Annotated in this window: 37 protein-coding genes; 21 read left to right on the plus strand and 16 right to left on the minus strand. The window is 45.1% G+C overall.

Annotated features, from left to right (window positions below):
- The 5 genes from OEV79_07835 to OEV79_07855 all read left to right on the plus strand — a co-directional run.
- Nucleotides 1–738, plus strand: a 738-nt coding sequence (locus tag OEV79_07835) for a T9SS type A sorting domain-containing protein (protein MDH4211343.1), incomplete at its 5' end; no start/stop codon positions are given.
- Nucleotides 739–1,022: 284 nt separating this feature from the next.
- A complete protein-coding gene (locus tag OEV79_07840) occupies nucleotides 1,023–3,176 on the plus strand; it encodes an ankyrin repeat domain-containing protein (protein ID MDH4211344.1) in 2,154 nt (717 codons plus the stop codon).
- Between the two features lie 98 nt (nucleotides 3,177–3,274).
- A complete protein-coding gene (locus OEV79_07845; GenBank protein ID MDH4211345.1) occupies nucleotides 3,275–4,294 on the plus strand; it encodes a hypothetical protein in 1,020 nt (339 codons plus the stop codon).
- A gap of 14 nt (nucleotides 4,295–4,308) precedes the next feature.
- Nucleotides 4,309–4,659 carry a DUF3795 domain-containing protein gene (locus OEV79_07850; GenBank protein MDH4211346.1) on the plus strand — a complete coding sequence of 117 codons (351 nt, stop codon included), beginning with the start codon at nucleotides 4,309–4,311 and terminating at the stop codon, nucleotides 4,657–4,659.
- A gap of 167 nt (nucleotides 4,660–4,826) precedes the next feature.
- The gene (locus OEV79_07855; protein ID MDH4211347.1) at nucleotides 4,827–5,456 is read left to right on the plus strand and encodes a hypothetical protein; all 630 of its coding nucleotides are present in this window, start codon (nucleotides 4,827–4,829) and stop codon (nucleotides 5,454–5,456) included.
- Between the two features lie 125 nt (nucleotides 5,457–5,581).
- Here OEV79_07855 and OEV79_07860 read toward each other — a convergent pair whose 3' ends face one another.
- Together OEV79_07860 and OEV79_07865 are read right to left on the minus strand one after the other, a co-directional pair.
- Nucleotides 5,582–6,682 (minus strand): T9SS type A sorting domain-containing protein, encoded by a 1,101-nt coding sequence (locus OEV79_07860; GenBank protein ID MDH4211348.1) that lies wholly within the window; start codon nucleotides 6,680–6,682, stop codon nucleotides 5,582–5,584.
- 21 nt (nucleotides 6,683–6,703) lie between these two features.
- Nucleotides 6,704–6,991: a hypothetical protein gene (locus OEV79_07865; GenBank protein ID MDH4211349.1), complete on the minus strand. Its 288-nt coding sequence runs from the start codon at nucleotides 6,989–6,991 to the stop codon at nucleotides 6,704–6,706.
- 230 nt (nucleotides 6,992–7,221) lie between these two features.
- Here OEV79_07865 and OEV79_07870 point away from each other — a divergent pair, with 230 nt between their 5' ends.
- Nucleotides 7,222–9,339, plus strand: coding sequence for a hypothetical protein (locus OEV79_07870; GenBank protein MDH4211350.1), 2,118 nt, complete (start codon nucleotides 7,222–7,224; stop codon nucleotides 9,337–9,339).
- 7 nt (nucleotides 9,340–9,346) lie between these two features.
- Here OEV79_07870 and OEV79_07875 read toward each other — a convergent pair whose 3' ends face one another.
- The 5 genes from OEV79_07875 to OEV79_07895 all read right to left on the minus strand — a co-directional run bounded on the left by OEV79_07875 (nucleotide 9,347) and on the right by OEV79_07895 (nucleotide 18,541).
- A complete protein-coding gene (locus OEV79_07875; GenBank protein MDH4211351.1) occupies nucleotides 9,347–11,785 on the minus strand; it encodes a TonB-dependent receptor in 2,439 nt (812 codons plus the stop codon).
- 176 nt (nucleotides 11,786–11,961) lie between these two features.
- Nucleotides 11,962–13,413 carry an aldehyde dehydrogenase family protein gene (locus OEV79_07880; GenBank protein ID MDH4211352.1) on the minus strand — a complete coding sequence of 484 codons (1,452 nt, stop codon included), beginning with the start codon at nucleotides 13,411–13,413 and terminating at the stop codon, nucleotides 11,962–11,964.
- Between the two features lie 279 nt (nucleotides 13,414–13,692).
- Complete coding sequence (locus OEV79_07885) at nucleotides 13,693–15,189, minus strand: T9SS type A sorting domain-containing protein (GenBank protein ID MDH4211353.1); 1,497 nt, start codon at nucleotides 15,187–15,189, stop codon at nucleotides 13,693–13,695.
- A gap of 412 nt (nucleotides 15,190–15,601) precedes the next feature.
- Complete coding sequence (locus tag OEV79_07890; GenBank protein ID MDH4211354.1) at nucleotides 15,602–17,005, minus strand: right-handed parallel beta-helix repeat-containing protein; 1,404 nt, start codon at nucleotides 17,003–17,005, stop codon at nucleotides 15,602–15,604.
- Between the two features lie 135 nt (nucleotides 17,006–17,140).
- Complete coding sequence (locus tag OEV79_07895; protein ID MDH4211355.1) at nucleotides 17,141–18,541, minus strand: T9SS type A sorting domain-containing protein; 1,401 nt, start codon at nucleotides 18,539–18,541, stop codon at nucleotides 17,141–17,143.
- Between the two features lie 213 nt (nucleotides 18,542–18,754).
- On the opposite strand from OEV79_07895, the gene OEV79_07900 reads away from it, so the two are divergent.
- Entirely contained in the window at nucleotides 18,755–19,237 is a 483-nt protein-coding gene (locus OEV79_07900) for a DUF2703 domain-containing protein (protein MDH4211356.1), read from the plus strand.
- A 343-nt stretch (nucleotides 19,238–19,580) separates the two neighbouring features.
- Here the strand turns inward: OEV79_07900 and OEV79_07905 are convergent, their stop codons facing one another.
- The 6 genes from OEV79_07905 to OEV79_07930 all read right to left on the minus strand — a co-directional run bounded on the left by OEV79_07905 (nucleotide 19,581) and on the right by OEV79_07930 (nucleotide 25,989).
- Nucleotides 19,581–20,567 (minus strand): NAD(P)-dependent alcohol dehydrogenase, encoded by a 987-nt coding sequence (locus tag OEV79_07905; protein MDH4211357.1) that lies wholly within the window; start codon nucleotides 20,565–20,567, stop codon nucleotides 19,581–19,583.
- A gap of 11 nt (nucleotides 20,568–20,578) precedes the next feature.
- Nucleotides 20,579–21,568, minus strand: a complete 990-nt coding sequence (locus OEV79_07910; GenBank protein ID MDH4211358.1) for an NAD(P)-dependent alcohol dehydrogenase — start codon at nucleotides 21,566–21,568, stop codon at nucleotides 20,579–20,581.
- A gap of 96 nt (nucleotides 21,569–21,664) precedes the next feature.
- Nucleotides 21,665–22,135, minus strand: a complete 471-nt coding sequence (locus OEV79_07915) for a hypothetical protein (GenBank protein MDH4211359.1) — start codon at nucleotides 22,133–22,135, stop codon at nucleotides 21,665–21,667.
- Between the two features lie 383 nt (nucleotides 22,136–22,518).
- A complete protein-coding gene (locus OEV79_07920) occupies nucleotides 22,519–22,992 on the minus strand; it encodes a hypothetical protein (protein ID MDH4211360.1) in 474 nt (157 codons plus the stop codon).
- A 64-nt stretch (nucleotides 22,993–23,056) separates the two neighbouring features.
- Nucleotides 23,057–24,598: an SBBP repeat-containing protein gene (locus tag OEV79_07925; protein MDH4211361.1), complete on the minus strand. Its 1,542-nt coding sequence runs from the start codon at nucleotides 24,596–24,598 to the stop codon at nucleotides 23,057–23,059.
- Between the two features lie 206 nt (nucleotides 24,599–24,804).
- On the minus strand, nucleotides 24,805–25,989 hold the full coding sequence (locus OEV79_07930) for a hypothetical protein (protein ID MDH4211362.1): 1,185 nt from the start codon (nucleotides 25,987–25,989) through the stop codon (nucleotides 24,805–24,807).
- 306 nt (nucleotides 25,990–26,295) lie between these two features.
- Between OEV79_07930 and OEV79_07935 the strand changes: the two genes are divergently transcribed.
- The 6 genes from OEV79_07935 (at nucleotide 26,296) to OEV79_07960 (ending at nucleotide 35,769) form a co-directional block, all read left to right on the plus strand.
- On the plus strand, nucleotides 26,296–26,523 hold the full coding sequence (locus tag OEV79_07935) for a hypothetical protein (GenBank protein MDH4211363.1): 228 nt from the start codon (nucleotides 26,296–26,298) through the stop codon (nucleotides 26,521–26,523).
- Between the two features lie 527 nt (nucleotides 26,524–27,050).
- Nucleotides 27,051–27,245: a hypothetical protein gene (locus OEV79_07940; GenBank protein ID MDH4211364.1), complete on the plus strand. Its 195-nt coding sequence runs from the start codon at nucleotides 27,051–27,053 to the stop codon at nucleotides 27,243–27,245.
- A 76-nt stretch (nucleotides 27,246–27,321) separates the two neighbouring features.
- Nucleotides 27,322–28,065, plus strand: a complete 744-nt coding sequence (locus OEV79_07945; protein ID MDH4211365.1) for a hypothetical protein — start codon at nucleotides 27,322–27,324, stop codon at nucleotides 28,063–28,065.
- Nucleotides 28,066–28,560 (plus strand): hypothetical protein, encoded by a 495-nt coding sequence (locus OEV79_07950; protein MDH4211366.1) that lies wholly within the window; start codon nucleotides 28,066–28,068, stop codon nucleotides 28,558–28,560.
- 266 nt (nucleotides 28,561–28,826) lie between these two features.
- Nucleotides 28,827–33,317: a T9SS type A sorting domain-containing protein gene (locus OEV79_07955; protein MDH4211367.1), complete on the plus strand. Its 4,491-nt coding sequence runs from the start codon at nucleotides 28,827–28,829 to the stop codon at nucleotides 33,315–33,317.
- A 1,072-nt stretch (nucleotides 33,318–34,389) separates the two neighbouring features.
- On the plus strand, nucleotides 34,390–35,769 hold the full coding sequence (locus tag OEV79_07960; protein MDH4211368.1) for a PQQ-binding-like beta-propeller repeat protein: 1,380 nt from the start codon (nucleotides 34,390–34,392) through the stop codon (nucleotides 35,767–35,769).
- 328 nt (nucleotides 35,770–36,097) lie between these two features.
- On the opposite strand, the gene OEV79_07965 is transcribed toward OEV79_07960, so the two are convergent.
- The gene (locus tag OEV79_07965) at nucleotides 36,098–36,784 is read right to left on the minus strand and encodes a cupin domain-containing protein (GenBank protein ID MDH4211369.1); all 687 of its coding nucleotides are present in this window, start codon (nucleotides 36,782–36,784) and stop codon (nucleotides 36,098–36,100) included.
- A 312-nt stretch (nucleotides 36,785–37,096) separates the two neighbouring features.
- Nucleotides 37,097–37,459 carry a hypothetical protein gene (locus OEV79_07970; protein ID MDH4211370.1) on the minus strand — a complete coding sequence of 121 codons (363 nt, stop codon included), beginning with the start codon at nucleotides 37,457–37,459 and terminating at the stop codon, nucleotides 37,097–37,099.
- Between the two features lie 223 nt (nucleotides 37,460–37,682).
- On the opposite strand from OEV79_07970, the gene OEV79_07975 reads away from it, so the two are divergent.
- The 8 genes from OEV79_07975 to OEV79_08010 all read left to right on the plus strand — a co-directional run bounded on the left by OEV79_07975 (nucleotide 37,683) and on the right by OEV79_08010 (nucleotide 52,769).
- Nucleotides 37,683–38,477 carry a hypothetical protein gene (locus OEV79_07975; GenBank protein ID MDH4211371.1) on the plus strand — a complete coding sequence of 265 codons (795 nt, stop codon included), beginning with the start codon at nucleotides 37,683–37,685 and terminating at the stop codon, nucleotides 38,475–38,477.
- Between the two features lie 424 nt (nucleotides 38,478–38,901).
- Nucleotides 38,902–39,213: a hypothetical protein gene (locus OEV79_07980; GenBank protein ID MDH4211372.1), complete on the plus strand. Its 312-nt coding sequence runs from the start codon at nucleotides 38,902–38,904 to the stop codon at nucleotides 39,211–39,213.
- 108 nt (nucleotides 39,214–39,321) lie between these two features.
- Nucleotides 39,322–39,981, plus strand: coding sequence for a sugar transferase (locus OEV79_07985; protein ID MDH4211373.1), 660 nt, complete (start codon nucleotides 39,322–39,324; stop codon nucleotides 39,979–39,981).
- Nucleotides 39,982–40,144: 163 nt separating this feature from the next.
- On the plus strand, nucleotides 40,145–41,563 hold the full coding sequence (locus tag OEV79_07990) for a hypothetical protein (protein ID MDH4211374.1): 1,419 nt from the start codon (nucleotides 40,145–40,147) through the stop codon (nucleotides 41,561–41,563).
- A 716-nt stretch (nucleotides 41,564–42,279) separates the two neighbouring features.
- Nucleotides 42,280–42,627: a hypothetical protein gene (locus tag OEV79_07995; protein MDH4211375.1), complete on the plus strand. Its 348-nt coding sequence runs from the start codon at nucleotides 42,280–42,282 to the stop codon at nucleotides 42,625–42,627.
- 276 nt (nucleotides 42,628–42,903) lie between these two features.
- On the plus strand, nucleotides 42,904–43,965 hold the full coding sequence (locus OEV79_08000; protein MDH4211376.1) for a T9SS type A sorting domain-containing protein: 1,062 nt from the start codon (nucleotides 42,904–42,906) through the stop codon (nucleotides 43,963–43,965).
- A gap of 78 nt (nucleotides 43,966–44,043) precedes the next feature.
- Complete coding sequence (locus tag OEV79_08005) at nucleotides 44,044–46,872, plus strand: hypothetical protein (protein MDH4211377.1); 2,829 nt, start codon at nucleotides 44,044–44,046, stop codon at nucleotides 46,870–46,872.
- Nucleotides 46,873–46,886: 14 nt separating this feature from the next.
- Nucleotides 46,887–52,769, plus strand: a complete 5,883-nt coding sequence (locus OEV79_08010; GenBank protein MDH4211378.1) for a T9SS type A sorting domain-containing protein — start codon at nucleotides 46,887–46,889, stop codon at nucleotides 52,767–52,769.
- A 419-nt stretch (nucleotides 52,770–53,188) separates the two neighbouring features.
- Here the strand turns inward: OEV79_08010 and OEV79_08015 are convergent, their stop codons facing one another.
- Entirely contained in the window at nucleotides 53,189–54,475 is a 1,287-nt protein-coding gene (locus OEV79_08015) for a hypothetical protein (GenBank protein ID MDH4211379.1), read from the minus strand.
- Nucleotides 54,476–55,391: the final 916 nt, after the last annotated feature.

Raw genomic sequence — 55,391 nt, forward strand, 5'->3', positions numbered from 1 at the left:
TGGCGGCCGACCGCCAACCTCGAAGGGCAGACCACCTATCCGTTCAGCTTCAGTTCGGGTGATTTCATGTACGATTATTTTCATATTGCCAACATTGCAGTAACTGCGGTGACCGACTCGTTCCAGGCCGCCGACGGTCTGCTCGCTTATCCAAGTTTAGAGGTCGATCCCGCCAAGGTACCGTTTGCCACCTGGAACGGCGTGCTGCGTTACATCGAAGCCGTGACCCCGGCGAGCGGTGGCGAGACCATCTACACCATGGACATGCGCAACAACACGAGTCCGCATCAAGGATCACCGTGTGCGGTACGCTATCTCGGTAACGACTTTAAAATTGTCTTCTTCGGCTTCCCAATATATTTCATGGACCAGGATGATGCACGGCTGGCCGCACAGAAGGTGATGAGCGATTTCGGCGAGGTCGGCATTGCCGAGACGCCGAAGAGCGTCGGGGCGGTTTTCGGCATTCTCTTGCAGCAGAACATCCCCAATCCCTTTACCGACCAGACCGTCATCAGTTATCAGCTTATACACTCGGGCAATGTGCGCTTGAAGGTCTACAATATTGCTGGTCAGTTAGTAAAGACGCTGGTCAACGACCGTCAGGAATCGGGTGTTTATAATATCGTATGGTCGGGTCTTGATGACCAGGGCCGCCGGGTGGCGAGCGGCATCTACTTCTGCCGGCTCGAAACCGACGACCAAAGCGCGATCAAGAAAATGACCGTACTAAGGTGAAGAAATGAAATGGGCCAGGTTGTTTATTTTCTTTCGATATCTGCGACCTGTAGTTAGGCAATCAATGAGTGCTTTGCTGCATTCTCATCTGTATGTTCAAGCGTGCTACGGCGAGTTGTGTAGCGCCACGGGCATAGTAGTTCTTTGAGGTGAGAATGTTACGTTGCAGGTCAAGAGTACCCCCAAGTCGGAAGACACGACCTGGCCCTTACGAGCGGGAGAAGAAAGCATGATGGCGCCACGTGAAAAAAGTGACCAGGTCATGTGAAACAAAGGAGAGGACTGTGAAATATTTTGAGAAACTATTATTAGCCGTAATGTTTTCGGTGACCGCCCTACCACCACTACACGCGGCAGGTATACATGACGTGGTGAACGATAATAATCTGGAGGCGGTGACAGCACTACTTGATGAAGATCCAACACAAATCGATCTGCGCGACGCCGATGGAATGACGCCGCTCAACCTCGCCGCGATCATCGGGAATTACGAGATCGTCAAGGAACTTCTTAAACGAAACGCCGACATACACATCGGTGATGTGGACAACAGCCAGCCTATACATCTTGCGGCGATCAGCGGGAATGTACAAATCGCCGAACTATTATTGACAAACGGTGCCGATGTCAACGAACAGGACGATAATGGCGCAACACCTCTCACCTTCGCAGCGGGCAGAAGACATATCGATATGGTAAGATATCTGCTCGAAAAAGGTGCTGACGTAAGAATCCGTAATACCGCAGGCATGACCCCGCTTTTCTTTGCCGGTACCCCAGAGATCGCAACGGTCATTCTTGATAATGGGGCTGATATCGATGCCCCGTCAAACGACGGCACCACGCCGCTGCTCGCCGCAGTGTGGCGCGGCCGGTCTGAACTGATCAGGTATCTCCTGGAGCGAGGAGCTGACCCGAATTTGTTCAACGATGCAGGAACGACCCCATTGTTTGCTGTGAACGGCGAGAACATTATTCAGATTACACGGATGTTGATCGACAACGGCGCGCGGGTCAATGTCAGGAACGGCCAAGCCGAAACACCGCTCCACAATATCGCCTGGACTGGCTCAGTGGAAACCGCAGAGCTCTTGCTTTCGAACGGTGCTGATATCAACGCCGTGAGCGATTTCGGATGGACACCGCTTTGCATGGCTGCCCTGTGCAACGCCGAGATCACTAAATACCTGATCTCAAAAGGCGCAACGGTCAATCCCCATGAACCGAAGGACACGAAAGAATGCCCGTGTCGTGTTGAATTCCAGACACCATTGCACTGTGCCGTACGCAGTGACAGCATTAACACGATACAGGTTCTCGTGCAGAATGGCGCGCTGGTCAATGTCGTCGACGGGGAAGGTTTGACACCACTCCATTTAGCCGTAAGAAACGGGAATTCCGAAATCGTGAAACACCTGCTCGATCATGGTGCGGTGATCAACGTCACAGAAGGCCACTATGGAGCGAACGAAATGCATATCGCTGCAGCAACCGGACAAAAAGATATCGCTGCGCTGCTGATCGACAACGATATTGAAATCGGTGCAAAGGACAACGAAGGGAAAACGCCCCTGTACTATGCCACATATCACGGATTTGATGGAATACGCGATATGCTGATTGAAAATAGTGACGCGCCCGAACAAGTGAAAGCACCGAAAGGATACCGCAAGCTGCTCGGCAAGAAACTCAAGAAGAGCGAAGCCCTGATCTGGCATCTGGGACACAGCGGGTGGGCGATCAAGACCCAAGGGCATCTACTCGTTTTCGACTATAATGCTCCCGCACGTTCGGTCCCGAGCGATGCTTCTTTATCCAGTGGATACATAATTCCATCCCATATCAAAGATGAGAACGTTACGGTTTTCGCCACGCATGACCACGGCGATCATTATAACCCCTCAATATTCGACTGGCAGGATGATGTTGGAAACATCCAATACGTGTTAGGATTCAGACCTCGTGATATCGAAAGCGATTATTTGTATGCTGCTCCTCGCACCGATACGACGCTCGAAGATATGAAGGTCACGACCATACGATCGAACGACGGTGGGGTCGGCTTTCTCATCGAAGTAGATGGCCTGGTGATCTTCCACCAGGGCGATCATGCCAACGGAGCCATGGACATGTCGGGCAACTACACCGCGGAAATCGACGCCATTGCCGGCATGGAAAAGGATATCGATCTTGCCTTTGGCCCGATCCTCGGCTGCAGTCTCGGCACGCCCGAGTCGGTGCAGCTTGGCGCACACTATGCCATCGAAACGCTCAATCCCAGGGTATTCATGCCAATGCACTCGGGCCAGGCAACATACCGCTACCGTGATTTCGTCCAGGATGCTGCCGGCAAGGATTATGATACCCAGCTCGTATACGCGCTCAATCAAGGAGACAGGTTCCTTTATATTCAAAACAAGGTAACAAAGGTCGAATGAACATGGCACGGAAACATTAGAAATAGTTGTCAGCATAACAGCGCATGCTAAACTTGCTCGACAATTTGAGCGGGGGTAATAACATGATGAACGCTCATATGTTACTTCTTATCTACGGGTTCGCGGTCTTCGCATTCTGCGCCCAATACTACGATACTACATTCAAGACATACCAGGACATGCGGGCGCACCTTATCGAACTCTACTCCCAGGATAAGTTCAACGAGGCTGCCGAATTGTTGCTCTGGGCGCGCGAGGAATTTCCCGATTACCTCTTCAATAACACATACAATCTCATCCTAATGTACGCCCGCATGGAGCAATATGAAAAAGGCATTGAAGCATTGCAGTATGCATTGGATCGCGGCATGTGGTTTGCCCCTTACTTCTTTGAGACCGAACTCTGGAAGCCGCTCACGGAACAGGCTGGCTATGACACCATCCGGATTCAAAGTGAGGTTTTCAAAAGGGAAGCGCAGATGAAAGCGAAACCGGACCTCCTTGTCGTAACGCCTGATACATTTAATCCAGACAAAACCTACCCCCTCTTCATTGCGCTTCATGGCGGCAGTGAGAATATCCAAATATTCAAAGACCGCTGGAGATCACAAAAGATGTTGGAAGAATTCATCACGGCATACCCTCAATCTTCACAGGTCATAGCCATGAACGGATTTTGGTGGCACGAAAACATCGAACAGACAAGAAACGAGATCGCCGAGGCCTATCAAAAAGTAGTTTGTGAATATCCAGTCGACAGAAACAATGTAATTATTGGCGGTTTCTCATCAGGCAGCCTGGCAGCTCTTGAGATCGTATTGTCGAATGTAATCCCTGTGGCGGGTTTTATCGCTCTGTGTCCTGACTTGCCAGAGAGTTTCAGTGAAGAAAATGTCAAAAATGCAAAAGATCGCGGCATACGAGGCGTCTTGATCACAGGCGAGCAGGATGAACGGCGTCCACTACACGATAAGATGATCGAGACTTTCAGAAATGTAGGACTGCCCCATCAGTATATTGTCATTCCGGACATAGGACACAACTATCCCAACGACCTCGACGCAATGATTGATCAGGCCATTGACCAAATCCGCTCGGTCAGTATAATAGAACAATAGCAGAAGGAGGCTAAATGGAGGAAATGATTGCATATTGTGGTCTGGTGTGTACTGGTTGCCCTGCTTTCATAGCGACACAGAACAACAGCGATGAAGAACGCAACAGGGTAGTGGAAAAATGGTCCTCCGACCGGTATCCGTTAGAAACCAAGGACATAAACTGCGACGGGTGTCTCAGTTCTGGCGAGAGGCTGCTTAAATTCTGTAATGAATGTGAAGTGCGCTCCTGCGGATTTGAGCGCGGTGTCGAAAACTGTGCTCATTGTGACGACTTTCCGTGTTCGAAACTCGAGACACTCTACAGCATGATAAGCGGCGCAGAAGCCAGGGAGCGCCTGGTAAATATAAGAAAAAACGTCAATTAATGCAGCCCTGACGTCAAATCTCTACTTTGAGCATCATAGGTCGAAGATATTCTGAGAACGCGCGTAGTTCTTTTCGAAGTTTAAAGTAGAGATTCGACCCCAATGTTATTTCTTGACTTTCTTGTATCACTGATCTATACTGACGTGGATCAAAAAAGGAGGCGTGTATGAAAAGAACTATATTCCCGCTCGCATCAATTGCACTCGCAGTGTCGATCATTGCATGCGGACGCAAAGTCATGGTGCCGCCGAAGATCGATCTTACGCAGCACGAAATCGTAGGCATCATTCAATTCGAATCCGACAGCAAAGGAGAACTCGCACCGTTAACCACCAAGAAGTTCACCGAAGCTATCCGCCGTGATCAAGAAATGATCAGGATCGTTGACCTCGGCACCGAGGCTGAAGTACTGAAGGAGATCGGGTACGACAGATTAAACAAAGCGGCTTTTCAGGCGATCGGCGAGGAATACGAGATTGCAACCGTTTTTACGGGTGAGTTGCTTGTTTCCGACGTGAGACCGGATATTTCCATCGCGCTGATATTCACGGCCGGCATGTCGGTCTCGGCTGAAGTCGACGCGACCCTCGATGCCCGAATGGTCGAAACAAAAACCGGAGCGTCGTTGTGGAGCACCTCGGTTACCAAAACAGAGGAGATCGGCAATGTCAATATCTGGGAAGGTGGAGTGTTTATCTTCGATGCCGAAGATCCGGAAAGGGCTTACGGAAAGCTTGTCAATGCCCTGATTGAGGACGCATCCCAGAATTTCCGCGTCACCTGGCGGCGCGAATAACGCTGGGGACACCCCCGCCGCGTCATTGCGAGGCGATGAAGCAGCCTCGCTGATTTGCTATCCATCCTGCTATAACCAAATTCCCTTTGGTTTACCTATTACTTCCTACTTAGTGTACTATTGAGTTATCTGATTAGAAGTACTTTCTCGGTAGCATTATAATCGTCCGCCACCAATCTTACGAAATAAACACCACCATTTACTTGCCGACCAGCCTGATCCGTGCCATCCCACGTCACCGATGACTGATAACCGATTAGAGATGACGGTACATAAAATGACTTCACCAGCTGCCCCGCAGCATCATAGACCTTCAGGCTTGCATTATTACTGTTATCCGTTATCTGATATCGGATATCAGTAGAGTAGTGGAAAGGGTTCGGGTGGACGGTTAAGTTAAGCCCAGTATCATGGGCTGTGTACCCTGCCTCTTCGCTTATGCCGGTAATCGAAACATCAACATTACCCCAAATATCGCACGCAGAGCTATAACCCTGGCCCCACGTTATCAGATAGTTGCTATCTGAAACAGCGACAGCAGGCCACCAGCGCTCCTGCGATGTGTTATCGCAGATCATGAAATTGTCTCCCAGTAGTGAACCGTCGCTTCCGATGAACTGGCCGTATATTTTCTGACCAACATTATTCTCGCCGGTCTGCCAGACAACCAGATACTTTGTTCCGTCAAAGGTCACATCTGCCCACCGGTGGCAACCGCTCCCCAGTACTATGCTGATAGGACCACCCACCAGTGAACCTTGCATCGAAACAAGCTGACCGTGCAACTCAAGCGTTGGATAGACACCGGAAAACCAAACTACCAGATAGTTGGTGTCGCCAAAAGCAATGTTCGATCCGCCGGCTGGAGCCGAAGCGATGGTGAAGATACTGCCTTCGGGTTGACACTGGCTGTTGATGAACCGGCCATATACCGGACCGCTTGACTTAGGCCATACTACGAGACATCGGTTTCCATCGTAGGCGATCTTTGCCCTGTATTCACTCGACCCGGTACCGCTGGAAATACAGGCTCCCGTGTCAAGCACAGCGCCTCCAGGCGTTACCCGCGCCGCAGCCATATAATAGTAACTGCCTCCAAAATTATTGTCGCTCCATACTACAAAATAATTTTGGCCATCGAAAGTAACTGCGGGGTATGTCTGAATATAAAATTTAGGGCAGATTTCCAGTGAATTTATCGTATCCAGGTCAGGAGTGACCCGCACTCCTACTATCTCCCCCAGAGTTCAGCAGTGATTACGGGTAACCACCAAAAGATTGGTCCCGTCAAATGCGGCATCGCAGCTGTAACCGGCGCTGTCAACGTAAAGCGCGCGGCCGGATGGATCCAATACAACTCCATCGGTAGTGACCCGTGCTCCGTAAAGTGACAAAAGTGGCAGGTGACGCTGATCGATCCAGAATACATAGAACTGGTCATTGGCATAGCAGACCGATGGGTATCCTGTATAATTGGGTGCGGTGCCTATTGGGAAGTCGCCGCCAACAAGCATTAAGATAATTACTGATATCACAGGATAGTATAGATTGACAAAATCCAATGTCAACCCCTTCACTAGATCTGCAATTCACATGACGTATTTCGGCGTGTGTGCTCCACCGTCGAGAGTAATTTCAGCCCAACAGAACGACCATTGACAAATGCATACAAGGAGCTAAACTAAATAAGTTCCCTAAAAAGGAATCATTTCAGTCATCAATCACCGGGGAGGAATAAGATCTTTTCAAAAAAGGGGGTAATTCAATGAAACCATTGAAGTCGTGCATTAGAATATCATGTCTGGCTGCAAGTCTGCTTGTTATGACAAGCTTGATCTTCGCTCAATTACCGAGCCTGCCAAAAATCCCAGAAGGCGTCACGGAAAAGATCCCGGACCTGAGCAAGATCACCAAGGGCGAGCCGCCGATCACTTCAAGCATAGAGGATGCGGTGACCGGTATATCGTTTCTCGATGATTTTGACCCTCCTGTGTTCATACCCATGACTGTACTGCCGCGGACCACCCAAGGAGCGTTTGTCCTTGAACACCCTGGTTTGTATGCATTCAAAGCAAAGAGTTACTGTCTCAAGGCCGGAACATATGCTCCGACCAAAGGCGATGGGTATTTACTCGCGCCCCTTAAGGGACCGAAGAGCGATCCCGTGCGCAAGCTCCTCCATGCTACATACACGCACCCTGATATTTCTCAAAGAGAAATACAGGTCCTCTTGTGGGCGATCATTGCCCGGACCAAGATCAGTGACATGCCGCGTGACTATCAGGTAACCGCGGCCAAAATTCTCTCCCCGAAAGACATCTTTGAACTCAACAACGGGGCGCTCGGTCTCGTGCCCGAAGATATGATGGATGACGCCTTCGAGGGAGTACCGCCAGCAGTTCGCAGCGTGCTTGAAGCCGAAGCCCGTCTGCGACAAAAAATGACGCAGGGTGAAGCTAGTTACGAGGAACTCGAAGAGGTGGCCGTGCGCTTCGGGGCCGCGCCGGCAAGCGAAGACGACCAATATATTCCAAGAGGACGCTGGTCATTCCATCCGGATGGCTATTTTGTCCGTTTCCTCCCTGAGGGTTATACCAACAACAACATCCAGGTCTACGTACCCCGCGATTGCCTGATCGAAAAAGATGCACTCGGCCGCATCACGGCGACATGCGATCGTAATTCTCTGCGTATAGAAATCGAATACGCCGACAATATCAACCCGCTTGCTATAACTGGTGATCCACAAGTGAAGGCTTACACATTCAAGAAAGTTCGTTTCATAAATAGAGTAACCATCCCGCCTGAAATCACGACCGAACTCACAGCGGTTTGGGAAAACACCGGTTATACTCTGGTCGGTATGCCTTCTGGCAAAGGAAACCCATCCTTCAATAACCGTTACGCCAACGTTGAAGAACGGTACAACAAAAGCGTGGACTGTGCCGAAGAGATCGACCAGCTCGACCAGCATCTGAAGGTCCAGGGTAGCGCTTCCGATCTGATCAATCTTTCTCACCTAAAATACGCACTTCTTGACATCGTAGAAAATGACCGCAGTGGCAAGTATATGTGGGCGCGTTATCACGTTGACCTCGTGAGTAAGACCTGGCAGTACGAATTCTCCAGGCGGGCCGGCACCTTTGTTTGGGGGCAGAACACCAAGGGAATCGACATCCAAGAAAGAAAAAGCACTTTGCTCCAAAGTCTCCTCGGTCAGATCATGCCTGCTATCCAACCGTGGTCGTTCGCAAATGCTTCGGGCAAAGGCAAACCGACGATCGACAACACCGGAAATACATCAATGCCCGGTTCGACCCCGAAACAGCGCGGCGGGAATTCAAACGCCGGCGAGGCAGATCCGTGCGCCCAGGTTCAGCAGGCGCTCGAATTCGCGAAAAACGTGAAAAAAGCGTACGAGAACGTCGATCCATCGAAATACGCAAATGGAGATGACTTCAATGATGCCGTGATCGACGAGCTCAATAATATACTCAACAAGAACGGTCAGACCTCGGCAAACCCTAACAGCCAGCAGAACGCGCCGATGGGCACCCACCAGACCAACTGTGACCTGGCTCCGGGCGGTACATCATCCGCATATGACGGTGACTGGGCAATCTACGATAATAGCACCACTCAGATGTTCGAAGATCATATCAAGAATACGCATTTTAAAAATGGACCGGATATTCTGTGGAGAGCTGCGCGAGGTCATGAGCAGTCACACATGAATACGTGCAGTCAGAAGACGAGCGGCGGCAATAAAAATGGCTACAAAGATTACATGGACGACCCGGCGAACCGACAGAAGGACGAAGTCGCCGCGTATGATGAGCAGATCGCTAAACTACAAGCCTGGCTTGACTGGAACTGCAAATAATCCCCGACTAGAAGATTTCCTCTTCTTCAAAATCTTCCTGCTCTTCGCCACGGTCACGCTCGGGACGGTAGCGGTTGAAATTGAAAGTAAGCGTGAACATCACCATCGGCGATTTGCGGGAAAATTCGGTGTAGGAGTAAAAATCGCTGCCTTCACTCGTGAATTTGTGCCTGGCACTGCTGAAAATATTCCGCAATTGCAGCGTCGCGGAAAGTTTTTTGTTCCAGAGATCCTGTCTGATCGCGGCATTCGTGGCAAAAAATCCTTCACGCCGTCCTTGAGAAGAAACCGAAGGACTGTAGTAAATAGTGTTCAGCTGCAGCCGCGTCGAGCCCGTGATCCTGAAGATTGTATTGATCCTGGTGTTCCAGTTGAAACTCCCTCGCGAGAAATCTTCACCGTACAACGTTCCTTCTATGCGGTAGTCATAGATATCACCAGTAAGGCTGAGGTTCAACCACTTGAACAGATCCCAATCGAGCATTGCTTCGGCCCCGAACGAATAATCTGTCCCCACGTTCTCGACCGAATGTAGTATTACATTTTCGTCATAAACGGACCGGACGCGCTCGATCTTGTTCTCGGTCTCCCGATAATAGCCTTCCAGCGAAAGGAAATTGCGGCCGAAATGCTTCTGGTAACCAAGTTCATATGAATTGATGTATTCGGGCTTCAACGCCGGATTACCGACACGCACATTATAAGCATCCATCCACGTTTCGAATGGCTCGAGGTCCCAACCCCGTGGACGGTCGATTCTGCGCGTGTAGCTTGCCATCACCTCATGCTCGCCCGGGAATTGATAAGAAAGATGAGCGGTCGGGAAGTAATCCCACCGGTCTATAGTAAAGCTCTCGTCTTCGCCAAGCAACTCGATGAGCCGGTACGTATATTCGCCGCGCAGACCAGCCTGATAACCGAAATCACCCCACTCGCCTCTATACAGACCATATAGTGAATGAATCCTGTCATCGTACTCTATTGTGTGGCTGAACTGCGGTCTGAATTCGTATTCACCGGTGATAGTATCGTACTCGAACATTTCGGTACTGTCAGTCGTACCATCAATACTAGCTTGATATCCTGCTTCCAACAGATTCGTCTGCAAGAAGGGAAAGGCATAATCAAGATTCGCCCGCAGCCGGTTCGAAGGACCTTTTTCTCTTGTGATAACACCATAAGTTATGATACCATTCTCGTCAAAGAGCTCGGTACTTGATTCTTCATCCCCGCTCCGCCTGCTGAGCATCACATGTCCATTGAGACTGTGTTCCTTGACACCAAAGGTGTGTGTGTAATCGGTATTCAAAGAGTAGTAGTTGCCGCCGCGCTTCGATCCTGCTTCGCTTGTGTAAAGATTATGCGTGTCCCCGGGTACGGTCCACTCATCATAATCCCGCTCAGCGGTATTCTCGCTGTCCCTTCCGCCGTATCGCCCCGCTAAATTCAATACATCACCTGGGCTCAGATATATATCGATGCCACCTCTCAGTCCGTAAAATTGCCTGTGCCAGCGCATGTCACCGCTCGAATTGATATACGAAGTGGTGTCGCCGACCGTTGTCCGGTTTTCCAATGTTACCGAACCCGGATAGGCTCCATCATTGTAGTTAGCACCGAAATATAGGTTGAATTTCTCCATCCGGTGGTTCAGCAGAAAGTCCGCGCCATATTTATCGTCAAGTCCGATGTTAGCATTCGCGATACCATTTGTCCCCTGTGATTTTTGTTTCTTCATTACGATATTTATGATACCGGCAATACCGCTGGGGTCATACTTCGCCGAGGGGTTTGTTATTATCTCAATATTCTCGATCGCATTCGCCGGTATTTGCTGCAGAGCATCATCGGGTTCGAGCACGGTCGGCCTGCCATCAATCAACAGGGTGAAATTTGTGCTGCCGCGGAGAGTCACATTACCCTCAACGTCGACCGTCACCGACGGAACATTTTCCAGAACATCGACTGCCGTACCCGACGTCGCCGTGTAGTGCTTGCTCACGTTGATCACCTTCTTGTCGATCTTGAATTCGACGGCCGGTTTGTCGCTCGTCACATCAACGCCTTCCATCATCAGAACGGCTCTCTCCAACTCGATCATACCCAATCCTACGCCCTCATCCGACGACACTACCCTGACGGTATCGATGGTCGTCGGATAGTACCCCATGAAAGAAACTTCTAATCTATAGGTCCCGGGTCTCACGCCCGTCAGACGGAATAACCCATCATTGTTTGTCGTAGCGCCCGTGATCTGTTCCTTGCCGTCGCTGCCATACAAGACAACGTTCGCATATTCGAGCGGCGAGCCGAGTTGTGCGTCGACCACCTGGCCAGCGATCATGCCGCCAGGAAGAGTCTGTGCAACCGCCAAAGAGCCACTCACCATTAGTGCGAGTGACAAAATCACTGTCATTATCCCATAACTATAAAATACCCTGCCCATTATTCTCTCCTTGATAGGACACCACAAAAGGGTTCTTTGTTTATCTGTCTTATTGTTATATTAGACAACAAAGGCTTTCATTAACTTGCGCTATTTTACGGTCACCGAAAATAACATTAAGGGTGGAGTATATACAGAAATATGGGTATTTCAAGCCTTAATTGGGGGCGGTCAGATCAGCAAGGACCCTGGTTGTTGCCGAGCTTATCCTTAATGCCATCCCAATCGAGATTCTCGTCGAGGAAATTGTGCACAAAATCACCTTCTATGTACGGGCACACGTTACGCCTGGCAATACGGTGTATGTTGAGAAGGTGCCTCACCGAAATATTGTCCGTCGTGATGTTCTTACCTCTTGTTCCACAAGCGAGCATCAGCGAAGGTCTGAGCCTGTTATACGTACCGCCGAGTGCTCCCTGCGAAGCCGGCGTGTTCACCAGGATCCGCCCGGCATTTATGGCCGAAGAGAAATATTCTATCTTCTCTTCATCGTTAGAGAATATACTCGCCGTGTGCCCGAGGCCACCATAGCGGTTGATCCTCCGGCAGAGTTCGATCGCCTGGTCAAATGTATCGGCTACGTAGAATGCAAGTATTGGGGCAAGGATCTCAAGTGAGAGCGGCGATTGGATGCCGACTTCTTCAAGGGGCGCGATCAGAATGCTCGTGTCGCGCGGTACTTTGATCCCGGCCATTTCGGCGATCGTCGCAGCAGATTGACCGATGACCTCTACCTTCATGACCTTTGTTTCATTGTTGAATGCCACTGGCTCAAGCCGCCTGATCTCATCTTCCGACAGAAAATAGGCCTTGCGTTTCTTGAATTCACGAACTACCTCATCGACATTGTCGCAGTTTGCGACGACCGCCTGCTCACTTGCGCAAACTGTACCGTGATCGAATGTTTTCGACAAGACGATTTGCTCAACAGCAAAAGGAACATCCGCGCTCCTGCCAATATATACAGGCACATTTCCAGGTCCGATACCGATCGCGGGATTGCCGGACTTCTGCGCGGCTCTTACGAGTTCCACAGAACCGGTCGCCAGGATCAGATTTATGCGATGGTGAGACATCAACTCCAAAACTTCTTCACGGGTCGATGTCTTTATCCACTGCACACAGTTTTCCGGAGCGCCGGCGTCGAGCGCCGCCTCGTAGAGAAGGCGGCACGCCTCCACCGAGCATTTCCTTGCTGCACCATGGGGCCTGATAATGATCGGATTTCTCGATTTCATCGCGATCAAGATCTTGAACATCACAGTTGAACTCGGGTTAGTGATGGGTGTCACGGCAAAGATCGGACCCACCGGTTCGGCAACTTCCACAACTCCCTGCTCCTTATCCTCACTGATGACGCCAACCGTCTTCATATCCTTGATATCTTGATACACATAATGTGTAGCAATGACGTTCTTGATAACCTTATCTTCCCACTTGCCCAGTTTGGTCTCCTCGTATGTGAGTTTGGCTAACCGGATACGGTTATTAAAGCCGGCCCTAAATACTGCTTCGACGATGCGGTCGGTCTGTTCCTGGTTGTAACGACGAAATGCTTCGGCCGCATTCACGGCGTCGGCAACGATCTTATCTATATCCAGCCCTGGCGTGCGGTAGACTTCATTCATAAAGATGCATAAATAATAGGAAATTCTCGTGCGTTGTCAATCCACAATAGTGTAGGGCTGGGCTTAAGCCCTGCAAGTATCCTTTACTGTTCGAGTGTAATCGAGAACAAGCACTTATTGACTTCTCGACGCGGTCGCCTTCGCCTCCCTTGCTCGAAGAGTAACAAGTATCATTCCGGCTGGAGATCCTTTATATAAGAAGAAGGGGAGCGGTGAAACCGCTCCCCAACACCTGCACATCCAAACTGGATAGTACTTCTTATTTATTGTAATAAATACTTATCTTATGAGCAGTACTTTTTCCGTGGCACTGAAATCACCGGCCTCCAACTTCACGAAATACACGCCGCCAGCTAATTGGCGATTAGCATAATCAGTACCATCCCATTTCACTGATGACTGACAACCGATGACCGATGACGGCAAAGAAAATGATTTCAAGAGCTTTCCCGCTGCATCATAGATCTTCAGTCCTGCATTCTTGATGTTATCCGTTATCTGATATCTGATATCGGCAAAGTGAGTGAAAGGATTAGGTGCGGCATTTAATTGCAGAGAGTGTGCGGTGCCATTAGTCAACTCAACAATTCCAGTATTACCGGTGGGGTTACGTTTGTAATAGATCTCCCAGTTGCCGGGACGTTCGTCGGCCCAGGCCACGTGCACCTTTGCGCCCGAGACACAGACTGATGCATTCTGAGAGATACTCGTATCGTCCGTAAGCCTGATATCCGGATCCCAGCTCGCACCACAATCGTTTGATACTTTGTAGTATATTTCTTCATTGGCATCACGCATATCCTGCCAGACCAGGTGGACATTTTGACCAGAAGCCGCTAACGATGGATAATACGAATCGGCACCGTCATTGGTGAGTCTCGCGTCTGTGCCCCAGGTCTGACCGTTATCGGTCGAAGATTTGTAGTACATTTCGAAATTCCCGTCGCGGTTCTCTTCCCAGGCAACATGGACATTATTTGTGGCAACGGCGACACCTGGTGCATTCGAGAAATTATCGTTCTCGGTCAATCTCGTTTCAACACCCCATGTAATACCGTCATCGGTTGAACGCCTGTAGTAGATCTCGTTATTCGTGAATCCGTGACGTGAGTCATGCCACGCCACGTGCACGTATGATTCGTACGCAGCTATTGAAGGGTGTTCAGAAAAGCCCGCCGCGTTCGATACTTGAACCGGTGCTTGCCAGGAATTTCCATTGTCCGTTGACCGGCAGTAATAGACCTCGGTATTACCCATCAAGCTGAAATCTACCCACACGACATGGACATATCCGCCAACAACCGCGACCGAAGGCATACCCTGGGGTCCTGCAACCGAAGTAACGAGCGTATCGTTACTCCATGTATTACCACCATCAGTAGAACCCTTATAGTATACATCGACGTCACCGCCGCGCTCATCCTCCCACACGACATGCACATCTGTACCGCTAACCGCGATCCCGGGCCAGTATGAACCTGCAGCATCATCCGTCAATCTCATGTCTGCGCTCCACATTACGCCGCCATCCTCAGAATACTTATGGTAAATCTCGTAATTTCCATCCCGATTGTCATACCACACGACGTGCACATCGTCATCATAAGCAGCGATACAACGGGCATTGGGGTCAGCCGTGAATGATGAATCATTATCCATTGTCAGCCGGTAATCCGCTTGCCACTGGCCGAAGAGCAAACCTCCCTGCAAGCAGACGAGCAAGAGCGCGATCGACACACCTCTGCCGATACTTCTATAACATACTTTGTCCAGCATCTTTTCCTCCCTTTCGGTTTTTGCAGCCTAACCAGGGCGCAGTCGCATTAGACAATTAGACGATCTCTTCAGCTCACGACACCTGAACAGCAGTATCGTCGTCCTGTCACAGCTCTCTTCACGTGGAGCGGTAAAAACCAATTCACGATGTAGGGGCTTCACTACAGCACTATTTTTTTACTAAAGCCTTGCCTAATGGTTAGCCGCTTCTGGATTATTATACGCATCCCCCTCAACTTCCTCTCACACACCCTCTCACGACAACACGGGGACAGACAACACGGGGACAGGCATAAACTTTTATAACTTTTTGTCCAATAATGAGCCGATATTTCAGTACAATTGTTGCTGACTTCCTTTCTCCACGTTTTCCACTTACTTTTGATAGAATGATAACTCTGGAGCGAGATTGTTACCTGATTTTGACTACCTTCTGAACGATCTTTTCGTCTATCTCTATGAAGTATATGCCACGCGTTATCATAGAGGGTTCCACTACTCTCCCCATGATGTCATAGACGCGATATTTCTTTCCCTCGGGCAATCGCAAAGGACCGCTGACGATCGTCGCACTGAGATTTTCGTATTCCGTCACGGGTTTGGTGATCGGTTCCTCTCCAATACCTACCGGCGCTGTTAGCCAGGGATCGAAATCCACATGATCGCTAACCGAATCACCCAGCCCACCGGGATTGAAATTCGCATGATACGGACCGGTAGCATGTCCCCACCAGTTGTATTCGGCGCTCACCATAATACTCGTATCAATGTTGCACAAACCGTAGCCAGCGTTATCTATTATGTTGTTATAATTGATTAGAGGGACAGAACCATTTTTGAAGCATATACCGGTACTACAATTGGCAGCAATGGTGTTACCGGTGATGAGTGGGTCCGAATTGTCGCAATCGATACCGCCGCCTTCAACAGCATTATTAGCGATGATTGTGTTCGAAGTGATGATCGGATATGACCAGAAGCAGCCAATGCCACCGCCTTTCTGCGCCGAGTTGCCAGTGATCGTGTTGAGCGTGATGTAGGCTTGAGAAAATTCGTAGCAATAAATGCCGCCACCGTAGGCAGTTGCCGTATTACCAGTGATCGTATTGCCGGTGAAAACAGATATCCCGCCGCCGCTGCTATGGAATATCCCACCGCCGCACAACGCATGGTTATCTGAGATAGTATTGCTCGTAACCACCGGTAGACTAATGAAGAGATTCATTCCGCCGCCATAATGCGCAGCCGTGTTCCCGGAAACGACATTTTCTACGATTGTCGGCTCGCTTTTCCAGCAACTTATCCCCCCACCATCATGACCAGCCGTGTTGTTGCTAATGGTGTTGCCGATTATCAATGGACGACCATACACACAACCGATACCGCCGCCATCTTGATATGCATGATTGCCGACTATTGAATTGTCAATGATCATGGGTGATGCGAGGTAGTAATTGACATATATACCTCCACCATCCTCGGAAGAGTAGCCGTGCTGAATAGTGAACCCCTTGATCACGGTTGTTGAATCTGTTGCAGTCTCGAATACTATCACACTTCCGGCGCTGTCTCCGTCAATAATCGTCGTATCGCGACCTAGTTCGCTGACCAGATCTATACCCTGGGTGATTGGCCAGACAATGTTTTCGTTATAAATACCAGGACCGACAAGCACCGTGTCATTTGCGGCACAACAATAGAGTGCAGTTTTGATCGAATTGAGCATAGAATCAGGGTGCACGTACCAGGTGGTTGCGAACGCCATGGTAAAAACAAATAAACCTACGATTCCAACTACTAAAGAATCTCTCTTCATATCTACCCCGCTACTTGTAACAACAAACCGACAAGCAGACTAAAGTGAATACTGTTTTTACAGAATTATATGCTGGAAGTCGCGGCTGTCAAGAACACCGATGGCAGCCAGTGGCATATAACCAACCCCCCGGGTCTATCGTATCAACAGCACCTTCTTTGTGGCACTATAGTCTCCTGCCTCAAGTTTTATAAAATACACACCGCTGGGTACCCTCCTGCACGCATCATCAACGCCGTTCCAGACAACCGACGACTGATAACCGATAGCAGATGACGGTACAAAAAACGACTTCACCAGCCGTCCACAGGCATCATAGATTTTGAGCCCCATGTCCCGTCCATAGGACAAGGATTCTCGCCCTTCCAGGGCGGAACGCTCTCCGCTATGCTCTATGCCAAAGCTGACCGTTGTCAGCTTCGAGAACGGATTCGGACTAACCCACAATACTAGCACTCCAACATGCTTACTCGATTGTTCTTCGTCTTCATGTATTGCCATCAGTGAGTCGCAATATAAGTTTTTTGCATCACGTGCCTGAATTGCCAGCATTAATGTGTCGGCACTACTGTAGGGAGCAGCAATCAATGCAATCACGATTTCTTCTATGCCGCCGGGTGGAATGCTAAATGGACCGCATGACATCAACGTACGGTGGTCATCAGGTCCATAGGGAAGTGAGTCATACGGCTCATAGACGCCGGTTCTGAAATTGTAACCGGCCATAGAAAGATACCTCTCATAGTCAAGATTAGGTTCAAGATTAAGCGTAAAAAGCTTGTGAGCTGTGCAACCTACATTGCTGGGGGTTTTGATGAATAACACACCCGCTGCGACAGTATCATTGCTGTAAATAGACGTTGTACCGTAGAAATAGCCTAGATTTTCGACGAGAAAACTATCTTGCGGACTTGGGTAAAACCATTTATGCAGAATGAGTCCATTAAAAAATCCGGCGGGCTCCAGACAATCAGCATCCCACATAACTGCAAAAATCGCATTTTCTATTGTGTGTGTAGTGCAATTCTTGATCTCATACTTGAGAAATATTACGTCATCAACAGAGACAAATGTATCAGCGAATGTCGTTTGATATATTTCGATGCCTATTGGTCTGCCATCACCCGCTATGTGCAGATTCGAATCCAGATCATTATAGCAGGACCAGGATTCTTGAACAGTCAGCGGTATCTGGGGAGCCATAGGAAAGATATCGAGATTTGGTGGCCAGTCACCTGGATGCATGTATACCCTTACTTGCGGGTCAAGCGGGTTCTGATGCCCCAAACCTGGGCCAAACTCTGCTTCGCCATCATGCGGGCCATAACCAAGGGTTACCAATGTCTCTGATTGCGGCGATATCGTACCGAACCACACACCAGCACCATAAAATGGTATGCTCTCAGGCAGCCAGTAACTACCAATGCCGCCAAGCCTTCCGTAATTGGTAACTTCAAGTATCCAATTGTTTACGTCATGCGTATCCGCGTCCCAAATACTGAAGCACACAAGTGTAACTGCCAATACTGCCTGCATGTTCTATCTTAACAACGATTCGTGAAATATTTGTGAAAATTCTATTCACCAAATATATCTTGATTTTCATTACTTTCGGTGTATACTTAAGGGCACATTGCGAAGGAGGATCTTTTGATAGGATCATATATGATGAGCAAACTGATAATCATTATCATGATATTTTTCATTATTGACAGTTATTCCTTTGCCGAAAGTACAGAAGGAGCAGATATGAAAACACTTACAATTCGCTGGCAGCGGCTTGTTGATAAAAACGGGCAGACCTGTGAGCGGTGCGGCTTAACAGAAAAAGAGGTTCAGAAGGCATTTGGAGATCTCGAGAAATCACTCACCCCACTCAGCATAAAAGTCGCTTTAGAAGAGAAAGCACTGGATTCAGCGACTTGCGCCAAAGATATTTCCGAGTCAAACCGCATATGGATTGGTGACCGGCCTTTAGAAGAATGGCTGGGCGCAGTGGTCGGCGAAAGTAATTGTGAATTTTGCTGTGAAGAGCTTGGTCCTGAAGTAGAGTGCAGGACGGTCATAGTTGAAGGCAAGACGTATGAGACAATTCCGGCAAGCCTGATAGTAAAGGCCGGGCTTCTTGCAGCCTCGCAACTACTCAGTGTGGAATCAAACAAGCCATGCTGTGGTGAGAAGCCCTCCAGCGGCTGTTGTCCGACAACTGACACTGATTCAGATCAACCTTAATGGAAAAGACAATATCGCTCAATACCCTCTGATACACTCATAAAGGCGGGAATTGAGAGGTTAAGAAGTTTAGAAGTCAAAGCAGTCACAGAACGCTGTAACAACATTTCGAATCCTTCGACTTCGCTCAGGACTGACGTTTGGAATTGCGAAATTAACAAGGAACGTCAGTATGGTTGTCCCTGATTAGATTGCCACGTCGCTTCGCTCCTCGCAATGACGGGGTGGCGGCTGAGTTTGTCCCGCCCGCTCCTATGAAACGGGAGATGTCGCACAAAAAAAAGGAGTGATCGTTGAGTCACTCCTTTTAAGTTGGAAAACTATCTCAGGATTTCATTGTTCGTCAGATTTTATTATTATGATGCTCCACAGTTATTACTACTTTTCCTCGGGCATGTCCTTTTCCAAAATACCGAAGAGCTTCAGCAACCTCGCTCAACGGGTAACGTTTGTCTATAACAGGTTTTACTTTGCCGGCCGCAAAAAGCTCTTTCATAAAAGCCAAATCCTTGTTTGATTTATGCATCAGGATACCCATTTTCTTAGTCGTGGTCATTGAAATCAATGGTCCCAGAAACATGACTTGGAAAATGCGAGCCGTGGAACCTCCGACCATGACATAAATTCCCATGGGACTTAATGCGCGATTGTAATCGAACACCGAATGATGTGCCGCAAAATCAAGAATCCAGTCATAACGCTGCCCACTCTTGGTGAAATCTTCCTGAGTGTAATCAATGACGTAATCTGCACCGATCGAGCGCATCATGTCCAATTTCCTCGTGCTGTCCACACCAGTCACTTCAGCCCCGAATGATTTGGCAATCTGGACCGCAAATGTACCTGCACCACCACCCGCACCATTAATCAAAATTTTTTGTCCTGGCTGGATCTGTCCTTTATCGCGAAGACCCTGCAGGGCAAGGACTGCCGCTTGAGGTACGGCCGCTACTTCCTCGAATGTCATACTGGTCGGTTTCAACACCAATGCATTTTCACGAGCACATACATATTCGGCAAAACCGCCAAAGCCACACCCGGATAAGTCCCCGAATACCTCATCACCTGGCTGAAACTGCCTTACGTTTCTGCCAACCGCTTCAACCCGTCCGGCTATGTCAGATCCGAGTATCTTGATTTTTGGTTTTAGAAGCCCAAAAAACAGGCGGTTCATGAACGGCTTACCTCTCAGAAGACCCCAGTCCCAGTCATTTACAGACGCTGCACGAACTTTGACCAGTACTTCGTTATCCTTGGGAGTAGGCTTTTCTATATCCTCCAGATGAAGAACCTCAGGTGGGCCATATTTTTCATAGACAATAGCTTTCATTTTGTTTGAATTCATTCTTTCCCTTTTGTTTTGCTATCATGCTCCACAGCGATGACTACATTTCCTTTCTTGTGTCCTTTTTCAACATACCTGTGAGCCTCAGCAGCCTGCTCCAACTGATAGTGTCTGTCAATGACCGATCTTATCTTTCCCGCCTCAATGAGCTCTCTGAGGAATGTGAGATCTTCAATTCTTTTTGCTATTCCAAATACTACTTTCTTGCTACTTGCTATTGAGGTCCAAAGCGCTGTCATAAGAGGCCAGTCAACTGTAATATAGATCCCTTTCTGCTTTAGCGAGCCTTTGCAGCCCGAAAAAGAAGTCTTTCTTACCGCGTCGAAAATGATATCATAGGTCTTACCGCTCTTGGTAAAATCCTCCTTGGTATAATCAATAACCTTGTCGGCACCAAGTGATTTCACCATTTCGATATTCGTGGTACTGCATACCCCGGTCACCTCTGCCCCAAAATACTTGGCAAGCTGTACCGCAAATGTACCTACACTTCCAGAAGCACCAAAGATAAGAACTTGCTGTCCACTCTGGATATTGCCTTTTCTCAGAAGATGCAATGCTGTCAGTCCGCCAATGGGAACGGCAGCGGCTTCTTCGTAAGTCATATTGGCAGGTTTTATCGCCACCGCGTCTTCAGGCAGACATTTGTACTCAGCATAAGCACCGCCAAAACTGGTCCCCCAGAATATTCCAAAAACTTGGTCACCTTTCTTGAATAACCTCACATCTTTGCCCACTGATTCGATTTCCCCGGCCAGCTCATTCCCTGGTATGGTTTTTCTTGGTTTCCTGATACCATACATGATTCGCCCGGGGACAAAGAACCAAGGAGAGAATGTTGAGCTTCGAATCCACACATCCCCTGATGTCACCGTGGTTGCATGAACTCTTATCAGCACTTCTTTGTCCTTCGGACTCGGCTTTTCTACTTCTTTAAGCTGAAGTACATCAGGGGGTCCGTATTTTGTGCAAACGATCGCTTTCATTTTAGTATCCTTCCTTTAGCAAATATCGTCTTATCTGTTTCCACTAGAAGACATGCCATCCAAGGTAACGTAGATAGCACACTGTTATCGATTTCCTCATTCTGTTAACTTTGCCGATATCGCATCGAAATACTTCTTGTATGCCTTCCTCGCATCATCAACAATGACTTCGTCTTCGGTGCCGCGCCAGCCAGGACTACCAAGACAGCCGCCGCCAGTATCATACGTCTGCGCTATATATCGAAGTTTAACCTTCGTCTTCTCTTCCTCTAGTGCATCAATATTGGCGCTCATTTTTCTCCGGATACCGCTGCCAAGAAATAACTCTTCTTCAAAGCTGACCGGTCCTTCCAACCATTCTGTCGTGATTATTCCGACTTCTCTATCCACGCTACCTATAAACCATCCAGCGTCTTCTAAGACATCAACAACAGCATTGAATGTCTGCGCGTATGAGGCGTCGAACGTGACCGTTTGCATTTCTTCTCTTTCCTCTTGCGGGAGAGATCCAACGGTTGCGCAAGCAGATAAAACAAGTAAAATTGGTGCACACAACATGCATTTCATGATACCCCCTGTCTTTGTTATACTGAATCGATGGAACACAAACTGACCTTGATTTGCAGTGTAATTATAGAGTATTATAGTGCGACAAATTCTAATGTCAAGGAAAGGACGCCATTAACTCCACATGTCTTCTGATCGCAGAAAGGAAATGAGGTACGCAGATAATTTTTTGAGAATAATAATCTTTTGAGTTAAATAAACATTAATGCCAGAGCAATCGTATCAAGTAGATCAACGTATGGTAAGGCCGTTGTTCGGGGATATGTAAAATGTTTAGCTGAAAGTCCCGTTTCGATTTCTATTGTGTAATTAGCAAAACGGGAGTTGATCCCGATTGCCCTCCAATTCCTCTCACGACTGCTTTCTTACCACGTACTTCTGTATTATTTCAGCAGCTTTCTAAGCCAATCCAAATAATTCTCACCGTAAAGATCTTCTTGTATTAATACCTTGTCCAGTAACGTACGAAGATATGTATTGGAATCAATCCAGGGTTTGAATACCGTTGTTGCCCACGACATGTATCTATCTACATCCTTGGTCATCAATAATTTTTGATTTATTCCATTTTGGTATACAGTGCTAAGCAACCTCAGGTAATGAAAAAATATCGCTGCATAGTATCCGAATTCTTGATATTCATTCTTAGGAATATTCAGCAGAGTAGTGTATGGCCCACCAATACCGTACTGCCCAATTTCCGAATTGACAATATTGGCTTGTTGTGTGAGGGCTTTGTATATAGAGTATACCTTGACCTTCTTGTTATGTCTATATCCCAACCAGGCCAGATAAACCAGCGCGGTGGCTGATACAATAGATGCTACGGCTACAATTATTTGAACAATTGGACTCATAATATACCTCCTCTTCATTGATTACGGAGATACAACAACTTGATACAATGACAAACACCTTACCCTATCTTATCTTAACTATCTTCTGAACGACCTCTCCATCTATTTCCAGAAAATAAATACCTGGTTGTATTTTATCGGGTTCCACAACCCTCCCCGTGATGTCAAAGACTCTGCATTTCTTGTCTTCGGGTAATCGCAAAGGACCGCGGAAGATAGTTGCATCAAGGTATGCTTTGTGCACTGGATTCGCAACGTCCTCTCGAATCCCCGTTGATGAATACTTGATCGTCGCATAGTCATCGTTATTGCTTGGGCCCCAGCTCCTTCCCGTTACAAAAGCGTTACCATCACTATCAATGGCAAGATCGTTTGCGAAATCACCCAGACCGGCGTCATACCTCATCACCCACAGCTCCACACCCTGCGAATTATACTTTATTGTTGCATAATCTTCAGAGGTTCCGGAACCAACACTATATCCGGTGACATAAACGCTAACTGACGCATCAACCGCGATTGCATTTGCCTGATCCCAACCACTGCCCGGCCCATCATATCTTGCTACCCATTGCTCCACACCCGAAGTGTCATATTTCACGGTCGCATAGTCGTAGCCAGTGCCAGAGCCCTCACTCCTTCCTGTGATATAGACATTCCCCATGTCATCAATCGCGACTGCGATCGCCAAATCCGTGCTATTCCCGGGTCCGTTATACCTAGCCACCCACTGCTCAACACCTAGAGAATCGTACTTCACCGTCGCATAATCCTCGGAAGTGCCGGAACCAACACTATATCCCGTAACATAGACATACCCTGCGTTGTCGACCACTATCGCATGTGCCATGTCATAGCCATTCACTGGTCCATCATACCTTGCTACCCACTGCTCCACACCCGAAGCATCGTACTTCACCGTCGCATAGTCGAAACCGGTGCCCGAACCAGTACTCCCTCCGGTGACATAGATACCGCCTGATGAATCATGTGCAATCGCACTTGCCCAATCCGTGCTGTTACCCGGGCCGTTAAACCGTGCCACCCACTGCTCCACACCCATGGAATCATACCTTACTGTTGCATAGTCTTCTGAGGTATCACAGGTGTAGGAAGCATCACTCTGTCCTGTGACATAAACATTGCCTCCGTCATCAACTGCGATGGCATATGCCGCATCGTAGTCATTACCCGGACCATTATACCGGGCCACCCATTGCTCAATACCCGAGGCATCGTACTTCACCGTGGCATAATCTTCCCAGGTGCCAGAACCGTCACTCTGTCCCGTTACATACACATTGCCTGCAGTATCGAGCGCAATCGCCATTGCAATGTCAGCGTAATTGAACGGTCCGTTATATCTCGCTACCCATTGTTCAGCACCCGAAGAATCGTACTTCACCGTGGCATAATCTTCCCACGGACCTAAACCGCAACTCGGCCCGGTGACGTAGATATTGCCTGCGTCATCAATCGCGATTGCAGACGCCGCGTCATAGGCATTGCCAGGGCCATTGTACCTTGCCACCCACTCTTGAGCAGGGCATACTATCGGGAGAATTAACAAAACAATCGTGTACAAATAACGTATATTTACATACACAGTTCCTCCTTGATTTTTACAGCGCATGAAATTGTAATCCACCCGCCCCAGTTGTCAACATCAGTAATTGTGATGATACAAATGCGGCGGCAAATCACAGATCTACGGATGGTAAGTCTGTTATTTGGGGACTCGTAAAATCATCCGGATCTAACTGAGATCATATTGTCACTCTACGGCCTACTGTTGCCTACATGATATTGGGTTCAGTCAGTATAAGGTTGAGTCCTCAGAAGATAGACATGCGCAATAGTGTCAGAGATTTCTGTGTATCCGACAAGCATAAAACCCCCGTCACTGACTCTCTGTGCGGAATTACAAACATAAGACCCTTCTTCCTTGTAATTCTCCACCCAAATGATGTTACCGGTTCTATCAACCTTCATTAAGAAAGGCCCAGGTCCCAAGCAACTCGATGGGTTCCACCCAGCAGAACCCGCAAGAATATACTCTTCGCCTCCCGCGTTTTCGACATAGCATCCAGTACCTGTGCGTATGTGGTATGACTCTTCCCAAATCTGATTCCCCTGGGTATCTGTTCCCACGACATACAAATAGCACTGTCCTTCGTCCCGATAGTGACCTACAACTACATATCCACCGTTGGCAGTTTCCGTAATTGCTGATCCGAAATCTTCATACTCAGTTCCAATGGTTGTTGTCCAAGCACTATCACCATTCCAGTTGGTTTTAACCAAAAGAATATCATTCTTTGTCCCAAGAGATTCTGCTTTCGTGCCTACGAATATATAACCCCCATCAGATGTGCAATGTCCATTGAAAAGCCCATTTCCTCCATAGGTCCGGGTCCACAACACATTTCCCTCCATGTCTATTTCGAACACGAATGCACCGCTTCCGCTCTGCAAACCGATAACAACAAAAGATCCGCCCGGTGTTCGTAAAAGGGAATATGCTGCCTCGTCGCCAGCGCCACCATAGGTTCTTGTCCACACCGTGTCACCATCTGCACTGACCTTCAAGAGGTAGATATCAGGAGCGCCTGGAGTGCCTAAGCCAAACGATTCTGTGATCCCAAGCACGAAATAGCAGCCATCATTTGTTTCTTGTACGCATGTCCCGATATCCCATCCGTCACCACCGTAGACTTCTGTCCACATTGGAGCACCATCATCATATGTTTTCAATACAAATATGTCAGGATCACCAGTCACGGATGGACTCGTGCCACCAGTGACGACAAAACCATTATCTGACGTTTCCTGAACTGAATATCCAATATCATACCCGCGGATGGCGTATCCATAGTTCCACATCCCCGCGGGACCAGATTCATACGTATCGCAAGCTGTGGCAAAAAGGAAGGCAGTTACTTCCAGAGCATAGAGGAACCAATATACTATTCTCATACTATATCCAACCCTATTCATTATACCATCATATTAACCAGTATCGATCTGTCAAGCCAGTTAACACCTCCAGGCTAACGATAATTCAGCGTTATAGTTATCAAAGAGAAATCATAGCCAAATTACCAAATAGTAAGCCCGTTGCTCTACCGGGCACAAATGTGGCACAACGATCACCCATCAGAAAACAGATAGTCTGAAATCGTTGTGATTAGGGCTTTTGAAGTAGGTACGTCATTATGTCCCGTGGTTTATTAGTCCAGTGTGCATGTTTTTTATTTACAAAGCGAAAGACAGAGAAGTGTCTTAGTTGGAATAGGTGACCCCATGGCTAACCATCGGCAATGGGACACCACTATGGTCTTGGCCGATACAGCAACGATTACCATATTGGGTGATAAGATAAGCCTTTATGGTGGTTTAGACGTGCTCATCACTGCAACTAATGGTGCCAGCTTATTTCCTGGTGACGAAGGCAACGTTAGAGGGGATGGTCGAGGCTTCTGGATTGCCAGATCAAAGACTCATCGAGCGATCAAACTGGGCTACTGGTAAAAAAGATAGATCTTCGCAAAAATTAGAATTTGTAGGACGTCCGGAGCGATACTACAATACTACAAAATCAAGATATATTGTTGAAAAATCGAGCTTTGTCACCTTTTTGCGAATTCTGTCCATTGGAGGTTCCGTCCCGTTCCCGGGACGAGATCCGTAGACTCTCGTAGAGGCCACGTGACTCTACGGAGATACTCGCTTCCTTTGTTTTCAAACTATAATAATGCAGAAGCGGTAGAATTCTACGTAATACCGTACGTTCTAAAACTCAAATGTCACACCTGTCCCGCATCGAGTGTTTCCTGGAAAAGAGCGGGAAATCCATCACAAGGGGGGTCGGCGGAAGCCAAACCCCCCTTATTTTAACAACAGGAACTTTTGTTAACAATCAAAAAAAACTGCACCTTGCGAATTCACATAAAAATCTTATACTGCAAATTATTGGTGTATTTACCTGACCAACGAAAAGGAGGTGATTTGCATGCCGTTTTCAGATGATACTGTAAAGAAAGCGTGGCAACAAGCAAATGGCAAATGTGAGTGTCGAAGAACCACACATATGCATGGTAATGTTCTGTGTAACAAAGAACTTGTATGGGAAAATAGAGGCAGAGAAGGTCGTGGAGCATGGGAGGCTCATCATATCAGTTCTGATGGTGGCGACAATCTCAGTAATTGCGAGATTCTATGTTGGGAATGTCATAAAGGGACTTTATAATTGAATCCGCGTAAGCCGTTAAAAAATACGGAACTGTTATTTTTCGATGAATTCTGTCCATTGGAATACCCCCCGGATACGTGGCGAGACTGCTCGACATTCGTGGAGTCGTCGAGACTCTACGGAGGTACTCGTTTCCTCATGAGAATATTGAAAGCAAAAGAGCCATAGGGTTTTTGCACTCCTCATTAAAGATGACAAGTGATATGACGTTATCGACCTTTCTTTTTTCCATCATTATTGGACTTGCGGTCTCCTTCACTTTCTGGATCCTTCTCGTGAAGTCAGGGCCATATCTCAAGGATGCAATAATCTGGCAAACAGACAGAATTGATAAACTATCAGAATTTTACATTAGAATTGAATATACAGGCATTTTCATTTTCCGGAGAGACATATATGATATCAAAATATGGGCAGAACTGAGAGGTCTTCCAAGCACGCATTTTAAGAAGATATTGGGAGAGTATTTTGCCGTCCCACTACCTCTATACAATGAAGGATTTTACCCATTTTTCAAGAACCAAAAAGGAGCATTCTTGGAAATTCCTCTTATACTAGAAGAAAAAGGTTTTTGGAAGGACGTCGTCAAGCAACTAAACAATACCTCATCTCTTAAGAAAAGAATCGACAATTTGATATCAAATTTATCCAGACAATCAGCTGAGGATAAGATCGAACTATTCATGGAAACTCTGAAGACTTACAGTGACATGACTGTGGTAGTTACTTTCCAAGATTCTTTCAGTGGTTTGAGAAAGTCAGTAAGAGCTAAGAAGGGTCGTTTTCTTAAGCTAACTAGCCACATACAGAGTGGAAGGTAAATGAAAAGAATCTATATTATATTTGTGACCAGTCTCGTATTGTATCCAAACGCTTCCGCACAGCGCATCGACGGCGGCGGTGTGAGTGGTGGTACACATGTATTCAATAGTATTAGCATAGAAATGTACCAGAACATTGGCCTTTATGGTAACTTGGTACACATTGACCTCGCTGCAGGATATGTATTCGATGATATGGATATTTCATTTCCAATAGTCTCATCAGGATTAAAAACCTACATTCCTCTTTCTCCGCTGGTGCAATTAACATTTAAGGCAGCAATTGGTATCCAGATCAGCGATTCCACAACGTGGGGATATTTTTGCGAAGCGGGGATTTTAATGGATTTTTCTCTGGGTACAACACCCTATTCACCTTTATTGTATATCGGCAGTGACCTAGGCACTCTGTTCTCTTCGTCACGTGATCTCAAAGCAAGAGTCAAAGGCGGGCTATTTTGGCGCGTAACGCCTTTAGGCTGCCTATTTTATTGATACCTCTCAACGGGTAGACGCGAGCAATGGTAAGTCCGTTATTCAACATTAATTCTACGTAATACCGTACGTTCTAAAACCAGAATGTCACAAAGTTGTCACATGGTGGTCGGCGGCTGAAATGCCGCTGACCACTTTTACAATAGACAGTCGTAATTTGCAGGACGATTGAATATACCAATCGGTTGGAAGATTTAGATAAATCTGAAGAATTTCAGCCATTGACAACACCGATGTCAATATTATAATTATTATATGGAGTAAAAATGGTGTATTTGTGTACACTCTCAAACCTGATATTTAAAAGAAAATCAGTATTTGTCTTTTGTACTTTGTTTTCAATAGCAAATCTTTTTGCCCTTCAAGAATCAGGCCCAATATCAAGAGGTGGTGAGTTTCTTATTGATACAACTGTGGTCTATATGCCGACACCTAATACACAAAACATGCCTGCAATATCATTTGATGGAACAAACTACTTTGTGGTCTGGTTTGATACCCGTAGCGGTTATCCTTACGATCTTTACGGTGCGAGATTAACTCAGTCCGGTGGATTAGTTGACCCAGGTGGGATTACCCTAACAACTGTTGCAGTGCAACCCATGTACCCCTCGGTCGCCTTTGACGGCACTAATTACTTTGTCGTCTGGCAGGACAGACCTACTGGAACCAGTATCAACAACATCTATGGTGCGAGGGTAACAACAACTGGGATACTATTAGACTCAAGTAGAATTGTCATATCGGAAGCAACAGGTGATCAGAGTGCTCCTTCTGTCGTCTTTGATGGCACGAATTATCTTGTAGTCTGGCAAGACAAACGTAGTGGTTACTATGATATTTATGGTTCAAGAATAAATCAAAATGGCGTAGTATTGGACCCCAATGGATTTGTCATCTCGGAAGCTACAAATGACCAGATTTCCGCCGGTGTGTCATTTGATGGAGCAAACTGCTTTGTGGTATGGGAAGACAAACGGAGTGGCTCGTCTGATATTTATGGCGCTCGTGTGAGTCTTGCTGGTATACTTATTGATTCATCTGGTATCCCCATATCAACCGCCCCAAACGACCAAAAATACCCTACCATAGCATTTGATGGTTTCAACTATCTTGTTGCGTGGGAAGACTATCGTAATGACTATCATGGTGATATTTATGGTGCAAGAGTTAATCAAAATGGAGTGATAATTGATCCCTCAGGAATTGCCGTATCCACTGCTGCAAATGACCAACGCTTACCTGACATTTCATTTGATGGTACGAATTATTTCGTAGTCTGGGAGGATGCTCGGAGCGCGGATTGGAATATCTACGGCGCTCGCGTGAATCGGTATGGAGCAGTTTTGGACCCGGGCGGTATCGCTATTTCTGCAGTAGCAATGTCTCAGCGAAATCCTGCCGTTTCGTTTGGTGGCACAAACTACCTTATAGCATGGGAGGATTGGCGTAATAGTAGCTATAGAGACCTCTACGGTGCTAGAGTCAATCAAATCGGTGTGGTTCTAGATACAGCCGGTATTCTAATATCATGTGCTATAAATAGTCAAGATAATGCTTCGATTGCCTTTGATGGTACCAATTACTTGGTAGTCTGGCAAGAAAATCATAGCGGGTGGTATTCTATCTATGGTGCCAGGGTGAGTCAGAGCGGAACAGTCGTAGATCCAAATGGCATTCTGATTGCAGCTGGTGGTGAAAACCCCTGTGTTGCATTTACTGGCACAAATTACCTTGTTGTATATCAACGATCTTCTAATATCTATGGTACCCGTGTGACTCAAAATGGTGTAGTCTTAGATCCAGGCGGTATCCCCATATCAACCGCACCCTCTGACCAATGGTTTCCTTCTGTAACTGCAAGTGGCACAGAGTACTTTGTAGTATGGCATGATTGGCGCAACAGCAACTGGGACATCTATGGTACCCGTGTAACTCAAAATGGTGTAACCTTGGATCCTAGTGGCATCCCAATATCAACCGTACCTTATACTCAATGGTTCGCTTCAACGGCGTTTGACGGTCTAAACTATTTTGTGATATGGCAAGATGGTCGCAATTCACAAGACACACGTTGGGATATTTACGGAACACGGTTAGACCAGTCAGGTACAATCCTTGACCCGACAGGGATTGCCATATCAACGGTTGCCTATGATAAATGGTATCCTAGAGCAGCATTTGATGGTTCATGCTATTTTGCTGTCTGGCAAGACTACCGTAATACAACCTCGGACATTTACGGTGCGCGCATGAATCAAGGTGGCGTAGTTATCGACACCAATGGTATTGCTGTATCGTGCGTAACAGACAAACAGTCACACCCCGCTATATCTTTTGACGGCACGAACTATCTTGTCGTCTGGGAGGACCGTCGTAGTGGTTTATTTACGGATATTTACGGCGCTCAAGTAGGCGTTTCAGGCGCAGTAATTGATTCCACTCCCATATCAATTCAACCAGGAGATCAAATTTCTCCATGCTTGGCGCATGGTTTAAGTAACGAACTACTTGTAGCATATCCAGGATATACTGATTTTATCAATGGCAATGGAGTAAATACATTTCGTATCTGGGGAAAATCCATCTACACAGACGATATTCATCCTCCCAGTATTCCAACGCAGGTCGCACCGCCCAACAACTACTGTACTAACGATACTACTGTTAGTTTTATTTGGCAACATTCAGAAGATACAGGCTCGGGCATACAATATTACGTTCTCCGATATGCAGACAATTCGATTTTCTACCCTGCCGACAGCGTGAGTTTGGTTGATACTTTTTTCATCATTAATCTAACCGATACAACTTATTACTGGCAGGTGAAAGCAGTAGATAATGCAAATAATCATAGTGACTGGTCTGCAGCAAGGTCTTTTATTATTGATACACATCCACCAGGGATACCGGTATTGATCTTTCCAGAAAATGGTTGTTGGCTTCATGACACTTCTATTGTTTTTGCGTGGGGATCACTAACAGACAGAGAGCCAGAGAAGAATCTTTTTAGGGGCGCGCCAATTATGTACATCCTTCAAATTGATACCGCCAGCAGTTTTGTGAACCCACTAATCGTTGACACTACTCAAGAAATGAGAGATACAGTGTATCTTCCCATGGATGGATATCGATATTACTGGCGAGTAAAAGCATATGATCTGGCTGGGAATCAAAGCAGTTTTTCTTCTCATTGGAATTTTCGAGTTGACTTTGTACCACCAACCTCCTTTAGCCTAAGTGCGCCAATCGATTCAATAGCGCTCTCTTTGTTGAGACCAACGTTTATTTGGCGAACCGCGAGTGATAGTCTAAGCGGCTTGAAGAATTACGAAATCTATATTAATGATAGCCTTAAGCACGTCGGTGTTGACACCGCCTGGACAGCAGATCACGATCTATTGGAAGGTTATAGTGACTGGTGGGTTGTTGCCTATGATAGTGCAGGCAATTCACGGCAGTCCAATGAAATATGGACTGTCCTTATTGACACAACTTCGCCTTCTGTAGTGTCTTTAATTTCACCAACAAATCAAAGCTACGCGAATATCAGCACAGTTAATTTTGTCTGGCACGAAGCGAATGACAACTTGAGCGGCGTTGACCATTACCTTCTTCAATATGCACTGAATAGCACTTTTTCTCTTGGATTGGTTGAAACAACTTTAGTTGACACCACATTAACCGCCTATTTATCGGACACGGTTTATTATTGGCGAGTTAGATCCGTTGATGTCGCCAACAATGAGGCCGATTTTTCCCCAATCTGGCACTTTGAGATTGATACAATAATACCAATAACACCTACGCTGCTTTCGCCGATCAATGGTGTTATTTTAGAGGATACGCTTGTGGTTTTTGAGTGGACTACGGTTACGGACCTTGCCTTTTCTGATGCACGTCAGCCGAAGAGAAATGTTGAAAGATCGGCACCATTTTCGAAAGTTCTATTGTCTCCAATTCACTATGTAATGGAACTTGATACGTCCCTCAATTTCGTTTCACCAATGGTAAGCGACACTTTGGACACCACAACGGCTACTTTGCCTCTCTGCGAAAACTATCCTTTTTACTGGCGCGTAAAAGCATATGATTGGGCAGGGAATCAGGGTCCTTATTCGAATCCTGACAGCTTCGGCATTGATGTTGGGCCGATAGTCGAATCCACTACTGTTTGGATCGACACATCATTTGCAGGGCCATTTGAAGTATCAACCAAAGTACATGACAGGTTTTCCGGCGTTGATTCAGTAATTCTTTATTATAAGAGAGATGAGGATTCTGTTTGGGTAGCAAAAACAATGGATTCTGCAGGGGTGCCAGATTGGTACGCGGATACGATACCCGAGGTTATGTATTTGGCTGACACCGTTAAGTATTATGTTGAAGCGATAGACAATTCCGGTCATATTGCGACTGATCCATCGGGCGCACCGGAAATTCACTACTCTTTTCGTGCAAATTATTATCCGGGAGTTATGGAAATTGAGGTAATGTCAAAGGCTTTTTCAATTAGCTTGAAAAGCAATCCAGCGAAAGATAGAGTCCTTTTTCATTTGACTCTGCCAGAGGATGTATTTATTTCCTTGACTATTTATGATGTTAGTGGTAGGTTGGTCGGTAGACCTATCTCTGCTAAAAAATCTGCTGGCCATTATGAAATCCCGTGGTACGCGAAAACAGAGGCTGGTGTGTACTTCTATACACTTGAGTCTCCGTGGCAACGAGAAGCTGGGAAGTTTGTGATAATTGATTAATAACCAATGCATTGCTGCCTATTGATAATCTCATTGCCACTTTAGTCGCCGTTTTCTCAGCATGTGTTGCGCTCTGCGCCACAGGGATCCCCCCAATCACCCAAATTCACTCCCTAAGAAACCATGCAATACAAGCAGGCACAGATATGACACACCACCCACATCTCCGAAAACAGATAGTCTAAAACCCCTTTCAATCGTGAGCTTTAGTACAAGTGTATAAAAGTACACTACGGTTTATTAGTCCATTGCTCACACACAAATGGCCATTAGGTCAGTGATTCATCATGTCATTAATTGACTATCCCGCCAAAATCGTTATAATAACAGCGGTCAGGTATCTGTCATCCGTTAGCTGATATCGGTTCGGCGCCTGTAGCTCAATCGGATAGAGCAACGGATTTCTAATTCTGAAAAAGCCATACTACAATACTACAAAATCACGATATATTGTTGAAAAATCGGGCTTTACCATCTTTTTGCGAATTCTGTCCATTGGAGATTCCGTGAATTGTTGCACACTTTCGTGCAATGAAATTCACGAGAATACTCACTTCCTTTATTATCAAATTATAATAATGCAGAAGCGGTAGAATTCTACGTAATACCGTACGTTCCAAAAGCCGAATGTCACACTATAGTCCCGCATCATATTTGTCTCTTTGAAAAAGCGGGGAATCTGTCACAAGGGGGTCGGCCTACGCCGACCCCCTTGCTGTTGTGATAGCCCGCCATTAGCGAATCAACCCGATCTTAGCTTCTCTAAAATAGTTGGCTGTGTTGTGCTCTCCATTCTTCTTCCTCGGGGTTACGAATTATACCCCTTTTCTTAAGGGAGCGCAACCCTATGAGTGTCTACTAATTCTTAGCCGACGTGCCCCACATGCGCTGAAACAGAACAGTGTGTAGAATCTGCGACTAAACATTTGCCTCAAAATATAACGCGCTTGACTGGTAATCGATTTGCACTATAGTATATTCAGAAACACAGTCCTGCTCCTTCAGGCAAGGAATGAGATAGTGTGAGCACTTGTTTGTTGTACATTTTTGCAGTAGAAGATGAGGAGGAAAGATGAAGAATGTTTTGTCAGCGATTACAGCATGTCTGTTATTGTGGATCGGTTGCGGTGGCGATAGTGAAGCGCCGGTTATCGAGATCACCCATCCGATCGACGGTTCCATGGTAAGCGGGACCGTCAACATTACTGCCGATGCAAGCGATGATAATGAGGTGGACAGCGTTCAGTTCTACATTGACGATACCCTCAGGTCAACCTCCACAGCAGAGCCGTATGGATATTCATGGGTGACGACCGGTCTCCAGAATCAATCATCGCACACTATTTATGCCATTGCCTATGATGCGGCTGAGAACGAGAGTGTGTCGGGTACCATTTCGGTGATTGTTGTCATTGAGGGCATACTCAAATGGCGTTTCGCAACAGGCAGCAACGTGTTTTCATCACCGGCGATCGGTGCCGACGGTACAGTATATTTCGGGTCATATGATCATTATCTCTATGCGATAAACCCCGATGGCACCTTCAAATGGTCATGCCCAACAGGCGATCAGGTGATTTCTTCGCCGGCGATCGGTACCGACGGTACAGTATATGTCGGGTCATATGATCATAATCTCTATGCGATAAACCCCAATGGCACCCTGAAATGGTCATACCCAACAGGCAATGTTGTATGGTCTTCACCGGCGATCGGTGCGGATGGCACGATCTATGTCGGGTCAAATGATGGTTATCTCTATGCGATAAACCCCAATGGCACCCTGAAATGGTCATACCCAACAGGCAATGTTGTATGGTCTTCGCCGGCGATCGGTGCGGATGGCACAATCTATGTCGGGTCATATGATCATAATCTCTATGCGATAAACCCCAATGGCACCCTGAAATGGTCATACCAAACAGGCGGTTATGTATGGTCTTCACCGGCGATCGGTGGAGACGGCACGATCTATGTTGGGTCATATGATCATTATCTCTATGCGATAAACTCCAATGGCACCCTGAAATGGTCATACCATACAAGCAATTATGTGGTATCTTCGCCGGCGATCGCTGCGGATGGCACGATCTATGTCGGGTCATATGATCATAATCTCTATGCGATAAACCCCAATGGCACGCTGAAATGGTCATACCAAACAGGCGATCAGGTGTTGTCATCACCGGCGATCGGTGCCGACGGTACAGTATATGTCGGGTCAGATGATAATAATCTCTATGCGATAAACCCCGATGGCACCTTCAAATGGTCATACCAATACCAAACAGGAGGTACCGAGTATTCATCACCGGCGATCGGTGGGGATGGCACGATCTATGTCGGGTCATATGATCATTATCTCTATGCAATTCAGGGTATAGGTCCTGTGGCAGATACTCCCTGGCCAATGTTCCATCACGATTTGAAACATACCGGAAGAGTGGATTGAGGCGCTTCTTCAGAATTTCAGGGAAGATACGGAGTTAGGGTCAACACCCAACCTGTCGAAGATCCTACCGTAGGTCCCGTAGGGAGCAAGGGCAAAGGGCTATACTGTTTTAGGGCATACGGGGTCAGACCTGGAAACTAGAAACCAAATCTAGATATCCCGGTCAAGGTCCGGATGACGGATGGTAAGTCCGTTGATTGGGGATGCGTAAAATGTTTAGATATAACCCCATTCCGGCCCGGAAGTCTTGTGTTTCAGCCGAAAAGAAAAATTTGCTGATTATTGATAAACACCCATCATAATGGCGTATATTTTTCGTCGACGGCTTTTACTTCATTGTCGTTTCGCAACTCTTTGACTCAAAAAATACGATTCCAGCTCTATTTGCGGCAATTGGTTTGTGATTTATAGCTTTTGTCATTATATAAATATCCATTTCATTTAATTTAATTTCTTCTGATTCTAACCTCAAAGTGATTGAATTATTTATGACGATAAAAGCTTCATCACTATTAGGGTGATTGTGCATTTGATACTCCCCTGAGTTAATAGCAAATTTGAGGCAATGGTCGTTTACTTCCCAAATAAGTTCGTTCTTATGCTTTACATTATTGACACTATACCACCGCGTGAAGTTTTTTTTGTTAGAAACACACGAGGAATAGTCTTTTATAACTTTCTCCATATTTATTTGAAAAACAGTTGAGTCTTTAGTTTTCTCAAAGCATAAATTCACTGTACGTTTTTTGGCAATTGTTTTATGGATAATCCCTTTGGGTATCATTAACGAATCCAGTTTCTCAAGAATAACTATATGTCCATTCAAGAATTGAATTTCTAGTTCTCCATCTAGCACAAAGAGAACTTCATCAGAATTTTTATGGCTGTGCCAACCGAAAATTGATTTCTCATTCACTGCAAGTCGTACACAGTGATTATTAACCTCTCCGAGTATAACGTTACTGTGAGGTTCATGAAATTCCTTTTCCTTTATTGATATGTTTATTTTATCCATTCAGGAACTTGTTCTTCGGTCAATTTTGACAGCATATGAAATGTCTACGTTTCTAAAGCTGAAAAATGCAATAATAGCTTATTGCTGTTGTTGAAAAATTCCTTAAATGATATATTCACGCGTGACTATATACTAAGGAAGTCAATCTGTCAAGCCTAGCCCACCTCGTCAGGTTATGGAAGTTAGGGTCAGACCTGGAAACTAGAAACTATTTCTGGATTCCCCGATCGAGTCGGGGAATGACATGTGGGTCGTCCGACATGTTGACTCATCCCGAAATTTCGCTATAATCATGACGGATATCTGTGCTTATCACGATCTTTGAGCACTTTGAAAAAGCGCATGTTCAAGGTACCGCCCACGGTGATGAGAGTTTGAATGATGATGAAGATCGCCGGTGGTCGGGGGATATGCGGCCTCCAGGAGGATTTTTGATTTTGTTTCAAAAACCGAGTGGAGAAAAGGGGGTGTCCCCCTTTGCGCCTGTAGCTCAATCGGATAGAGCAACGGATTTCTAATCCGTAGAAAACTACATTTCTCAAGACCCAATTCAAGCAAGTTATTGCCAACAAAATAGTTCGTCAGTTCTGCCTCATGCTGGGAATTCTGGATATTGCCACGCGTTCCGAATAAGATATATCGGAAAATCGAAGTAGCGAGGAAGATGACTTCCACAAATCTTCCACAAGTGCTTACGAAGACTCTTGCCAGAGGTGTTCTACCCTCAGTTCTGGGCGAAAACCTTAGACGAGAGAATAGTAGATCTTTGTGTTATTCTAACCCTCAGGCCATCTAGTTTCTTTTCACCGTTGACCTTATAAAGCATGTAACTATAATAAGACATAAATATATGAAAAAAAGGAAAAATCCGTACCACGCGACTAAGAGCAATATAAGAGTGAAACGATCTTACTGTTTATTTTTAGATATTGTTGGTTATAGTAACTACGTAAATCAGGGAACGAGTCCTACAAAGGATAACTATTTATTCAAGAAATTCCATAGAATTTTTGACAAAGCATCCCTTGATATTAGGTTCAAATCAAAACTAGATCAAAAGCTTGGGGGACCCATTGACACATACCCTTGGCAATTCAAGATATTCTCGGATAATATTGTGATTGGTTGTCCGCTAGACCAACTTCACCATTGTGATGACGAAGATTATTTTGCATTCTTAATTTCCGATATTCAGTCATTCCAATTTAATCTTGCCCTAAGTGGTTTTTTCATCAAGGGTGGATGGTGTATCAATACCTTATACATTGATGATTTTATTGTCTACGGTAAAGGATTAATCGAAGCCTTCAATCTTGAAAGCAAGGCAGAATACCCGTACATATTATTGTCAAACGACCTTAAACAGTTAATTACAAAGAAACATTTAGGTTACTATGCAAAGAAAACAGCTCCCCAATATTATGAGTTACTGCTGGATAATAAAAAGAGGATGTTTGTGAATTATATGGCGATAATATTGGATTGTGAATCTGTACCGTGGGATTTAATCAACAAACATAAGGACATCATTGAAGAAAGAATTGACCAATTCCAGAGCAACAGCAAAATATTGACCATCTATAAATGGGTAGCGTCATATCATAACTATTTCTGTAAAACATTTATTAGAGAGTGTCCTCGTAGATATTTTGTCAGATACAGATATCGCCATCAATTCAGCCGCATACAATAATACTGGTCAATAATAACAAATCTGACGGTCGCTTTACTATCTTCCGGATAAGTCTTCGAACCATAATGCTGTACGAATAGAGCCAACCATCATTATGATCATTATTGCTTATGTGTGACGTTCTGCCTATCATCAAATTCTTCCAAAAAATCGGCAGAAGGAAGAGTCGGTTACAGATCAAACTGTCAGAAAGTGCTGAATTATCGACGTACGGTATTTTATGTTTATACTTGACATTATAGTAGAAGGCATTGACAAAACAAGAAGGTTGGTTATTGTTAAATACTATACTAAGCAGAGCAATGTTATTGAATCATATGCACACTGTATGCTTAAACACATTGGACAGTAACTTATGAGACTATATAGGTGGATATTACTGAATATCTTTTTCCCGTTTGTACCATTCTTATTGAGAATATTTATGCACTACATTAGAGGACACATGCCCTCCAGTCTACAGGAAGTCGCAACTTTACCTGAAATTATCTTCTTTAGTATCTACGTGTGTGTTGTGATCTTGAATGTCAATATTGATGGTAAAAAAGGGGGCTTTGAGACGACAATAAGAGTGTTTATCTGTATTATCTTGGCACTGAACTTCTTTACGATGGGTATGATTTACAGCGATAACCTTGGCGTCAATGTGGTCAAATATGTAGCCCTTGCTACAATTTTCCCAACAATTATTGCACCGATATATAAGTTCCTGTATATACGTAAAGGTGTGCTGTAGATGTTATTCATCACTTATCTTTATGGCATCATTTCAGTATGTCTTCTTGTTTGGGGATTGTTCATTGTCCTGATACTTGTCATGAATGGCATTCTCAGAAGGGTATTAATGAAAAGCGAAAACTTGATTGAATATCACCAGCAGTCCTTACTTAGCAAAAGTCCCAGACGCCTGCTTCTATTCCAAATAAAACCACGAAGGATACGTACATACAGCTCTCTCAAAAGATTACTCGATATTTGTCTCGCATTCATTTCACTTGTAACTCTTTCCCCAGGGTTACTGATTATCGCTGCTTTAATCAAAGTAGATTCTCGCGGTCCTGTTTTCCATAAACGAAATCGAATCGGACTGAACGGCAAGGAATTCTGTGTGCGAAATTTCAGAACCGAAGTTCAGCGAAATCAAGTATTCGGCATGCAATATGAGGTCACAAAATTAGGCCAATTTCTCAGGGCAACTGCCATTGATCAATTACCTGCGTTGCTCAACATATTGACTGGTGACCTGTCCTTTGTAGGCAGGTCAACAATCGTGGAACAGGCGAGCAAAACGATTGAAGTCGCACCCAAGGTGAAAGAGAAACTGCTAAGCATTAAGCCCGGATTAGTAAGCTTGTGGAGTGTAACATATGATCGATTGCATGATAACACTGAGTCAGCGTTAGCTCTTGATTTGGTGTATGCAGACAAAGCATCAGTGGCATTTGATTTGATCCTAGTTTTCAAAGCCTATGCAACAACTTTAGGTATAACAGCTACATTATAGTATTAACCCATTGAAAGAGCATCTAGACATCAACGATGGTTTTGACGTTGCAGGGCGGATATGTACGCGTAATTACTATTAACGAATCATTAAGAGCTATGTTATGCATTTTTGAGCTGCTGCTGAGGCGTTTGTTAGCATACGGTGTAATATTGTGACCAAGATGGCGATAAATAAACTACACGAATATGATATCCTAGCAGAAATAGATGCCGATTTTCCAATCGTCTTCATGCAAAATTATGATCGGCAGCAAATCGAGGAATTGATTAAAGAACCACACAAGCACGATCGAATTTCACTCTCTGATAGATGTGTTTTTGCTCATGAATATGGGCATTTCTATCAAAGAATGTCTACAACCTACGAATTTATTAGTGTTTCTCTCAGACTCGGCATCGAAGAGTACCTGCGCGAACTATTAGCGTTGTACGTCAAACGCCTGAGAAAAATTTCTCTACCCGGTAAACTTGTTATTCCAATTGAAGAAGCGCTAGATGAAAGAATATACGACTTAAATAGATTCCCAAAAGATCTGGCAGCAGAAATGCAGAAATTCTGGTATTTCTTCATGCTTAGGTTATACACGAGAGGTGGTCTATCTTACGATGATGAAGCACGCATGTTTCACAGATATAAGCAAGATTATCATACACCTAAATTATTGACTGCAGATGGATACGTCACGATAGGAGCATCTGTTATCAGCGAGAATTACGCTATGGCTTTTGAGATGGAATATCTGAAACAGTATAGCAAACTATTTCCAAAAGGAGAGATTGACATTGCTGCTAATAGAGTTGAATGTGTACCTACGTATTATTGGTGCCTTTTTGACTATTTAAGTGAAATTGGATTAAACCCTAATAGGAATTTTCTCGCACCGATACTCTTCGATTTGTCATTTATGATTCCTCTGGACTGGATGAAATCTGAGCGGTTCGATGGTTATGTTCTTAATCACCCGGGGATCAGACTGAACACTATTATTGAATACATAAGTAGAAAAGGTATTAAGAAGCTACCAAACCCCCACAGGCAGTACAAGAAATTTGTTGATACAGTAATCAGCGATCTATCCTGGATTCACCCGTTGACCACAGCTAGGATTTTCTCGAGGTTTCTACGAAGTCTCGCCAAATCAAAGAGGTACATCCATGTTCCTGTTGCGCTGAAGCTGCTCAAACTAAGAAAAAGAGAACATGTACTTGCGTCTTTCCCCGCTCTTTTGAGAAGTATCTCAAATCTGCTACCTCCCCCTATGATTGTGAATGAATGTGGCGAGTGGTTTTATGGTACAGGCAAAGACATCTACACGCAAACCGAGGTTAATTGGATGATTCGACATGTAAATCTTAGACATCATATCTATAACATATTCTTCAGAAGGCAGACACCTTATCTGAAATGCCCCTTCATAGGAAGAATCAAACTTATAGAATGTGAAAAGTACACAAGCGGAGATTGCACGGGATTAGTTACCGTTCACTTCTTACGGAATCATAATTGTCTGTTTAGTCAAGATCTGAGAGCCATTACCGGCACTCCGGTTTCTCAAATAATAAACATAGATGAACTATAGTCTACTCTGGATCATTCCAGCAAACCTCCCCACCCAATTCCGCCTGGAACAATTCGTTGCCACCAATGAATATTCTTACAACCCGAGCCAACAGCCGCAACCTGGTCAAAATGGTGCTGTCTGGTGGGTAGTCCAGCAGGTATTCTGAGGAAAATTTGGCAAGAAAGTTACTGTTTAGCCCTTTTATGGTATGGCTCGGAAGTGTACCCAATTCCATACATTCTGAGCAAGAAACTGTCCAAGAAAAAAGAGAGATCGGTGGTTTTGATGGCTAAAGGTTCCTGTTGTCTAACTCATCAGGATGTTATAGACAACAAACAGGCAATAAGGTAATGCGGGTGCCGTTCAGGATTAGGCAATTAATAACCTAAGAGCGAACAGCTCACCATTGGTTCTCTTGGAGAACGCGTTATATGAAATGCGAAAGGAAGTAACTAAATAATGATGTTGTAATAAAGCGATTCTGTTGACATTTCGTAAGAAGAAGATATACTTGTCGAACAATAATGTACGATGTTTATTGGTAATTCAAAAGAGCTCTGCGAATTTTCGTTTCACTAAGTAGCGGCAAATTGCCCTACTTCTGCAGACACGATACATATAGGAGGTGCCAGTTGTGGCAATCGTTTTGGCAATCAGGGATTACCTCTATAATAACGATCGGCTTGGGTTGGGTAACGATATGGGTGAGAAACAAGTTACGGCGAAAACAGCAGATGGAATCTGAACGCGACATTAAGAAAAGAGAAGCTATTGAAAACATGCTTAAATGGCACTCTGAAAGACTTCTCAACAGCGTTCCCAGTGAAGATGCTTTGCGTAGATTATTGGAAATGAGTAGAGATATGGCAGTATGGGCTCCCGATGAAGTATTACTGCATTATTTCAAATTTCTTGAGAAACGGTTTCCTGAAATATTGAAGTCTATTAAGCCGCATGAAATTCATTTAGGCAAGGCGATTTTGGCTTTCCGTCGCGAACGCGGGTTTCCAAATAAGAATGATAAACTCAAACCTTCACAAGTGGCTGCCATTTTTCGGGCGGGCTGGAAAACACCGGTATAGTGTACATAGTACGCATACATAGGACTATTCTGCTCCTGCAGATGTGACTATATAGACACGAAACACGCAAAACATCCCCACCCATTTCCGCCAGGAACAATTCGTTACCACTAATGAGTATTCCTACAATCTAATCCAACAGTCGCAACCTGGTCAAAATGGTGCTGTCTGGTGGGTAGTCCAGCGGGGAGTTCAATTCGTATGTTACCTTGACAACAGCAATGCGTAATATATAATACTTCAAAGTAAGTTTATAGCGAAAAGTAAGGAGGAAATATGCACGAGAGTATCGTATATATGTCAGGCATTGTACTATTGGGAATACAGAATTTAGGATTTGGATCAAACATCCAAAAAGGTAGTGCAGAAACACCACAAATAATGCATCTTGTCGCTAAGCAACAAGCAGAACAGTCGATTAATATGGATGATACTGACAACGCTATTTATTTTGGAGGTTTCATTAGACAAGCGTACAATGGACAACCTCCCTCAGGAACGCAATATAGGGTTAAAGCATGCGTGAACGAAGGAGACACTTTAGTTCAGATAACCACTATTAATGGCAAATTTCTTATGGGGGCTAGTAACTTTACATATCCTGTTCTTGCTGGAGATACTCTTCATATCCTCGCAAAAAGCGAATCAAATCCAGATTACCAAATTTATTATTACTGGATTCTTCGGGAAGAAATGAATAGGATGCCGCCAGCATGTTTAGATAATCCCAATAATCCAAATTTAGCAATCACCCTGAGTATCCATGAAGTTGTCGATACTACTGCTTCGATAAATCCTTCTCAGTTATATGCTGTTTATCAAGTTGAAGGTAGTGCTATTGCATGTACTGTTACAGTGGACACAGTAAATCTGGGAATCATCAAGTATTATGATACCTGGTGTAGCCTTGAAGGACAAGATCCTGAGTTCGGTTTAGGTAGATCAGTTGATATCACTCTTTATAGAATGCTGGGAGGCGATTCTATAGCTGTTTTTGATACTACTTTTCTCTCTGACTCAACCAACACTTTTGAGGGAGTTATGGTAGGACAAGATACAGTTTGGTTTCCGGAATACATAGGACCTATTGGAATTTCTGATTATTCTTACACCGAATCAAAAATACCATTTATGATCTTCCCAACAGTAATACGTGATTACCTAACCGTTACTGGGGTAGATGGAATAGTGATTTATAACGCACTAGGACAGTTGATGGACAGTTACGGTATTACTGGTAGCAGTGTTCTTGATCTCTCAAGGTACTCTGACGGAGTCTATTTTGTGAAGCCATTTCAATTTGGTAGTTTGCCAGTAAAGATAATCAAAACTTGGTAGAAGGAAGGATCAGTGAGAGTGAAGCACATACGTATCATGTGTGTGATATTCTTGATAGCACTGAATAAGGAGGCGTGTATGTATAACACCATGTACCGCGGTGTATCTGCTTTTCTGCAGAAATCTGATGATATTTATATGCTAATCAAACCAAGCAAAAAACTAGCTGATGCGATTTGTCACTCACTTGTATTTCTACTCATCATGATGTCCGTATTCTGCAGCGGTCCCGGTGAGTCTGGGGAATTCATCGAAATCCATTACCATATCAATTGGCTTCAATATGATTTGTCATCAAGTGATAGTCTAGAGCTCAGTGTGTTTACTACTAATAGCTCAGGTACAAAATACGCGTGGTTCACATTGTCTGGTGACGGTGGAGTCTATGTTGGAACACCATCAACCATCCCGGAAGGCGATACCGTCTGGTCTGTATTGACATGGAAACCTAGTCCTGCCAATATCCCTGCGTTCAACCAGAAGTACAAAATCACAGCCTATATGGATACGAGAGCACAACCAGCGGCAAATCCGGAGTTCGTTTCCACACGTACTGTCCCGTGCTCGCTGTACCTTGAAGGATACACAATGCAAAAGTGGTCTGGTGATTCACAGAGGGTAAGGCTCTACGAATCATTGGATGATACCTCTGGGTATAAATTAAGGATCAGATTGACAGATGATAACCAAGGTGTAAATCAATTTTGGGTTACATTTCTCACGAACAAAGGTTACTTCAAAGAATCAGGCAGCGACTATTACAGTACTTACACCTACTGGTTGCAGGATACGGCAGGCCTCGCGGAAGCTACACTGGTCTGCGATGAATCTTCTTTTCCAGAGGATTCTTTTGATTATCAGGTTGTAGTAAGTAGTGATTCCTCAAACAGTGTATCGTTTGCAGCCCGCTGCTCGTATGACGAAGAAATCTCAGGTCTTATGTATCCCTATACGCATAAGAAGCGCACTTATCCCGCAGGACCGGAGATACGAGGAGACATTCTAGCAGATTACGCAATGGAAGATTTACATCCAACAGAGAAGAATGTTAAGATTGAAGTGGATTTTGATCCCAATGTACTGACGTTGAGCGAGCTAACACAAATCGCCTGTAGCACATGGAATATTTTGGAGAGGGGCAGACTCTACCCTGACAGCGCGAACACGACTTCAGGCGTATGGATTGAGATAGCGTCAATCAGCAGTTCAGATACAGTATATTGCCCCTCTAATATGACGACTTGGTACGATGTGAGGTCCGCACTTGCTCGCAGTCGTGATTCAATCAATCACATCCACTGTGTGTTTGGTACCAATTTCGGGGATTCTGTAATGGGCAAGGCTATTATCGATACACTGTTCCTTCCAGATGAATCCTCATACGAGCAGAGAGTGTTCCGATATGGTCACAAATCTAGTGGGGTTAATATGCGGCATGCTCTGGACAGCACTGGCGTATTTCTTTTTGTTACTCATATCAAAGCAAAGGCGAGCGAGTGTAACAAAGATTGGCGGCTTCTTGCATCGTGGGTATTCGCCCACGAAATAGGCCACGCATTGCAGATGGGACATACTGACCCATTCGAGTTTCAGACAAATATCATGATGCTCCCTGCTCATTTTGCGGACTGGAACTGGGAGACCTACAGTTTCTTCAACATAAGATCATTGGAGGACGCCATGACGCCCCCAGCTTACTTCACACCGTTCTGGCGTCCCGCTTTGACGACACGCGAGAAGCTCGGCGTGAATACAGTTGGTCATAATTACTATAGCAGGGAAGGAGGAGAAATGATGATGTTATCCATACCTTTATTGTCGCTCTTGTTATCAGGTCACAACGACAGCGCACTTTCAAGGGGACTTCCCGAAGTCATCTCACAGATCGAATGTATCGATATGGGGATTGGGTACCGGGGACATTATGAGCCCTTCATAGCTCGAATTGAAGATGATAGCAATTTGGGGATTATGTACTTAACCCGCGAAGGTGGCAATATTGCCTACAACTATGTTCGATATGATACTCTGGGCAACATGATTCTAGATTTAAGAAAATTCAAGACAATAAAGCGTTTCGTTACCGACGATCTTGAAACCATTGACTTAGTAATTCCCAACGGTGATTATTGCATAGATGAAAACGGTAATCTGTGGTTGTTTTATGTCGAAGGGCCGAGTGTCTACAAGAAGTATGTGGGATGGCTGAAGATCGACAAGAATGGCACAGTCTTAGAAGAACGCCATAGCGATTTTGTCGCACACCTTGACGTAAGGAGTATTCCTTCGACACAACGAAATTTCCATCTTCTGCTAACGCCCTTCAGTTGGTTAGCGAATTCACACTTCCGATATTACAATCCTAACTTGGGTAAACCAGAACGGATTGGAATGCTTGTTACTGGAGATCATGTCCCCGTGCAACCATTTTCCGCCTTTAATGTAGTGCCTTTGGCTGACGACAGACTACTGGTAGTGAGTTGCGACGTGTATGAACCCTTCCTTTTCAGACATTTCATCATAGACAGCGACGGACACATTGAAAGAAAGAGTGAGGACATTCCCATAGAAAGTTGCGCCTATTCGAAGGTAGAAAACCACGGAATGGTTTTCAACATCGACGCATTCCCTCACCACGATTCGATTTTTGCTGCAGTATTCATCTCGACCCCGTGGTTAAAAAATGCTGTTGAAGTATTTTACCTGGTCAAATTCGATTCGGAAGGAAATCTGATAAGACCCGAGAAAGGTATTACGAAAGCTGAGATATATGCAACTGACGAGATGCCCGCTGATGTTAGACCCGTGATTGTCTTGTCTTCGGTTCGTGGAAAACGAAGATCATGGATCTATGGCTGTGATAGTCAAGGCAATCTGTTTATGAGAAAATGGACCGATTTTGAATGATTCAAGGAGGGAATATGAGAAGAGCAATCGCAATCGCATTAATTTCGATCTCACTATGTTGGGCTGTTTTCTACAAACAATACTACCAAGGTTATCACAAACTGACACGTTCAGTAACTGTCGAAATCCTCGAACTCAATTTGTTATGTCACCCTCAGGGCTTTTTGTACCTGCAATCAAATAATGAAGATAGAATAGCCTGCTGTGTTGATCAAGGTTGGCATCGTATTGTATACTCGCGAGAAAACCAAGATGATTGGATAAGAGCTTGGGGTGATTATTCCAGCGGCACTGATGGATTCAAGAATCCAGTTGGTATAACAAAAGATGCTTACCGTAATGTCTATGTTGCAGATGCTGGTAATAAGAGAATTATGAAACTGCATTACAATACCGGTGAAGAAAATTTTGAGTATGTCAATGCATTTCCGATTGAAGAATCAATTTCGATATGGGATATAGATTATTGTCCAGGCGCAATCTATGTCTCTGATCCACCCAATCATTGTATCTACAAAATGTCTGAAAGCGGCACTATTCTATCAATATACGGCGAACTCGGAACGGGCTTGGGTCAATTCAGAGGGCCAAAAGGGATTGCAGCCAAAGGTGATTATGTTTACGTGATAGATGAAGGGAATAACCGGGTAGTCTGGCTTGAGGATATAGAAAATGACTTTGTTTGGCGAGGTGACCGTTACATCACAGAATGGCCTGATCCAATGCTTGTAGATGTCGAAGTTGACTCAGCTGGCTTTGTTTATGTGGTTGACAATTACTATTGCCATATATTGAAATATGATCCAACGCTTTCCACCGTACTCGGAGTTTTTGGTGAAAGAGGGTATTCTGATGGTCAATTCTATAATCCACGTTTTCTGTACATTGATAATAATGATGTAGCAGTTGTTGAAGAATGGGGAGATGCTTCAGGTATCCAGTATTACGGATTGAAACCAGGTATCTCTAATGCAACCGTTATGAAGACAATTTTCGATGCTACCGAAGAAAACAACAAAGTATATTTCACTCTCGATGGAAATGCCAACGTAACAATACGAGTCAGAGCATGGCCTTCCTCTATTGTCAGAATGTTATTCATCGATAGTCTCATGTCATTTGGTAATTACTGCGCGTCGTGGGACGGCAAGGATGATGATGGCAAGGTATGTTTACCTGGAAAGTACTTCTTCGATATTTTTGTAGAAAGCGCCGCAGGCAGCCATACTGTTAACTTAGAGTTTTGGATCAAGGGAACCCTGAAAAGTGGCTCCCTTGATCTTGAAGAACATTGGACTGAAGAAGGGGAGCCGTATGTACTTACGGATGATGTAATCGCATTTAAATTGACAATTGATCCTGGTGTTAAGGTTATGCCAGCGGATACGGTTGTTCTGAGCACAACGAATCATCTATATTATGAAGGCTCGATTCGGGCTAACGGTTCCGCACTTAACAAGATCCTCTTCACGCCACATCGTAAACTATTGCCTGAACCTGATCCACTGCCCAAAGGTTTCTGGCAGGGGATATGTTTCACTGGCCGCAGGTTACCAGGCGATACGCTGACCCTTACGCATTGCATGGTTGAAGGTGCCGGTTCAGATATTGCATCAATATTAGCGTTGAACTACGGGCCCGTCATCATAGAAGATTGTGATATATCGCACAGCGGTGGCTATGGTTACTATGAAGAATTACCGCGACTATTAGGTGGGCACGCACAAACACATATTAGAAATTGCTGTTTCCATGATAACGATTCTCTCCCGATACGGATCGGCTTTGCATCTATGTTTCTAGAAAATAATGATTATTTCAACAATGCTGTCGATGCGATTGAAGTAGGGCCATCATATAGAAGATACAGCACTAAGTTGGAAAATACGGGTTTCCCCTATTGGTTCATCAGCATCAATACTCCATCCTATCCGGGACGTTACAATTTTCACCTATACCCGGCCCAAGACGATTCATGCATCACTCTGGAAATCAACCCGGGCACCGAGTTACTGTTCGGGGACAGTACAGTGATGCAAGTTAGTAGTGGCGATCCATCATGGGCCCGGGCTAGAGTCGTGGCAATAGGTACTGCTAGTGATTCTATTGTATTTTCGGCGATGAATCCGAACGTAGGGTGGCAAGGGTTGCTGATAAGATCGAACAATGAAGCCGATACATCATATTTCGAATACTGCAGGATTTCATATGGCGGGCAGCGGGATTACTCCTCGATAGAGGGTTACGGTAAAGGGAACATAAGGATACGGAATACACCAATTGTTCTCAGAAATTGCCTGATCACTGAAAGCCAGTCGAATGGTCTTGATTACTACGTGACCTTCGACGAGAACTATGCTTTTGTGCCGGAGATATCAAATAATAAATTTGCAGACAATGATTCATTCCCGTTGGAAATCTCAGCTGGCTGGCTTGCGAACTGCCATGACAATACATTTCACAATAACGACATGAATTATCTCTGTGTTGCCGCCCCACTCGGCATTGACATTGACTCGAGTGTCGTAATTGGTGATCAGGGAATTCCATATCTTTTCGACAATCGCGTAACACTAAGCACCACTACGGTACCTGTCGTAGCGAATGTTGATAGCAATGTTTCGTTGTTTTTTGTCTCCGGAGGGTTCGAAGTCGGCGAGAATTGTGGTTTGAACGCAGAATACGCCAGATTCTCAATCTTTGATTCTGATTCAAACGCCAATATCGATTTCAAACAAAGTTGTGGCGACTCATCGCGATTGCATAGTTGCATATTTGACGGTGTTGCAATCCGCTGCTACAGCTCATCACCCCAAATCAGGAACTGTCAGGTAACAAATTGTAGTCTCGGTATCATGGTCGATGTGTGGCCTAGTGGCCCTCCCAGTTTGCCTATCATTGATAGTTGCCGACTAATGCTGAATCGCATAGGCATTAGCTTCATACAACCAGACCCCTTGCAGTCGCCAATTACAAATTGCGATTTTGTGGGCAATAAGTGTGCATTTATGTCAACAAGTGCAGAACCTTGCATCTCAGCCGAATTGAATTACTGGGGTGACCAATCAGGCCCATGGGACCCAATTCCGGATGACCCGCTATACAATCCTGGCGGGAGGGGGGATTCGATTGGTGCGAATGTTTGGTATGAGCCATATCGGGAGGAACCTGTGTTCCCACACGGTGATACCTTACTGCAGCCAAACGGTGATGAAATACTCTATTGTGAGAGTAATTACGAAATTAGTTGGCTAACTGAAGGTACTCCTATGAGACAGGAATTGTACTATACGACTGATTTTCCTGAAGGTGGGAGAGAAGAAAGCGCTTTCTGGCAATTCATCGACACTGTTGTCTCAGGCGAAACGCGATATGATTGGCGTGTTCCCTCGACTCCCTCTAACCGGTGCCGGGTGGCGATAAGATTGCATTATGATGCGGGCAGTGAGAGTAAAACCGCAAGATCCGATAATCAGTCGCGAATTAAATTCGATGGCAAGGAAAATGAAATGCATGAAGTACGACTTGATACGCGGCCTCGATCAGAATCAAGCCAATCGGTGTGTGATTTGAAATCACTCGATGTCTATGAAGTCTCCGTGGATATTAGTGACCATAACTTTGCAATTGTTGATACAATATCGCCGCAGATTACTATGATTGATCCAAATGGCGGTGAATATTTCATTCCAACAAAAGAGGAAACAATCAGGTGGCAGGCAACTGACAATCACAAGCTTGACCATTTTGACATTTATCTCTCCACTGAATACGGCTCGAATTACTCAGACACAGTAGTACAGGATCTTCAGGCTCCATGCGCTGAGTACGTGTGGGTACCGGCGGAAAAGAACAGCTACATCTGTAGAATAAAAATCGTTGCATGTGATTCATCAGAAAATGCTACAGAAGATGAAAGCGACGAGAAATTCTTTATTCCCGTGATGTCGACAACAGACCAGATGACTGCCTATAACAACGCACGCAGGGTGACGCGAAGTTTCAGTACAAATCTTCACTTGGTGTATTCAACCCAGTATGAAGAACGAGATCTCAACAGCCCCGAAATGTTAACTATTAATGATCACGGAGATGCAGATGAAATCAGATCTAGGCTAATCATCGGCATCAGTGAAAACACAAAGGGTAATGGTGAAAATGTCATCAACTGCATATATTACGATCATTCAAGTAATCTGGGAGATCACTGGGATGATCCTGTTGAAATTGGCGAAGGTAAGAATCCCTCAATTGCGACAAGCAGTGATGCAAGCATAATTGGCATATCATGGACAAGCACTAATGATAGTCGGATACTCTACCGTTATTATGCGAACGGACAGTGGTCTTCACAAATATACACGATCATCGATTCGGTCCTCGACATGTCGTATTCCCCGGTTTCTCTGCAATTGCATGGAACAAGTATGTGTTTTACGACCCTCAAAACAACACGATTGTCCGCCAATGAGATAACCCAGGACGTCATTTATTCGACTTTCCCCTATGACAATCCGTCATCAGGAGTGGATACTGTGATTGACCATTGGCGTATTACTAATCTCGGTGATGATTCAATACCTCGATTCGCATCATTATCTCTAGATGAGTCAGGAGAAGCTCATTATGCGTGGGAAAAACCGTCTGGTCCTGGAGATACGCTATTTTCCGCTCCACTTAATCCATTTGACATCTTCTACACATATGAAAGTGCGCCTGCAAGGAAGATTTACAATATTTCAGACAGCGAAGAGAATTCGAATAATCCATCAATTGATTGCTATGGAGGACACGCATACGTCGTTTGGCAAGAGGAATCCGATGGCTATAATGTTTTTCTTTATAAACGTAATTATGTTCAATTTCCGCCCAAGCCAGAGACCGATACGATCTCACAGACTACCGTAAATTCCCTTCATCCTGTTTCAAAGATGGGAGGTGTTGTTCTCTGGGCCGAAGGAAATCCCTCCGAAATATATGGCAGGATATGGGATAGCAAACAAGAGATTTGGTTGAACATCACCAATTGGAGCAACACCCCCGAAGTCTCAACGTATCCGCAAGTCGAGGCATGGCAAAGCGAAGGAGGAACTGACATCATTGGTTGCTGGACCGAAGATACCAATATTTCTGGCCTCGGAAGAAGCTTCTCCTCGTATCTGCCAGGTGGCGACTATGCCGACATAGCATTCCCCAGCTACTGTCTCGAACTTGGTGACAGTATGTCTACTCCATTCACTTTGTACCGTGATAGCATCTCATCGTATGAAGACTACTGGTTCGATTATGGTACTGACAGCCTTGTCTATTATTTACCCTATGTCAGCATAAACTCACAGTGCAAGGTACGACTTGAATTGTACCGACCGGAATCATCAGTGAATAACTGGAAGGTAAGAATAAGTGTCAATGACACGCTACGGTACACTGTGAAGCTCTCCGAAATCGGCCATAATGTATTAGAGTATGACATTTCGTCTGTAGTCCAATACAGCGGCGAGATACGCCTCAAATTCGAACTTGTATCAGGCAATTGTATTCTAATTCGTCGTGTTCTCCTATATGAGTATGAACGCACAAACGAACAACCGTCGATATTCGCCTCTGGTCCACAGAGTAGCGGCGATGAAATTCTGGGATCAATATTCTTCAGTGGTATCTACCCAAATCCAGGAAAAGAAGACACAAAAATAAAACTTAATGCAACGCATCCACGCGAAGTGTCTATTAGATTGTATGATGTTTCAGGTAGAATGGTAAATGAATTATTCAAGGGAGAAATTATAGGTGTCTGCGAAATACCGCTGAAATGTGAGAGACTGGCATCGGGGATATATTTCGTTCGGGTTGTTGCTGGAAATGATACTTTTACTGAAAAGGTGATTCTACTGAGATAGGCAGCTAATAATCAATTTCGGTATGTTCGGAACGGGGACGGGGTCAGACCTGGAAACTAGAAACTGCTTCATGTTGTGTGAAGAAGTGCGATGTTGACGCATCACTAAAATTACCTATAATCTGATGGATATCTGTTATCAATCACCTGACATCTGTTATCTGATATCAGTTATCGGTATTGCGCCTGTAGCTCAACAGGATAGAGCGACGGACTTCGAATCCGAATACAGCAATCTTGAAAGATCTTTATATTACGTAATTTCGTGAAGAAAGCACTATTTTGCATTGTCTTGCTATGGCTCGGAAGTGTACCCAATTCCATACATTCTGGGCAGAAAACTGTCCAAAAACTGTCCAGAATAAAAAGGGGAGTGATCAATTATGATTGACCGCTCCCCTTGTACTACGATCTTGATTATTATCTGACCTTAACCACCTTCTGTGTCACAACACCGTCAACTTCAATGAAGTAGATGCCAGGCTGTATTTTACTCGGTTCTACAACCATGCCTGTGATGTCAATAATTTTGCACTTCTTGCCTTCGGGTAGTCGCAACGGTCCATGTAAGATGGTTGCACCATCATAGTGAAATCCCACAATGGGTTTGACAATCGGCTGTTCCGCAATTGCTGTGTATGTTGTGCCAACACGAAAAGTCATCTCGGTGCCTTGGTCATCTGTGATTTGAGTCTTATTAGAACCGTCCATATGCATCATCCATATCGAACGCGTGCCACTACGATTTGAGATGAATAGAATTCTCTGGTCGTCATTTGTTATCAGTGGGTGCATATCATCAGCAGTGTCGGTGGTTAATTGTGTAAGGCCACTACCGTCTATGTTTTGAAAAAAGATATCATAATTGCCATTGGGATTTGACGAAAACACAATACTTTGTCCATTGTTTGTGTAAAACTTGTATTTCATACCCCACCACGGCTGGCCACCAGGCCAGTTTTGAGCCGAGTAAAATCCAAGCGAATCCAATCCCGTTCCATCTGAGTTGATTACATATAACCGATAATTCCCATCGTGCGGTCCTACGGCAAATACTATCTTATCTGTATACGGTAGCCAGGCACTACCGTGTGTTCTACCATAACTGTATGGCGTTTCAAATATCAAAACTGTATCTGAACCGTCCGGATCTGCAGAATAAATGCGAGCATGTAGGTCGTAATCATCCGCATTATCAAAGATAATCTTTAAATTGTCAGGCGAAATATTCATTGTACCCCACATTTGAGTTTGAGGCGAGATCGATTGGACATTGCTGCCGTCAGGAAGCATACGATACGAGTGGTACCATCCATTGTAGTTACTCCGCTCAGAACCGAAATAAACCCAACCAAGTGCGAGAAAACATGGACCTTCATTCGCAGCAGAGCTCGCTCCACTGGCCGTAGTCAGATTCATTTCACCATTTCCCGCTGTATCCACTTTGAACAGATCATTATCCTCACCTGTAGGAGGCTGTGCACAATACACAATCAGTGAGCAGTTATCTGACAATTCAATATCCTCTGGTATGGAAGTGTAATTCAACGCAGTTAGTTTCGCATCCAATGCACCATTAGTTGATGTTACGTAGATACCCGGTCCATTTTTATCCGAGGAATAGTAGATGTAATAATCGTCAGCATATAGTCTGGGCAGTAACAGAAACGCGATACATGGGATCAACACAGCAAGATATACTTTCATGTTCCTCCCTAGCTTCTACACATACAAAGTCCATTCTACAAACTTGCCTTATATAAATTACATTAAATTTTTGTATTTATACTATATTCGATATAAAGAATAAGTCAATAGGATGCTTTTTTTTTATTATTAACAAATTAACTTCATCGATAGCCGATCCACCTCGCCAGGATGTTATTGACTACAAACAGCCAAAATACCCAAAAACCTCCCCACCCGTTTCCGCCCAGAACAATTCGTTGCCAGCAACGAGTATTCCTACAACATAATCCAACAGTCGCAACCTGGTCAAAATGGTGCTGTCTGGTGGGTAGTCCAGCAGGGAGTATCAGTTGATCTTTGGAGATCCTGATTGGCAATGGTATCTCTGGTGCTGCTCAACTCAGCGAGTTCTTACATAAGGTGTCATAGTCGAATATAATGAGAAGATCTGAACAGATGGAATATTCTCCTGAATGCAGTGCCTAAAACCTCGGAAATCCAGCCATATAAAACACCGATACTCGGTAAACCATTAACTCCTCCCATCACATTCGGCTAAAGGAGAAGAACCAGAAATCAACATTCACGGCAGGATCTTCTCTTGGACGCCATATGATATCGCAGAACATCAGGATGTTATAGACAACAAACAGGCACAAATGTGGCACAAAGCTCGCATATCTGAATATAGGCGGTCTGCAAGCGTTGTAAGTAAATGTTTTTACGTACCTATATTGTTATTCTTCGCGGTTTATTAGTCCGTTATTCGTGATATGCAATATGTTTGGCTGAGCTCCGAAGGAACGAAGTCCCGTTACATTGTTCAAAAAGAGACAATATGAAGTCGGGGATTTAACCGCTATGTTCCGACATGTTGACTCATCCCGAAATTTCGATATAATGATGACGGATATCTGAGTACTGTTATCAGTCA

Source organism: candidate division WOR-3 bacterium, from assembly GCA_029858255.1.
Lineage (GTDB): Bacteria > Hydrothermota > Tepidihabitantia > SM23-42 > SM23-42 > SM23-42.

Coding starts and splice junctions, on each gene's coding strand:
- OEV79_07845 (MDH4211345.1), top strand. CDS start 3,275: ATGTTACTTCTTATCTACGGGTTCGCGGTCTTCGCATTCTGCGCCCAA.
- OEV79_07850 (MDH4211346.1), top strand. CDS start 4,309: ATGGAGGAAATGATTGCATATTGTGGTCTGGTGTGTACTGGTTGCCCT.
- OEV79_07855 (MDH4211347.1), top strand. CDS start 4,827: ATGAAAAGAACTATATTCCCGCTCGCATCAATTGCACTCGCAGTGTCG.
- OEV79_07870 (MDH4211350.1), top strand. CDS start 7,222: ATGAAACCATTGAAGTCGTGCATTAGAATATCATGTCTGGCTGCAAGT.
- OEV79_07875 (MDH4211351.1), bottom strand. CDS start 11,785: ATGGGCAGGGTATTTTATAGTTATGGGATAATGACAGTGATTTTGTCA.
- OEV79_07880 (MDH4211352.1), bottom strand. CDS start 13,413: ATGAATGAAGTCTACCGCACGCCAGGGCTGGATATAGATAAGATCGTT.
- OEV79_07885 (MDH4211353.1), bottom strand. CDS start 15,189: ATGCTGGACAAAGTATGTTATAGAAGTATCGGCAGAGGTGTGTCGATC.
- OEV79_07890 (MDH4211354.1), bottom strand. CDS start 17,005: ATGAAGAGAGATTCTTTAGTAGTTGGAATCGTAGGTTTATTTGTTTTT.
- OEV79_07895 (MDH4211355.1), bottom strand. CDS start 18,541: ATGCAGGCAGTATTGGCAGTTACACTTGTGTGCTTCAGTATTTGGGAC.
- OEV79_07900 (MDH4211356.1), top strand. CDS start 18,755: ATGAAAACACTTACAATTCGCTGGCAGCGGCTTGTTGATAAAAACGGG.
- OEV79_07905 (MDH4211357.1), bottom strand. CDS start 20,567: ATGAAAGCTATTGTCTATGAAAAATATGGCCCACCTGAGGTTCTTCAT.
- OEV79_07910 (MDH4211358.1), bottom strand. CDS start 21,568: ATGAAAGCGATCGTTTGCACAAAATACGGACCCCCTGATGTACTTCAG.
- OEV79_07915 (MDH4211359.1), bottom strand. CDS start 22,135: ATGAAATGCATGTTGTGTGCACCAATTTTACTTGTTTTATCTGCTTGC.
- OEV79_07920 (MDH4211360.1), bottom strand. CDS start 22,992: ATGAGTCCAATTGTTCAAATAATTGTAGCCGTAGCATCTATTGTATCA.
- OEV79_07930 (MDH4211362.1), bottom strand. CDS start 25,989: ATGAATAGGGTTGGATATAGTATGAGAATAGTATATTGGTTCCTCTAT.
- OEV79_07935 (MDH4211363.1), top strand. CDS start 26,296: ATGGCTAACCATCGGCAATGGGACACCACTATGGTCTTGGCCGATACA.
- OEV79_07940 (MDH4211364.1), top strand. CDS start 27,051: ATGGCAAATGTGAGTGTCGAAGAACCACACATATGCATGGTAATGTTC.
- OEV79_07950 (MDH4211366.1), top strand. CDS start 28,066: ATGAAAAGAATCTATATTATATTTGTGACCAGTCTCGTATTGTATCCA.
- OEV79_07955 (MDH4211367.1), top strand. CDS start 28,827: ATGGTGTATTTGTGTACACTCTCAAACCTGATATTTAAAAGAAAATCA.
- OEV79_07960 (MDH4211368.1), top strand. CDS start 34,390: ATGAAGAATGTTTTGTCAGCGATTACAGCATGTCTGTTATTGTGGATC.
- OEV79_07965 (MDH4211369.1), bottom strand. CDS start 36,784: ATGGATAAAATAAACATATCAATAAAGGAAAAGGAATTTCATGAACCT.
- OEV79_07980 (MDH4211372.1), top strand. CDS start 38,902: ATGCACTACATTAGAGGACACATGCCCTCCAGTCTACAGGAAGTCGCA.
- OEV79_07985 (MDH4211373.1), top strand. CDS start 39,322: ATGAAAAGCGAAAACTTGATTGAATATCACCAGCAGTCCTTACTTAGC.
- OEV79_07990 (MDH4211374.1), top strand. CDS start 40,145: ATGGCGATAAATAAACTACACGAATATGATATCCTAGCAGAAATAGAT.
- OEV79_07995 (MDH4211375.1), top strand. CDS start 42,280: ATGGAATCTGAACGCGACATTAAGAAAAGAGAAGCTATTGAAAACATG.
- OEV79_08000 (MDH4211376.1), top strand. CDS start 42,904: ATGCACGAGAGTATCGTATATATGTCAGGCATTGTACTATTGGGAATA.
- OEV79_08005 (MDH4211377.1), top strand. CDS start 44,044: ATGTATAACACCATGTACCGCGGTGTATCTGCTTTTCTGCAGAAATCT.
- OEV79_08010 (MDH4211378.1), top strand. CDS start 46,887: ATGAGAAGAGCAATCGCAATCGCATTAATTTCGATCTCACTATGTTGG.
- OEV79_08015 (MDH4211379.1), bottom strand. CDS start 54,475: ATGAAAGTATATCTTGCTGTGTTGATCCCATGTATCGCGTTTCTGTTA.